At 49.2% G+C, this 57,671-nt stretch carries 41 protein-coding genes and 3 tRNA genes; 33 read left to right on the top strand and 11 right to left on the bottom strand.

Annotated elements, in window-relative coordinates; genetic code table 11:
* Positions 1-195 precede the first annotated feature (195 nt).
* From Q0Z70_RS02840 to Q0Z70_RS02815, 6 genes are all read left to right on the top strand, one after another.
* A tRNA-Lys gene (locus Q0Z70_RS02840) sits at positions 196-273 on the top strand.
* 306 nt (positions 274-579) lie between these two features.
* Complete coding sequence (dapF, locus tag Q0Z70_RS02835; RefSeq protein WP_298072461.1) at positions 580-1,398, top strand: diaminopimelate epimerase; 819 nt, start codon at positions 580-582, stop codon at positions 1,396-1,398.
* 41 nt (positions 1,399-1,439) lie between these two features.
* The gene (locus tag Q0Z70_RS02830) at positions 1,440-2,672 is read left to right on the top strand and encodes an LL-diaminopimelate aminotransferase (RefSeq protein ID WP_298072459.1); all 1,233 of its coding nucleotides are present in this window, start codon (positions 1,440-1,442) and stop codon (positions 2,670-2,672) included.
* Between the two features lie 339 nt (positions 2,673-3,011).
* Entirely contained in the window at positions 3,012-3,368 is a 357-nt protein-coding gene (locus Q0Z70_RS02825) for a P-II family nitrogen regulator (RefSeq protein WP_298072457.1), read from the top strand.
* 13 nt (positions 3,369-3,381) lie between these two features.
* A complete protein-coding gene (locus Q0Z70_RS02820; RefSeq protein WP_298072455.1) occupies positions 3,382-4,749 on the top strand; it encodes an ammonium transporter in 1,368 nt (455 codons plus the stop codon).
* Between the two features lie 40 nt (positions 4,750-4,789).
* Entirely contained in the window at positions 4,790-6,979 is a 2,190-nt protein-coding gene (locus tag Q0Z70_RS02815) for a glutamine synthetase III (protein WP_298072453.1), read from the top strand.
* 96 nt (positions 6,980-7,075) lie between these two features.
* Here the strand turns inward: Q0Z70_RS02815 and Q0Z70_RS02810 are convergent, their stop codons facing one another.
* The 4 genes from Q0Z70_RS02810 to feoB all read right to left on the bottom strand — a co-directional run bounded on the left by Q0Z70_RS02810 (position 7,076) and on the right by feoB (position 10,850).
* Positions 7,076-7,831: a hypothetical protein gene (locus Q0Z70_RS02810; RefSeq protein ID WP_298072451.1), complete on the bottom strand. Its 756-nt coding sequence runs from the start codon at positions 7,829-7,831 to the stop codon at positions 7,076-7,078.
* A 231-nt stretch (positions 7,832-8,062) separates the two neighbouring features.
* Positions 8,063-8,136, bottom strand: a tRNA-His gene (locus tag Q0Z70_RS02805).
* 93 nt (positions 8,137-8,229) lie between these two features.
* A complete protein-coding gene (locus Q0Z70_RS13530) occupies positions 8,230-8,382 on the bottom strand; it encodes a FeoB-associated Cys-rich membrane protein (RefSeq protein ID WP_366807105.1) in 153 nt (50 codons plus the stop codon).
* Entirely contained in the window at positions 8,379-10,850 is a 2,472-nt protein-coding gene (gene feoB / locus Q0Z70_RS02800) for a ferrous iron transport protein B (protein WP_298072449.1), read from the bottom strand. Before feoB ends, Q0Z70_RS13530 begins: the two co-directional genes overlap by 4 nt.
* 226 nt (positions 10,851-11,076) lie before the next feature.
* On the opposite strand from feoB, the gene tilS reads away from it, so the two are divergent.
* Positions 11,077-12,354, top strand: coding sequence for a tRNA lysidine(34) synthetase TilS (gene tilS / locus Q0Z70_RS02795; RefSeq protein WP_298072447.1), 1,278 nt, complete (start codon positions 11,077-11,079; stop codon positions 12,352-12,354).
* Here tilS and Q0Z70_RS02790 read toward each other — a convergent pair.
* Entirely contained in the window at positions 12,344-13,177 is an 834-nt protein-coding gene (locus Q0Z70_RS02790) for a 4Fe-4S binding protein (protein ID WP_298072445.1), read from the bottom strand. The genes tilS and Q0Z70_RS02790 overlap by 11 nt on opposite strands.
* Positions 13,178-13,412: 235 nt before the next feature.
* Between Q0Z70_RS02790 and rho the strand changes: the two genes are divergently transcribed.
* The 7 genes from rho (at position 13,413) to Q0Z70_RS02755 (ending at position 23,482) form a co-directional block, all read left to right on the top strand.
* Positions 13,413-15,419, top strand: coding sequence for a transcription termination factor Rho (gene rho / locus Q0Z70_RS02785; RefSeq protein WP_298072443.1), 2,007 nt, complete (start codon positions 13,413-13,415; stop codon positions 15,417-15,419).
* 40 nt (positions 15,420-15,459) lie between these two features.
* Entirely contained in the window at positions 15,460-16,782 is a 1,323-nt protein-coding gene (gene ffh / locus Q0Z70_RS02780; RefSeq protein WP_298072441.1) for a signal recognition particle protein, read from the top strand.
* 193 nt (positions 16,783-16,975) lie between these two features.
* The gene (gene folD / locus Q0Z70_RS02775; RefSeq protein ID WP_298072439.1) at positions 16,976-17,860 is read left to right on the top strand and encodes a bifunctional methylenetetrahydrofolate dehydrogenase/methenyltetrahydrofolate cyclohydrolase FolD; all 885 of its coding nucleotides are present in this window, start codon (positions 16,976-16,978) and stop codon (positions 17,858-17,860) included.
* Between the two features lie 327 nt (positions 17,861-18,187).
* Positions 18,188-18,259 (top strand) — tRNA-Cys (locus tag Q0Z70_RS02770).
* Positions 18,260-18,479: 220 nt separating this feature from the next.
* The gene (gene purL / locus Q0Z70_RS02765) at positions 18,480-22,184 is read left to right on the top strand and encodes a phosphoribosylformylglycinamidine synthase (protein ID WP_298072437.1); all 3,705 of its coding nucleotides are present in this window, start codon (positions 18,480-18,482) and stop codon (positions 22,182-22,184) included.
* 166 nt (positions 22,185-22,350) lie between these two features.
* The gene (locus tag Q0Z70_RS02760; RefSeq protein WP_298072435.1) at positions 22,351-22,911 is read left to right on the top strand and encodes a chromate transporter; all 561 of its coding nucleotides are present in this window, start codon (positions 22,351-22,353) and stop codon (positions 22,909-22,911) included.
* A 22-nt stretch (positions 22,912-22,933) separates the two neighbouring features.
* Entirely contained in the window at positions 22,934-23,482 is a 549-nt protein-coding gene (locus tag Q0Z70_RS02755) for a chromate transporter (RefSeq protein WP_298072433.1), read from the top strand.
* 84 nt (positions 23,483-23,566) lie between these two features.
* Here Q0Z70_RS02755 and Q0Z70_RS02750 read toward each other — a convergent pair whose 3' ends face one another.
* Positions 23,567-25,081, bottom strand: coding sequence for a family 10 glycosylhydrolase (locus tag Q0Z70_RS02750; protein WP_298072430.1), 1,515 nt, complete (start codon positions 25,079-25,081; stop codon positions 23,567-23,569).
* Between the two features lie 227 nt (positions 25,082-25,308).
* On the opposite strand from Q0Z70_RS02750, the gene uvrA reads away from it, so the two are divergent.
* From uvrA to Q0Z70_RS02695, 11 genes are all read left to right on the top strand, one after another.
* Positions 25,309-28,089 (top strand): excinuclease ABC subunit UvrA, encoded by a 2,781-nt coding sequence (gene uvrA, locus Q0Z70_RS02745; protein ID WP_298072428.1) that lies wholly within the window; start codon positions 25,309-25,311, stop codon positions 28,087-28,089.
* 2 nt (positions 28,090-28,091) lie between these two features.
* Positions 28,092-28,895 carry a bifunctional hydroxymethylpyrimidine kinase/phosphomethylpyrimidine kinase gene (gene thiD, locus Q0Z70_RS02740; protein ID WP_298072426.1) on the top strand — a complete coding sequence of 268 codons (804 nt, stop codon included), beginning with the start codon at positions 28,092-28,094 and terminating at the stop codon, positions 28,893-28,895.
* Between the two features lie 11 nt (positions 28,896-28,906).
* Positions 28,907-29,521, top strand: coding sequence for a thiamine phosphate synthase (locus Q0Z70_RS02735; RefSeq protein WP_298072424.1), 615 nt, complete (start codon positions 28,907-28,909; stop codon positions 29,519-29,521).
* A 364-nt stretch (positions 29,522-29,885) separates the two neighbouring features.
* Complete coding sequence (mce, locus tag Q0Z70_RS02730; RefSeq protein WP_021847717.1) at positions 29,886-30,302, top strand: methylmalonyl-CoA epimerase; 417 nt, start codon at positions 29,886-29,888, stop codon at positions 30,300-30,302.
* 108 nt (positions 30,303-30,410) lie between these two features.
* Positions 30,411-31,964, top strand: coding sequence for an acyl-CoA carboxylase subunit beta (locus tag Q0Z70_RS02725; protein ID WP_298072422.1), 1,554 nt, complete (start codon positions 30,411-30,413; stop codon positions 31,962-31,964).
* A gap of 42 nt (positions 31,965-32,006) precedes the next feature.
* Positions 32,007-32,939 carry an OadG family transporter subunit gene (locus Q0Z70_RS02720; RefSeq protein WP_298072420.1) on the top strand — a complete coding sequence of 311 codons (933 nt, stop codon included), beginning with the start codon at positions 32,007-32,009 and terminating at the stop codon, positions 32,937-32,939.
* Positions 32,940-32,964: 25 nt separating this feature from the next.
* Positions 32,965-33,399, top strand: coding sequence for a biotin/lipoyl-containing protein (locus Q0Z70_RS02715; protein ID WP_298072418.1), 435 nt, complete (start codon positions 32,965-32,967; stop codon positions 33,397-33,399).
* A 1-nt stretch (position 33,400) separates the two neighbouring features.
* Positions 33,401-34,561: a sodium ion-translocating decarboxylase subunit beta gene (locus tag Q0Z70_RS02710; protein WP_298072416.1), complete on the top strand. Its 1,161-nt coding sequence runs from the start codon at positions 33,401-33,403 to the stop codon at positions 34,559-34,561.
* Positions 34,562-35,212: 651 nt separating this feature from the next.
* Entirely contained in the window at positions 35,213-36,289 is a 1,077-nt protein-coding gene (gene serC, locus Q0Z70_RS02705) for a 3-phosphoserine/phosphohydroxythreonine transaminase (RefSeq protein ID WP_298072414.1), read from the top strand.
* 129 nt (positions 36,290-36,418) lie between these two features.
* Positions 36,419-37,342, top strand: coding sequence for an NAD(P)-dependent oxidoreductase (locus Q0Z70_RS02700; RefSeq protein WP_298072413.1), 924 nt, complete (start codon positions 36,419-36,421; stop codon positions 37,340-37,342).
* A 27-nt stretch (positions 37,343-37,369) separates the two neighbouring features.
* Entirely contained in the window at positions 37,370-38,617 is a 1,248-nt protein-coding gene (locus Q0Z70_RS02695) for a DUF1015 domain-containing protein (protein WP_298072411.1), read from the top strand.
* A 203-nt stretch (positions 38,618-38,820) separates the two neighbouring features.
* On the opposite strand, the gene Q0Z70_RS02690 is transcribed toward Q0Z70_RS02695, so the two are convergent.
* The 4 genes from Q0Z70_RS02690 to Q0Z70_RS02675 form a co-directional block, all read right to left on the bottom strand.
* Positions 38,821-39,723 (bottom strand): ion transporter, encoded by a 903-nt coding sequence (locus Q0Z70_RS02690; RefSeq protein WP_298072487.1) that lies wholly within the window; start codon positions 39,721-39,723, stop codon positions 38,821-38,823.
* A gap of 175 nt (positions 39,724-39,898) precedes the next feature.
* A complete protein-coding gene (locus Q0Z70_RS02685) occupies positions 39,899-42,631 on the bottom strand; it encodes a putative LPS assembly protein LptD (RefSeq protein ID WP_298072409.1) in 2,733 nt (910 codons plus the stop codon).
* A gap of 93 nt (positions 42,632-42,724) precedes the next feature.
* Positions 42,725-43,261: an HD domain-containing protein gene (locus Q0Z70_RS02680; protein ID WP_298072407.1), complete on the bottom strand. Its 537-nt coding sequence runs from the start codon at positions 43,259-43,261 to the stop codon at positions 42,725-42,727.
* 120 nt (positions 43,262-43,381) lie between these two features.
* Positions 43,382-44,365 (bottom strand): transporter, encoded by a 984-nt coding sequence (locus tag Q0Z70_RS02675; protein ID WP_298072405.1) that lies wholly within the window; start codon positions 44,363-44,365, stop codon positions 43,382-43,384.
* A 240-nt stretch (positions 44,366-44,605) separates the two neighbouring features.
* On the opposite strand from Q0Z70_RS02675, the gene Q0Z70_RS02670 reads away from it, so the two are divergent.
* The 3 genes from Q0Z70_RS02670 to dnaA all read left to right on the top strand — a co-directional run bounded on the left by Q0Z70_RS02670 (position 44,606) and on the right by dnaA (position 48,433).
* Positions 44,606-45,775, top strand: coding sequence for an N-acetylmuramoyl-L-alanine amidase (locus tag Q0Z70_RS02670; protein ID WP_298072403.1), 1,170 nt, complete (start codon positions 44,606-44,608; stop codon positions 45,773-45,775).
* 24 nt (positions 45,776-45,799) lie between these two features.
* The gene (locus tag Q0Z70_RS02665; RefSeq protein WP_298072401.1) at positions 45,800-46,693 is read left to right on the top strand and encodes an MlaD family protein; all 894 of its coding nucleotides are present in this window, start codon (positions 45,800-45,802) and stop codon (positions 46,691-46,693) included.
* A 342-nt stretch (positions 46,694-47,035) separates the two neighbouring features.
* Positions 47,036-48,433 (top strand): chromosomal replication initiator protein DnaA, encoded by a 1,398-nt coding sequence (gene dnaA / locus Q0Z70_RS02660; protein ID WP_298072398.1) that lies wholly within the window; start codon positions 47,036-47,038, stop codon positions 48,431-48,433.
* A gap of 35 nt (positions 48,434-48,468) precedes the next feature.
* Here the strand turns inward: dnaA and Q0Z70_RS02655 are convergent, their stop codons facing one another.
* Positions 48,469-49,203, bottom strand: coding sequence for an NADPH-dependent oxidoreductase (locus Q0Z70_RS02655; RefSeq protein WP_298072396.1), 735 nt, complete (start codon positions 49,201-49,203; stop codon positions 48,469-48,471).
* A 345-nt stretch (positions 49,204-49,548) separates the two neighbouring features.
* On the opposite strand from Q0Z70_RS02655, the gene Q0Z70_RS02650 reads away from it, so the two are divergent.
* The 5 genes from Q0Z70_RS02650 to Q0Z70_RS02630 all read left to right on the top strand — a co-directional run.
* On the top strand, positions 49,549-52,086 hold the full coding sequence (locus Q0Z70_RS02650; protein ID WP_298072394.1) for an adenosylcobalamin-dependent ribonucleoside-diphosphate reductase: 2,538 nt from the start codon (positions 49,549-49,551) through the stop codon (positions 52,084-52,086).
* Between the two features lie 130 nt (positions 52,087-52,216).
* The gene (locus Q0Z70_RS02645) at positions 52,217-54,907 is read left to right on the top strand and encodes a 4-alpha-glucanotransferase (RefSeq protein ID WP_298072392.1); all 2,691 of its coding nucleotides are present in this window, start codon (positions 52,217-52,219) and stop codon (positions 54,905-54,907) included.
* Between the two features lie 781 nt (positions 54,908-55,688).
* Positions 55,689-56,435, top strand: a complete 747-nt coding sequence (locus Q0Z70_RS02640) for a LysM domain-containing protein (RefSeq protein ID WP_298072390.1) — start codon at positions 55,689-55,691, stop codon at positions 56,433-56,435.
* 6 nt (positions 56,436-56,441) lie between these two features.
* The gene (locus Q0Z70_RS02635; protein ID WP_298072388.1) at positions 56,442-57,326 is read left to right on the top strand and encodes a hypothetical protein; all 885 of its coding nucleotides are present in this window, start codon (positions 56,442-56,444) and stop codon (positions 57,324-57,326) included.
* Between the two features lie 4 nt (positions 57,327-57,330).
* Positions 57,331-57,671, top strand: a 341-nt coding sequence (locus tag Q0Z70_RS02630; protein WP_298072386.1) for a LysM domain-containing protein, incomplete at its 3' end; no start/stop codon positions are given.

Here is a 57,671-nt window from a genome sequence, read left to right as displayed (position 1 = left end):
TATCTGACACAACAAAGAGCAATCTTTGCGCAAAGATAGCGAAAGCCGAAAGGAGAGACAAACGAAGAACAAAGTTTTTCAGGTTCGGTTGCTCCGAACCGCATTCAATCTTATTCAAAGGAAAGAAAAAAGAGAAAAAACTTTGTATCTTCAAAAAACTCCCTATCTTTGCACCCGCTTAACGGCAACAAGGTTTGATTCGCTAGCTCAGCAGGTAGAGCACAACACTTTTAATGTTGGGGTCTTGGGTTCGAGCCCCAAGCGGATCACCCAAGAGAGGTCTTCAAAAGCGAAGACCTCTTTCTTTTAGCTCACACACTATTACCGGAAGACATAACGTTACTCTCAACCAATGGAAAAATGTTATCGAGGACTAACCGAGCTTTCTGACAATACGCCCCATCACCTCCGAAATACATTACGGATTGAAAGATTTATTCCCCTTATATCTCTAAATCGTAAGTTATCATGCTATTTGTACATAAATTCACTCAAAACGATACAACATATTACATAAATCCATAATTTTGCATCGGAAATAAGCAAATAGAAAACATAAACAGATTAAATGAGAACAAAATGACAAGAAAGATACGTTTCACGAAGATGCACGGAGCGGGCAACGACTACATCTATGTCAACACCGCCCGCTATCCGCTCCGAAACCCGGAGGAACTCTCCGTGGCGTGGAGCCGCCCGCACACGGGCATCGGCAGCGACGGGCTGGTATTGATAGACCGTTCGGACGCGGCCGATTTCAGCATGCGCATCTTCAATGCCGACGGCTCCGAAGCACGCATGTGCGGCAACGCCTCCCGCTGCATCGGCAAGTACGTCTACGATGAAGGGCTGACCGACCGGACTACCGTCACACTGGACACGCTCTCCGGCATCAAGACCCTCACGCTGCATCTGGGAAGCGACGGGCGCATCGCTACGGTGACGGTGGATATGGGCATCCCATGCGACCTGCGGACAGTGGACTTGGGCGACGGCTACGGCTTCGGGCAAGGGCAGTTCGTGTCGATGGGCAATCCGCACCTGGTGCTGTTCGTACCCGACGCAGACGCTGTAGACGTGGCGGCCATCGGCCCCCGCCTCGAACGGCATCCGCTGTTTCCCGGCGGCATCAACGTAGAGTTTGCCCAAATCATCTCGAACAAACGCATACGGATGCGGGTCTGGGAACGCGGTTCGGGCATCACGCAGGCCTGCGGGACAGGAGCTTGCGCCACCGCCGTAGCCGCCTCGCTTGTCCGACTGACGGAACGCGCCGTGACGGTCGGCATGGACGGGGGCGAGGTGAGCATCGAATGGAACGAGGCGGACGGCCACGTCTACATGACGGGCGGCGCCGTGAAAGTCTATGAAGGAGAAATCGAACTGACCACCGAATAAGAAACAAAAGACAAGAAACAACCCGATAAAAGAACAACGATATGGCATTAGTAAACGAACATTTCCTGAAACTGACCGGCAGCTATCTCTTCTCGGACATCGCCAAGAAGGTGAATACGTTCAAGGTCACCCACCCCAAGCAGGACGTCATCCGGCTGGGCATCGGCGACGTCACGCGCCCCCTGCCCCCCGCCTGCATCGAGGCCATGCACAAGGCGGCCGACGAAATGGCCGACGAAAAGACCTTCCGGGGCTACGGACCGGAGCAGGGTTATGACTTCCTCATCGAAGCCATCCTGAAGAATGACTTCGCACCGCGCGGCGTCCACCTCTCGCCGGCCGAAATCTTCATCAACGACGGCGCGAAGAGCGACACGGGCAACATCGGCGAACTGCTGCGCTGGGACAACAGCATGGCCATCACCGACCCCGTCTATCCCGTCTACGTGGACAGCAACATCATGTGCGGACGCGCCGGAACACTGGAAGAAAGCGGCACGTGGAGCAACGTCACCTACCTGCCCTGCACGGTGGAGAACGGCTTCGTGCCCGAACTGCCCAGACACCGCGTAGACCTCATCTACCTGTGCTACCCCAACAATCCCACCGGCACCACACTGACGCACGAACAGCTGAAGAAGTGGGTGGAGTATGCGCTGGCCAACGACACGCTCATCGTCTTCGACGCCGCCTACGAGGCCTACATCCGCGAAGACAACGTCCCCCACTCCATCTACGAGATACGCGGCGCCAAGAAAGTCGCCATCGAAATACGCAGCTTCTCGAAGACGGCAGGCTTCACCGGCGTCCGCTGCGGCTACACCGTCGTGCCGAAGGAGCTGACCGCCGCCACCATCGACGGCGAACGCATCCCGCTGAACCGGCTCTGGAACCGACGCCAGTGCACCAAGTTCAACGGTACGAGCTACATCACCCAACGCGCCGCCGAGGCCGTCTACACGCCCGAAGGCAGGCAGCAGGTGAAAGCCAACATCGACTACTACATGCAGAACGCCGCCACCATGCGGAAGAGCCTAGAGGCTGCCGGCCTGAAGGTGTATGGAGGCATCAATGCCCCCTACCTCTGGCTGAAGACACCGAACGGCACCGGTTCGTGGCGCTTCTTCGAACAGATGCTCTACGAGGCCAATGTGGTGGGCACGCCCGGCGTAGGCTTCGGCCCCAGCGGCGAAGGCTTCATCCGCCTGACCGCTTTCGGCACCCACGACGACTGCGAAGAAGCCATGCGGCGCATCCGCAAATGGTTGGGCTGAAGGAGGTCGAGAATACGTCTGCCTATGATTAAAAATATTGACATATACAGGCCCATGACGACGACCGGAAACATCGGTTTTTGCCGACCCGGAACACCGGTTTTTGTCGATACGGAACATCGGCTTTTGTCGATACGGAAGATCGACGTTTATCGATACGGAGGATCGATGATGATCGATACGGAAGATCGATGATGATCGATACGGAGGATCGATTAGACCCCCTCCAGAACACCTTCTGACGGGGGTTCGGAAGACCTTTCATCAGGGGGTCGGACGAACGGTTCTTCCACCGTCCGCAACCCTTCGGAAAGCAGTTGAATATAGAGGTAAAAAGATATGAAAAAAATTGAAGCAATCATCCGCAAAACAAAGTTCGAGGACGTGAAAGAAGCCCTTCTCGAAGCGGACATCGAATGGTTCTCTTACTACGACGTAAGAGGAATCGGCAAATCCAGACAGGCGCGTATCTATCGCGGCGTGATGTACGATACCAGTTCCATCGAACGTATCCTCGTCTCCGTCGTAGTACGCGACAAGAATGTGGAAAAGACCGTGACGGCTATCCGGCAAGCCGCATGGACAGGTGAAATCGGCGACGGACGTATCTTCATCATTCCGGTTCAGGATGCCATCCGCATCCGTACCGCCGAACGGGGCGACATCGCACTATTTAACGCAGAACAAGAAAAATAAAACTCACAGACGTATGAAAACTTTCATTATCCGCAGCCTTCCGAAACTGCGTACAGTCTTCCTTCTATTCCTGCTGTCGGCAGGTACAACGGCTTTTGCCGGGGAAGCGGCCGCAACTGCTACGGCAGACAAACTGGCCGAAATGGCCACAGGCATCGACACCGTCTGGATGCTGCTGGCAGCCATGCTTGTATTCTTCATGCAGCCGGGATTTGCCCTGGTAGAGGCCGGCTTCACCCGCACCAAAAATACGGGCAACATCCTGATGAAAAACTTCGTCGATTTCATGTCGGGTTCCCTGCTCTTCTGGTTCATCGGCTTCGGCCTGATGTTCGGAGCCGGCAGCTTCGCAGGAATGCCTCATTTCTGCGACCTGTCCTTTCTCGACACTCAACTCCCCCGCGAAGGTTTCCTGATTTTCCAGACCGTGTTCTGTGCCACATCGGCTACCATCGTGTCGGGCGCTATGGCCGAACGTACCAAATTCTCTATGTACGTCGTCTATACCATTGCCATCAGCGTACTTATTTATCCCATTTCAGGCCACTGGACTTGGGGAGGCGGTTGGTTGACAAACGGCAACGCAGATTCTTTTATGATGTATGTTTTCGGCACTACGTTCCATGACTTCGCAGGCTCTACGGTGGTTCACTCTGTAGGCGGCTGGATCGCCCTTGTAGGCGCTGCCATTCTTGGGCCGCGCATCGGTAAATATGGCAAAGACGGCAGCTCCAAGGCCATCCCCGGCCATAACCTCACCATCGCCGCATTGGGTGTCTTTATCTTATGGTTCGGCTGGTTCGGCTTCAACCCCGGTTCACAACTGGCCGCCTCTACAACCGCCGATCAGACTGCCATTTCGCACGTTTTCCTGACCACCAACCTGTCTGCCTGCACCGGAGGTTTCGCAGCTCTCGTCACCAGTTGGATTAAATACCGCAAACCATCGCTTTCGCTCACGCTGAACGGCATTCTGGCAGGTCTGGTCGGCATCACAGCCGGTTGCGATTGCGTATCGGCAGGCGGCGCAGCCATCATCGGACTTATCTGTGGTGTTCTGATGATTTTTGCAGTCGAGTTCATTGATAAAGTCCTGATGATTGACGACCCCGTCGGTGCCAGTTCCGTACACGGTGTCTGCGGATTTACCGGTACCGTCCTGACAGGCCTGTTCTCCACCAGCGAAGGCCTCTTCTACGGAGCAGGCTGCGGATTTCTCGGTGCACAGCTTTTTGGAGCCGTCGTCGTAGGAGCCTGGGCAGCCATGATGGGCTTTATCATCTTCAAACTTCTCGACAAGATACATGGTCTGCGCGTTCCGGCACGCATCGAAGAAGAAGGGCTCGACATTTACGAACACGGAGAGTCGGCCTACAACTAAATAGATAAACCAATATTCAAACCAAATAAAAAATAAGATTATGTCAAAACTGAGATTCAGAGTAGTGGAAACGGCCTTCAAGAAGAAGCCCGTCTCTGTAGAGATTCCCAAAGAACGCCCGTCGGAATACTTCGGCAAATACGTGTTCAACAAGGAAAAGATGTTCCGTTACCTGCCCAGCAAGGTGTATGCCAAGCTGGTGGACGTCATCGACAACGGCGCTCCGCTGGACCGGGGCATTGCCGACGAAGTGGCCGCAGGCATGAAGAAATGGGCCCTCGAAATGGGAGCGACCCACTATACCCACTGGTTCCACCCGCTGACCGAAGGCACGGCCGAGAAGCACGACGCCTTCGTAGAGCACGACGGCAAGGGCGGCATGATGGAAGAATTCACCGGCAAACTGCTCGTACAACAGGAGCCCGATGCGTCCAGCTTCCCCAACGGCGGCATCCGCAACACCTTCGAGGCGCGCGGCTATTCGGCCTGGGACCCCTCTTCGCCCGCCTTCATCGTGGACGACACCCTGTGCATCCCGACCATCTTCATCGCCTATACGGGCGAGTCGCTCGACTACAAGGCACCGCTCCTGAAGGCCCTGCGCGCCGTCGACAAGGCAGCCACCGACGTCTGCCACTACTTCGACCCCGAAGTGAAGAAGGTTAACGCCTACCTGGGCTGGGAACAGGAATACTTCCTCGTGGACGAAGGTCTCTACGCCGCCCGCCCCGACCTGCTGATGACGGGACGCACGCTGACCGGCCACGACTCGGCCAAGAACCAACAGCTGGAAGACCACTACTTCGGCGCCATTCCTCCGCGCGTGGCCGCCTTCATGAAGGAACTCGAAATCGAAGCCCTGAAGCTGGGCATCCCCGTCAAGACACGCCACAACGAGGTGGCTCCCAACCAGTTCGAACTGGCTCCCATTTACGAAGAATGCAACCTGGCCGTAGACCACAACATGCTCATCATGGCCCTGATGCGTAAGGTAGCCCGCAACCACGGCTTCCGCGTCCTGCTCCACGAGAAACCCTTCAAGGGCGTCAACGGCAGCGGCAAGCACAACAACTGGTCGCTGGGCACCGACACGGGCGTACTGCTCATGGCTCCCGGCAAGACGGCCGAAGAGAACCTGCGCTTCATCACCTTCATCGTGAACACGCTGATGGCCGTCTATCGCCACAACGGCCTGCTGAAGGCCAGCATCTCCAGCGCCACCAACGCACACCGTCTGGGCGCGAACGAGGCGCCTCCCGCCATCATTTCTTCTTTCCTCGGCAAGCAGCTCTCGCAAGTACTGGCCCACATCGAAGAAAGCGACAAAGACGAACTCATCAGCCTGAGCGGCAAGCAGGGCATGAAGCTGGATATTCCCCAAATCCCCGAACTGCTCATCGACAACACCGACCGCAACCGTACCAGTCCTTTTGCCTTCACCGGCAACCGCTTCGAGTTCCGCGCCGTCGGTTCGGAGGCCAACTGCGCCAGCGCCATGATCGCACTCAACGCCGCCCTGGCCGAACAGTTGATTGATTTCAAGCACAACGTGGACAAACTCATCGAACAGGGAGAGGACAAGGTCTCGGCCATCCTCGACGTCATACGCCAGGATCTCAAGATATGCAAGCCCATCCACTTCGACGGCAACGGCTACAGCGACGAATGGAAGGCCGAAGCAGCCCGTCGCGGACTGGATTGCGAGACCAGCGTCCCCGTCATCTTCGACAACTACCTGAAAGAAGACAGCATCGCCATGTTCGACAAGACCGGCGTTATGACCCGCAAAGAACTGGAAGCCCGCAACGAAGTGAAGTGGGAAATGTACACCAAGAAGATTCAGATTGAGGCGCGTGTGTTGGGCGACTTGGCCATGAACCACATCATCCCTGTCGCCACCCAGTATCAGACGGAACTGGTGGACAATGTCTACAAGATGAACGGCCTCTTCCCCAAAGAGAAGGCAGCCCGACTTTCAGCCAAAAACCTGGAACTGATCGAAGAGATTGCCGACCGCACCACCTTCATCAAGGAACACGTCGATGCCATGATCGAAGCCCGCAAGGTGGCTAACAGGATAGACAACGAGCGTGCGAAAGCCGTGGCCTATCACGACTCCATCGTACCGATGATGGAAGAGATACGCTACCATATCGACAAGCTGGAACTGATCGTCGACAACCAGATGTGGACGCTGCCCAAATACAGAGAACTGCTGTTCATCCGATAAAAAGAATACAAATTTCTTTTATTGGTTGTTTTAAATAAGCAAGGGGAAGACGGCCGTGAGGCTACCTTCCCCTTTTCAATGATTGGAAAATCCGAATTAGAAAATCCGGCCGTTCAAACGTATCTTGAAAGCAGGATAAACTTTGAGCTTGTCTATGATATCGGAAAATGTACTGCCATCTTCACCCAACGAATTCAAGTCCAATTTACCCGTATTGGCATAAACTTCAGGACGGCCATGAAATTGTACACCCAGCTCTACACTGACATTCAAACGTTTGGAGGGAACTGCCCGACCAAAGCCCAAACCTACATAAGGACGGAAGTTCGCAACCTTTAATCCACCGGACACATTACCTTCCTCATCGAAAGGAATTGTCTGGTCACCAATAACGATACCTGCTGATTTACCTGCTAATTTAGCTTCAGCAATCTTATCCTTCAAATCCTGATCACCCGTTCCTTCAATTTTCACCAGCGACGAACCTCCAAAGTAGCTGCCTGCCGTTACAAAAAAAGAAGAAGAACGGAATGGATATACATTTAACAAAATCTGTCCCGATACACGTTTCAAAGAACCGTCTACATCCATTGAACCGGCATCTTTTCCATCCAATTCAACATCAACGTCTGTGCTCATATTGATGTTAGGCATAACAGACAATCCGCCTCTTACCGCCAGATAAGGAGTAACAGGAGTTGCCAACTCAACATCAATACCATTAAGGCCTACACCGACACTGGCGCCTACAGAATTGAAAATTCCCCATTCATTTTGAGCAAATCCACAATTCGGATAAAGAATAAACAATGAACAAACAGCTACAAAAAACGATGTGCGCATTTTCTTCATAACTCAAAAAATAATTAAAAATAAAACATCTGTTAAAATCAGGCGCAAAGATAGAAATTTATTCCCCAAACTATACTCACTTTCACTAATAAAATCCAACAATATGCTAAAAATAAAATCTTAAAAGGTCAGATTTTATATCACTAACTTGTTCATCGGACTGACCCCCTAAATGTCCATTAGACCAAAGAAAATCCTCATAAGCTTTCGCCTATGAGGATTACCGCAGTGGGTGGCAGATGGGACTCGAACCCACGACATTCAGAACCACAATCTGACGCTCTAACCAACTGAACTACAGCCACCATGTTAGTGCAATTCGTAAATGCGGTTGCAAAGATATGGATTATATTTGAACTGGCAAGACTTTCGGAAAAATATTTTTTGTTTTTTCCGCATCACTTAGTCGTCGAAGAACAACCGCCCGAACATCTGCTACAAGGATTTCCCCCTTTCCGCGAACGGCGGAAAAAAGAGCGGATGCTCTTTACAATGCTCCACACACAAAGCGCTACAATCAGGGCTACCACCCAATGTTGCCAATCGGTCATACAAACAGTCCTCCTATCTGATAAACGGCAAAAGACATAATCCATGCCAATGTGGTTGTGTACGCAGCTGCAAATGCCGCCCACTTCCAACTACCCGCTTCCTGCCTGATAGCAGCCAGCGTAGCCACGCACGGGAAATAAAGCAAAATGAAAACCATATAGCCATAGGCCACAAGCGGCGTAATGGGCAGCCGTTGAGCCAAGGTCGTTTGGTTGGCTTCGGCATCACCGGCATAGAGTACACCCAGCGAACTGACCACCAATTCCTTGGCTCCCACCCCCGAAAGAATGCCAATGCCCAGCTTCCAGTCGAAGCCCAACGGCTCGATAACCGGCTCGATGGCTTTACCGATACGTCCGATATAGGAATTTTCCTGCTGCTTGGTTATATCCATCGACTCCGAGGGACGCGGATAATAGCCCAGTACCCAAATGATGATGGAAGCTACCATGATGACGCCACCCATCTTGCGTAAGTATTGTGCACCCTTCTCCCATGTGTGGCGGAATATGGCTTTCGAAGTAGGCATGCGGTAGGGAGGTAGCTCCATGACGAACGGCGTGTCGTCGCCCTTCACTAAAAAGCGGCTGAAGAGACGCGCCATGACCACGGCCAGAATGATACCCAAACTATAAATGCTCAGCAACACCAGACTGGCATGATGGGGAAAGAAGACGCCTACCAGCAGCAGGTAGATGGGCAAACGGGCACTGCACGACATCAGAGGATTGATAAGAATAGTCACCAGCCTGCTTTTGCGGTTCTCAATGGTACGCGAAGCCAACACAGCAGGCACATTGCAACCAAAACCCATAATCAGGGGAATGAACGATTTGCCGTGCAAGCCCATCTTGTGCATAATCTTGTCCATGATGAAGGCCGCACGAGCCATGTAGCCCGAATCCTCCATCAGCGAAATAAACAGATAAAGTATTAGGATGTTAGGCAGGAATACAATGACGCCTCCCACCCCGCCGATGATGCCGTCGATAAGTAAATCTTTCAGCGGCCCTTCGGACATGTTATGGCTAATGAAGTTTCCGATGACGTTTACCAGGGTTTCAATCCAATCTTGCGGATAGGCTCCCAGCTCGAAAGTGACTTCAAACATCAGAAACATAAAGAGGAAAAAGATGGGAAATCCCCAGATGCGATGGGTCACAATAGCGTCTATCGCGCTCGTTATGCGCTCCTTGTCCAAATGTTTGTCCACGAATGTCTCGCGCAGGGCACCCGAAATGAAGCCATACTTGGCATCGGTAATGGCCTGCTCGCTGTCCTCGTTCATCACCTCGCGGATGCGCTGTTTCTCGCGGTCGCGCATTTCCAATATCTTGCTACCGTTTGGCAAGGTCTTCACCATGCCCTCAAGGTCTTTGTCGTTCTCCAGCAATTTGATGGAAAGGAAACGGGTAGAATATTTGTGACGGATGTTTTCGTTTTCGCTGATGACCAGCTTCACCGCATCAATGCTGCGCTCCAATTCGGGGCCATGGTTGATATGGATATGGCGAAAGAAGCCGCGAGGATGTTCTTCCTCTTCCTGATGGGTGCCGAAAGCGTGGTCAGGCACATATTCTTTGTGCCACTGACGGAAGTCTTCGAGGATTTCGGCCCTCACCTTTCCTTTCTTATCGAGGAAGTCACCTCCCTCGTAAAGGGTAATGATGACGTGGAAAAGTTTTTCCACACCGAGACCTGTACGGCTCACGGTGGGCAGCATCGGCACACCGAAGAGTTCGCCCAGCTTCACGTAATCCAGCGTATTGCCACTGGCTTCCAGTTCGTCATACATGTTAAGTGCCACCACCATGCGGACGTTCATGTCTATCAGTTGGGTGGTCAGGTAGAGGTTACGCTCCAGATTGGAGGCATCGACTACGTTGATAATGATGTCCGGCGTCCGGTCAATGATGTGGCGACGGACGTAGATTTCCTCAGGCGAATAGGCCGAAAGCGAATACGTGCCCGGCAGGTCGACAATGCGGAAGCGGTAGCCCTGGAAGTCGAAGAAGCCTTCTTTGGCATCAACCGTCACGCCGCTGTAGTTTCCCACATGCTCGTGCGCACCCGAAGCGATGTTGAAGAGCGACGTCTTGCCGCAATTCGGGTTGCCTACCAGCGCCACATTGATAGTGCGGCGCTTGTCGCGTGCCAGATTTCTCATTTCGTCCTCAGCCAGACGGATATCTTCCTCCAGCCCTTTATGGTAGCCGGGCTGTACATTATGCTCCCTCGCCTCCTGCTCGCTGATGACCTCAATCATATCGGCCTCCTGGCGGCGCAGGGAGATTTCGTAGCCCATCACTTTATATTTCACCGGGTCTTTCAGCGGTGCATTGAGCAGAACTTCCACCGTCTTACCCTTGATAAAGCCCATCTCCACAATGCGTTTGCGGAAGCCTCCATGACCCATAACCTTGACAATCATGCCTTTCTCACCGGTATTCAATTCGGATAAACGCATAGTATTTGCCCTTCTCTATTAATATTCGGATGCAAAGATACGAGATATACCGACAATCTACAAGCAATTTAGAATGTTTTTAAATAACAAGACATGAGAAACTGATAGCAAACTCATCTGCATCGCTCCACGCTCCATTTCAGAAAACGATGCTTTAAGAGGAAGAAAGCTACGTTTTAAAGGACGTAAAGCAGTGCTTTCCGAAGATTTTCTTACCTTTGCAGATATGGAAAAGAAGAAAGTTGCCCAATACATCGCCCAAGAACATCTGCTAAAGACAAGCTGTAAAGTCATCGTGGCCCTAAGCGGTGGAGCCGACTCCGTGGCACTCCTGCTCCTGCTGACAGAGCTGGGCTATACGTGCGAAGCGGCGCATTGCAACTTCCACCTGCGCGGCAAAGAGTCCGACCGCGACGAGCAGTTTGTCCGCCGCCTATGCGAGGAGCGGCACATCGCTCTGCACGTCGTCCACTTCAACACTGCCTTGCATGCCGCCAATCAGCATATCTCCATCGAAATGGCTGCCCGCGAACTGCGCTATCAGTGGTTCGAGACCCTCCGTCAGAATCTGGATGCCGACGTCGTAGCCGTGGCCCATCATGCCGACGACAGCGTGGAAACCTTCCTGCTCAACCTGATACGGGGCACAGGTATCAATGGTTTGCGGGGTATTTGCCCACGCAACGGCCGTATCGTTCGCCCCCTGCTCTGCCTGACTCGCGAAAACATCCTGCACTACCTCGACCGACAAGGCCAGACGTATGTTACCGACAGCACCAACCAGCAGGACGAGTACATACGCAACAAGATACGCCTGAACCTTCTGCCTCTAATGCAGGAAATCAACCCGTCCGTCCGGCGGAGCATCCTTCGCACGGCTGCCCATCTGGACAAAGCCGCCACCTTATATAATATAGGTATAGCCGAAGCCACGAAAAGGGTTCTCTGTCCCGAAGGCATCCGCATAGTCGCTTTGCTGAAGGAAGCGGAACCGCAGGCGCTGCTTCATGAAATTCTCCATCCGCTTGGCTTTAACGAAACGCAGACGAACGACATTTTCCGCTCGCTCGACGGACGGGTCGGCAAGACTTTCGAGTCGAAAGATTGGCTGGTGGTGAAGGACCGTGACCTGCTACTGATGCAAAGCAAGCAGGCCATGAACCGTCCGCCTCAATTAGAAATAACGGAAATGGAGCGTACACCGGACTTCGTTATCCCCCACGAGCGTCTCACTGCCTGCTTCGACACCGGCAAACTGCATCACGCACTGACCCTGCGTCTGTGGCAGACGGGCGACACGTTCGTCCCTTTCGGTATGAAAGGGCGCAAAAAAGTAAGCGATTATCTGACCGACCGTAAATTTTCCCTCCTGCAGAAGCAACGCCAATGGGTACTGTGTTGTGGCAAGGACATCGCTTGGCTGGTGGCCGAACGGACAGACAACCGCTTTCGGGTAGACGAATGTACTCAGAAAATAACGCTCGTCCGTGTGGTTAAAGAATGATTCGGTTCTCCTTCGGGCGCTGGAAGCAATCGTGAAGCAAGGCAGCGAAGGGCGTATCGAACGTGCGTGCCTTTTGCGGGCACCCTTTCACGCAGGCGCAACAACGAATACACTTGTCGGCAATCGTCGCGCATTCCTCTCCTTTCATGATGGCTCCGGCAGGGCAACGCTCCACGCACAGGCCGCAATGCGTACAGAGATTCTCATCTGCCAAAGGTGTACGAGGCATGGGCACACCGCTCTTTCGTAACTTTATCACGCTCCACAGGAAGCGGAGCAAAGGGAAGAAAGGCTGTTTCGGCCGCTGAATCTTCTGTACGTCCACACCATACAGATGTTCCGCGTCGGCAGCTGTCTCAAGTTTGGCCCGTACTTTCATACCAAAGTCTTCCGCAAAATTCAGGTCGTCTTTATCGGGACGGCCAGCTGCAATGGGATAACGGTCGCTGCTGTACGAATGTTCGCCCACAAACGTGCCGCCAGCAATCACCTTGAACCCCAGACTACCTACAAACGTATCCAGCTCCACCAACGCCTTCTCGTAGGCACGGTTACCATAAACCACAACAATCACCGCCGGCGTACTGTCGGCAAGGAGGTCTTTCATCCGCTCCAAAGCCAAGGGTGCCACATGGCCACCATATACAGGTACCGTTATCACCGCCAGGACATCGGAACCCAATCTCTTTTTCTTAGGTGTCTGCAAAGTCATATCTATAGAAGAAACATCCGCAACACCCGTTCCGCGAACGATTGCTTCGCCTATTTGTTTAGATGTATAAGTAGGCGAAAAAGTAATCAGATTAATTTCAGTAACAGTCATAATTAAACGTTTATCACGAAACAAAGATAAGATATTCTATTAAAAAAACAGGCCGATTGTATGTGAAATCAAAAATAATTCTCTATCTTTGCGCCGTTGAAAAGACATCAATAGACTAAAAATAATCCCTATTTAAATAAATAGATTTCAAAAAGGTGGTTCAGCTTAATTGTTGGCAACGGTTGCTTTAAGTAAGCGATCCCCTTCCTATACAATATAATTTATACACATATATATGTACAATATTATTCAACTGAACGACAAAAGTTTGTCGGAACTTCAAAGTATTGCGCAGGAATTAGGTATCAAAAAGACCGAATCACTCAAAAAAGAAGAGTTGGTCTACAAGATTCTTGACGAACAAGCCATTGTGGGTGCAACCAAGAAAGTCGCTGCCGACAAACAAAAAGAAGAACGTAAGAACGAACGCCAAAAAAGATCACGCGTCACCGTTAAGAAGGACAACGTGGATAAAGTTTTCTCGGCAGACAAAAACGGAGAGCTGAGCAAGCCCAATCCAAACGAAGCTCCTACCATTGAAAAAGCTACTGTTGCTCCTACCCAACCAGTCGTAGAAAGCACAAACAAGACGGAAGAAAATGCCGAATCGACCAAACGCAAACCCGGACGTCCACGCAAGATTAAGGCAGAAGAGAAAAAGACAGCAGAGAAAAAAGAAAATGAAACCGTTGCTGAACCATCAGTAAACGAAAAAGAAAAGGAAGCTCCCAAAGCAGTGGTAGCTGAAAAAGAGAAAACGGTTAAGGTCGAAACGACAGAACCTCAAGACAAGATGCCACTTCCGGTCAATGCAGATAACGACTTCATTCCCATTGAAGACCTTCCGACTGAAAAAATAGAACTGCCTTCTGAACTGATCGGTAAATTCGAAGCAACCCGTGTAGAACCACCCGTACAAGCACCGGCTCCACACAAACAACCGCAGCAACGTCCGCGCATTCGTCGTGACAACAATACCGAAAACAAGAATAACAATAACAACCAACAACAGCGTCCTGCCGCTCAACCCCAACAACGAGCCATCCAGCCCCATAATGCAGAGAATACTCCGCAGCCTCAGCCGGAGCGCAAACAGCCTGAACATGAAAAGGCATACGACTTCGACGACATACTTGATGGTATCGGTGTATTGGAAATCATGCCTGACGGATACGGTTTCCTCCGTTCGTCGGACTACAATTACCTCTCTTCGCCCGACGATATCTACGTATCGCAATCGCAAATCAAGCTATTCGGTTTGAAAACGGGCGACGTAGTAGACGGTGTCATCCGTCCGCCAAAAGAAGGAGAAAAATACTTCCCGTTGGTAAAGGTTTCTAAAATCAATGGCCGCGATCCGGCTTTTATACGTGACCGCGTTCCTTTTGAGCACCTCACGCCACTCTTCCCCGACGAAAAGTTCAAACTTTGTAAAGGCGGATACAGCGACTCGCTTTCAGCTCGTGTGGTAGATCTCTTCGCTCCCATTGGCAAGGGACAGCGAGCCCTCATCGTAGCACAGCCAAAGACAGGTAAGACCATCTTGATGAAGGACATCGCCAACGCAATCGCAGCCAACCATCCCGAGGTATATATGATTATGCTGCTCATTGACGAACGCCCTGAAGAAGTGACCGACATGGCCCGCACTGTCAACGCCGAAGTCATCGCTTCGACCTTTGACGAGCCCGCCGAACGACACGTAAAGATTGCCGGCATCGTACTGGAAAAGGCTAAACGCATGGTGGAATGCGGGCACGACGTGGTCATTTTCCTCGACTCCATTACTCGCTTGGCACGCGCCTACAACACGGTTTCCCCCGCATCGGGCAAAGTACTCTCAGGTGGCGTAGATGCCAATGCGCTGCACAAGCCCAAACGTTTCTTCGGTGCTGCCCGCAATATCGAAGGTGGCGGTTCGCTCACCATTTTGGCTACCGCCCTGATTGATACCGGTTCCAAGATGGACGAAGTGATTTTCGAAGAATTCAAAGGTACGGGCAACATGGAACTCCAGCTTGACCGCAACCTGGCCAATAAGCGCATCTTCCCCGCCGTTAACATCATTGCTTCGAGCACACGCCGCGACGACCTGCTGCAAGACAAGCAAACACTCGACCGCATGTGGATTCTGCGCAAGTACCTCGCCGATATGAACGCTCTCGAAGCCATGGACTTTGTGAAGGATCGTCTGGAAAAAGCCAAAGACAATGAGGAATTCCTCATGAGCATGAACGGTTGAAAATAGTGAATCATTTACAATGAATAATTGATAATACCTTATGTTCGATAACTTAAGCGAACGGCTCGAACGGTCGTTCAAGATATTGAAAGGTGAAGGCAGAATCACCGAAATTAATGTAGCCGAAACCTTAAAAGACGTACTCAAAGCCTTGCTTGACGCCGATGTCAATTACAAAGTGGCCAAAAAATTTACCGACACCGTCAAGGCAAAAGCCATGGGACAAAACGTACTCACCGCCGTCAAGCCCAGTCAACTGATGGTAAAAATCGTCCACGATGAACTGACCCAATTAATGGGTGGCGAAACTGCCGAAATTGACTTGAGTGGCAAACCGACAGTCATCCTGATGTCGGGTCTGCAAGGTTCGGGTAAGACAACCTTCTCAGGAAAGCTGGCTCGCATGTTCAAGATGAAAAAGAACTGCAAACCGCTGCTCGTGGCCTGCGACGTCTACCGCCCTGCCGCTATCAAACAACTGCGCATATTGGCTGAGCAAATCGAAGTACCCATGTACTGTGAATTGGACAGCAAAGATCCTGTGAAGATTGCACAGAATGCCATTCAGGAAGCTAAGACCAAAGGTTACGACTTAGTCATCGTTGATACTGCTGGTCGTTTGGCTATAGACGAGGAAATGATGAATGAGATAGCCGCCATCAAGCAGGCTATCATCCCCAATGAAATTCTTTTCGTAGTCGATGCTATGACTGGTCAGGATGCCGTGAACACAGCCAAGGAATTCAACGATCGACTGGACTTCAACGGTGTGGTACTGACCAAGCTCGACGGTGATACCCGTGGCGGTGCAGCTCTTTCCATCCATTCAGTAGTAAACAAACCCATCAAGTTTGTGGGTACCGGCGAGAAACTTGACGCTATTGACCAATTTCACCCCAGCCGTATGGCCGACCGTATTCTGGGTATGGGTGATATCGTGTCACTGGTAGAACGTGCACAGGAACAGTACGAGGAGGAAGAAGCCAAACGCCTGCAGAAGAAGATTCAGAAGAATCAGTTCGACTTCAACGACTTCATGAGCCAAATTCAGCAAATCAAAAAGATGGGTAATCTGAAAGAACTGGCCTCCATGATACCGGGTGTAGGCAAAGCTATCAAAAACATCGACATCGACGACAACGCCTTCAAGAGCATCGAAGCCATTATCAACTCCATGACACCGAAGGAACGTACCAACCCAGAAATTCTGAACGGATCACGCCGCCAGCGCATCGCCAAGGGTAGCGGTACGAACATCCAGGAGGTAAATCGCCTGTTGAAGCAGTTCGACCAGACTCGCAAGATGATGAAGATGGTTACCGGTAGCAAGATGGGCAAGATGATGATGCCAAAACTGAAGTAATAAATGTAGATATAACGAATATCTGTTATACTCCTAGAGTACAGAGGTTACAAACTAAAAACAGAAAACAATTTTTGTTAGTTTTATATCCTCCATGTCCTTTTATATCACATAGCTTTCGACGCTTCTTGGTTTATTTACCCAAATCCGTTATTTTTTCGATATTTATATATTATCACTAAAACACAAAAAAATGACCTTAATAGACGGAAAAGCCATTTCAGAACAATTGAAACAGGAGATTGCCGCCGAAGTGGCGGAAATCGTGACTCGTGGAGGCAAACGTCCCCACCTAACCGCCATCTTGGTTGGACATGACGGCGGTAGCGAAACTTACGTAGCCGCCAAAGTAAAGGCTTGCGAAGTATGCGGTTTCAAGTCGAGTGTTATCCGCTACGAAGCTAACGTGACCGAAGAAGAACTGCTGGTCAAGGTACGTGAACTGAACAACGACCCTGACGTGGACGGCTTCATTGTACAGCTCCCCCTACCCAAGCACATTTCCGAACAGAAAGTAATCGAAACCATCGACTACCGCAAAGACGTGGATGGCTTCCATCCCATCAACGTAGGACGCCTCTCCATCGGTCTGCCTTGCTATGTGTCAGCCACGCCGAACGGCATCCTTGAACTGCTGAAGCGCTACAAAATCGACACGAAAGGCAAGAAGTGCGTCATCCTGGGGCGTAGCAATATTGTAGGCAAACCGATGGCTATGCTAATGATGCAGAAAGCTTATCCTGGCGACGCTACCGTTACCGTTTGCCACAGCCACAGCCGTGAATTGGTAAAAGAATGCCAAGAAGCAGACATCATCATTGCCGCTATGGGCCAACCTAACTTCGTAAAGGCGGAAATGGTGAAAAAGGGCGCTGTCGTAATTGACGTAGGTACCACCCGAGTACCCGATGCTACCAAGAAATCTGGATTCAAACTGACTGGCGACGTAAAGTTCGATGAAGTGGCCTCCAAGTGCTCGTTCATCACCCCTGTACCAGGTGGCGTAGGTCCCATGACCATCGTTTCGCTAATGAAAAACACCCTGCTGGCAGGCAAGAAAGCCATTTACAAAGACTGATCTACCTTCCAACCCTGAAAGGCAATGAAGACGTGGGCGCTCCCCACCTTATTCCTCTATAGCGTAACTCTCTCCACACAGGAGTGGATTACGCTATTGTTTGTGGGTATTATCTATACCTGATGCTGCATTAGGCATAGATAAACCCACAAGCTGTTTTTCTATGTATAATAAGGAAGAGTTGGTAAGCAGACAAAATGATACCGGCGACTATAACGCGACTATGAAGAAAGAAATGAAGAAAAAAGGCTACAGATAGTTGGTAATTAGAAAAATTATACTACCTTTGCAGCCGTAATCAGGAAAATACCCTTGTGAATTGACTCTGGTACCTTGGATGAGTGGCTTAGTCAGCGGTCTGCAAAACCGTGTACGGCGGTTCGAATCCGCCAGGTACCTCTTAAAATCCCTGCCTTTAGAAAAGGTGGTTTTTTTATTCTTCTCGGCCTATACGAGAGAGATCAATAGTCTCTCGGAAGTAAAAGCCAAAAACTATGTTTTCGTTTTTGTATTTCCCTCGGCATGCACTATCTTTGCAACATGAAAGGATAGGGAAATGCATTCACCCCTATGTCTGAAACGACAACAATTATTATCATCATTTATAGCGCTATAAAATATGATTTCTTTTTATAGAACTCCTCAGAAAAGCGTGATTGCCGCCGCAAGCGAACACGCCATCTCAAAAACAGACAGCGAAAAGCTCTGCTGGCTTTTTGGAGAAGCCACCCCTGAAAGTGAAGAAAACCTGAAAGGCTATTTCGTGGGGCCCCGCCGCGAAATGATTACTCCTTGGAGTACGAACGCTGTGGAAATTACTCAAAACATGGGATTGACAGGCATCACACGCATTGAAGAATACTTTCCCGTGGCCGACGAGAACGCTGAGTACGACCCCATGCTCCAACGCATGTACAAAGGACTGGATCAACAGGTGTTCACTACCAACCGCAGGCCCGAGCCCATCGTTCACATCGAAGATCTCAAGGCCTACAATGAGCAGGAAGGTCTGGCCCTCTCGAAAGAGGAAATGGACTACCTGAAGAAGGTGGAGAAAGACCTTGGCCGCCCGCTGACCGACTCCGAAGTGTTCGGTTTCGCTCAAATCAATTCCGAGCATTGCCGCCACAAGATCTTTGGCGGTACGTTCATCATTGATGGCGTGGAGCAAGAATCTTCGCTCTTCCAAATGATCAAAAAGACTACACAGGAAAATCCCAACAAAATCATATCGGCCTACAAGGACAATGTGGCCTTTGCCGAAGGCCCTGTCATCGAGCAGTTCGCTCCCACAGACCACTCCAAACCTGACTACTTCAAAGTGAAGGATATCAAGAGTGTTATCTCCCTGAAGGCCGAGACGCACAACTTCCCCACCACTGTAGAGCCATTCAACGGTGCATCGACTGGCACAGGCGGTGAAATCCGCGACCGTATGGGCGGCGGAAAAGGCTCCTGGCCCATCGCCGGTACGGCCGTCTACATGACTTCCTACCCCCGCACGGAGGAAGGACGTAAGTGGGAAGAAATCCTGCCCGTGCGCAAATGGCTGTACCAGACACCCGAACAAATCCTCATCAAAGCGTCGAACGGTGCCAGCGACTTCGGCAATAAGTTTGGCCAACCGCTCATCTGCGGTTCGGTGCTGACCTTCGAACATAAGGAAAAGGAAGAAGTTTATGGCTACGACAAGGTCATCATGCTAGCCGGAGGTGTAGGTTACGGTACTCAACGTGATTGCCTCAAGGGCAAACCAGAAGCAGGCAACAAGATCGTGGTGATGGGTGGCGACAACTATCGCATCGGCTTGGGCGGCGGCTCCGTATCGTCCGTTGATACCGGCCGCTACAGTAGCGGCATTGAGTTGAACGCTGTACAACGCGCTAATGCCGAGATGCAAAAGCGCGCCTATAACGTGGTGCGCGCCCTCTGTGAGGAAGATGTAAACCCTGTGGTTTCCATCCACGACCATGGCTCGGCCGGACACGTAAACTGCCTCAGCGAGTTAGTGGAAGAGTGTGGCGGACACATCGACATGAACAAGCTGCCCATCGGAGACAAAACCCTCTCGGCCAAGGAAATCATTGCCAACGAAAGCCAAGAGCGCATGGGATTGCTTATCAAGGAGGAAGCCATCGAACACGTGCGTAAGATTGCCGAACGCGAACGTGCCCCGATGTATGTCGTGGGCGAGACGACCGGCGATCACCGCTTCTGCTTCGAGCAGGCCGACGGTGTACGCCCCTTCGACCTGGCCGTCGAGCAGATGTTTGGATCCTCACCCAAAACGTATATGGTGGACAAGACCGTAGAACGTCATTACAAGATGCCTACCTATGAACTCTCCAAGCTTCATGAATACTTAGCCAACGTGCTCCAATTAGAAGCCGTAGCCTGCAAGGACTGGTTGACTAACAAGGTTGACCGTTCCGTAACAGGGAAGATTGCCCGCCAACAATGCGTGGGCGAGCTCCAGTTACCGTTAAGCGATTGCGGCGTCGTGGCTCTCGATTACCGAGGCAAAGCAGGCATCGCCACTTCGTTGGGTCATGCTCCGCAGGCCGCATTAGCTAATCCGGCCGCAGGCTCCGTACTCTCCGTGAGTGAGGCTCTGACTAACCTCGTATGGGCTCCGCTGGCCGAAGGCCTCGACAGTGTATCGCTCTCGGCTAACTGGATGTGGCCCTGTCGTTCGCAGGAAGGCGAGGACGCACGCCTCTACACGGCCGTCAAGGCGTTGAGCGACTTCTGTTGTGCCCTGCAAATCAACGTACCTACCGGCAAGGACTCTCTCTCCATGACACAGAAATATCCCGACGGAAGCAAGGTCATCGCTCCGGGTACGGTTATCGTATCGGCTGGCGGTGAAGTGAGCGACGTAAAGAAAGTAGTTTCGCCCGTGCTGGTGAACGACCACAAGACGACGATCTACCACATTGATTTCAGCTTCGACAATCTGAAGGTGGGTGGCTCGGCTTTCGCCCAATCGTTGGGTAAAGTGGGCGATGACGTGCCTACCGTACAAAACCCCGAATACTTCCGCGATGCCTTCTTGGCCGTTCAGGAGCTGGTGAACAAGGGCCTCATCTTGGCTGGGCACGACATCTCGGCCGGTGGCCTTATCACCACCCTGCTCGAAATGTGCTTCTCCAACATGGAAGGCGGTATGGAAATCAGCCTCAACAATATCAAGGAAAACGACCTAATCAAGATACTCTTTGCCGAAAACCCAGGCATCGTCATCCAAGTGGCCGACAAGCACAAGGAGGAGGTGAAGAAGATACTCGAAAACGCAGGCGTGGGCTTCGTGAAGATTGGCAAGCCGACCGACGAACGCCACATCCTTGTAGAGAAAAACGGTGCCACCTACCAGTTCGGCATTGACCACATACGCGACGTATGGTACTCTACTTCCTACCTGCTCGATCGTCGTCAGTCGATGAATGGTTGTGCTAAGATACGTTTTGAGAACTACAAGATGCAACCCATGGAGCTGACCTTCATGCCAAAATTCACCGGCAAGCTCTCGCAATATGGCATCAGTCCAGACCGCCGTGCTTCGAGCGGCATCCGAGCCGCCATCATCCGCGAGAAAGGAACGAACGGCGAACGCGAAATGGCCTACTCGCTCTACTTAGCCGGCTTCGACGTGAAAGACGTGACAATGACCGACCTCGTGAGCGGACGCGAGACGCTGGAAGACGTGAACATGATTGTCTTCTGCGGCGGATTCTCCAACTCCGACGTACTTGGTTCGGCCAAGGGATGGGCAGGTGCCTTCCTCTTCAACCCCAAGGCCAAAGAGGCGCTCGACAAGTTTTATGCCCGCAAAGACACCCTGTCGCTGGGCGTATGCAACGGTTGCCAGCTGATGATGGAACTGAACCTCATCAACCCCACCGATGAAAAACACGGGCGCATGCTGCACAACGACTCGCACAAGTTCGAGAGCCGCTTCCTGGGCCTGACCATCCCGACGAATCGCAGCGTAATGTTCGGCTCGCTGAGCGGTAGTAAGTTAGGCATCTGGGTGGCTCACGGTGAAGGTAAGTTCTCACTACCTTACGACGAAGACCACTATAACATCGTGGCCAAGTACACCTACGACGAGTATCCCGGTAACCCCAACGGTTCTGACTACTCCGCTGCTGCCATTGCCAGCCCCGACGGACGCCACTTAGCCATTATGCCCCACTTGGAACGCGCCATCTTCCCTTGGCAAAATGCCTACTATCCCTCCGATCGCTTGCACCACGATGAAGTGACACCATGGATAGAAGCCTTCGTCAACGCCCGCAAGTGGGTGGAAGAAAAGGCCCAATAACGACAGAAGGCGGGTTGCCCACGTAAAGCAGTCCGCCCTATATACCTCTACATATAGACATAGATGATATGGATCGTAACGGTAAAACGGCCGAATGTCCATCTCATCTGTGTCTTTTCCCTTATTCAAAGCATTCAAACAATATAGCAAACAAAGAAGAACAGAAATGAATATTTATCTGGAAGCATTCACCATCTTCTTCAAGATAGGAGCCTTTACCATCGGGGGAGGTTATGCCATGGTGCCTCTCATCGAAAACGAAATTGTGACGAAACGCAATTGGATAGACAAAGACGATTTCATCGACCTGCTGGCCATTGCCCAGTCATCGCCCGGTATCTTGGCTGTCAACATCTCCATATTCATCGGCTACCGCCTGCGCGGCATCTGGGGAAGCATCGTCACGGCACTGGGCACTATCCTGCCCTCATTTCTCATTATCATAGCCATAGCCCTCTTCTTCCACAACTTCAAGGATAACACCGTAGTGGAACACATCTTCAAAGGCATCCGTCCGGCTGTCGTGGCTCTCATCGCTGCGCCCACGTTCAGCATGGGCAAGTCGGCCCACATCAACCGATACAACCTGTGGATACCTATCGTATCGGCCCTGCTCATTTGGCTTTTAGGCTTCTCGCCCATCTGGATCATCATTGCCGCAGGCATAGGCGGCTTTCTTTATGGAAAGTGGAAATCCAAACAAGAGAAAGAAAACATTCATTCATAAAGCAAAAGGAAAATCTGAAAACATGCTATATCTACATCTGTTCTATACGTTCTTCAAGATAGGATTATTCGGTTTCGGAGGAGGTTACGCCATGCTCTCCATGATACAAGGCGAAGTGGTGACCCGCTACGGATGGCTCACTCCTCAAGAATTCACAGACATTGTAGCTATCAGCCAAATGACTCCCGGACCTATCGGCATCAACTCGGCCACCTATGTGGGCTTTACAACCACAGGGAGCGTATGGGGCTCCTTCATCGCGACATTCGCCGTCGTACTCCCTTCGTTCATCCTGATGCTCACTATCAGCAGATTTTTCTTGAAATATCAGAAACATCCGACGGTAGAAGCCGTATTTTCGGGCTTGCGCCCTGCAGTCGTGGGCTTACTTGCATCTGCCGCATTGGTATTGATGAACGTTGAAAACTTCGGCTCGCCTACTGAAGACACACGCTCCTTCATCATCAGTTGCCTCATCTTCCTCATTGCCTTTGTGGGAATCAAGAAATATAAACTGAACCCCATCGGAATAATCGTGGCTTGCGGAATAGCAGGGCTGATACTTTATTAGATATAATATATAAGATGTGTGGCAAAAAAATATAAGTCACTAAAGAAACTCTCAACCCGATTCCTTATACCTAAGACCCAATACTTATAATTTGATTTTTTTCTTCACCGACTTCGATTCGTTGTGCAAACGGTCGAGGGCAGTCACCACGTAACGATACTTCGTCTTGCCGTCCTTATAAGGTAATTTGCACCAAGACTGACAAGTGATGGCCACAATGTGAGACGGGTCGTCAATGTCTACGTCTTCCTTGTCGGCGAAACGGTAAACTACGTAACGCACCGCGCGATCCATTTCATCCTTATATTTAGGCGCCGTCCAGAACAGGATGTAGCCATCTTCAGTCCACACTGGTTTCATCTTGCGTACTTTTCCGGGAGCCTTGTCATCCATAAAGTCGAATACAGGCGGCAAAGCGGGATACTTGTAATACTCGGCCACCAATGCTTCACGATACCGTCCTATATTCTCTACTACTGCCCCGGCATACCACTGGCAACTTCCACCAATCGTCTGATAGGCACGCTGCAAAGCCATCTTGGCGGGAAGCTGGTTCATATTGGGATTCTTTGGGTCGGCATTCTGCACGGTATTCTCTACCGACTGGCCGATAAAGAGTGGGCGCCCCTCGCTGTGCTTGGCCCACCAATCCACCAACTCGGCATAATCGGCCACCGGATGACCAATCTGCCAATAAATCTGCGGAATGTTGTAGTCTATCCAACCCTCGCGTGCCCAAAGCAAAACATCGGCATAGAGGTCATCGTAATTCTGTAGCCCACGAGTCTTGCTGCCCAGCGGATCGCTCGACTGGTTACGATAGATGCCGAAAGGCGACACGCCGAACTTGACCCAAGGCTTCAGACCCCGTATCGTTTCATGGATTTTGCGGATGAGTAAGTTGACGTTGCTACGCCGCCAGTCGCCGATATTGTCGAAGCCTCCCCCATAGCGGGCAAAGCTAACCGAGTCGGGAAACTCCAGCCCTTTTGTGGGATAGGGATAGAAGTAGTCGTCCATGTGGATGGCATCCACATCATAACGCGACACGATATCATTCACTACCTGGCAGATATAATCTCGGCTCTGCGGCAAAGCAGGATCGAAAAAGAGCTGGTTGCCGTAGGTTAGAAACCACTCAGGATGGCGATTATAGATGTGTTGCGGTACCAGCTGATTGGCTAGCGACGTTTTCACGCGGTAGGGATTGATCCATGCGTGGAACTCCATGCCGCGCTTATGACACTCAGCAATCATGAACTGCATCGGATCCCAATAAGGTTGCGGCACCTGTCCCTGCACACCCGTCAGGTAACGGCTCCACGGTTCCAGCTTCGACGCATAAAGGGCATCGGCTTCAGGACGCACTTGGAAGATGATGGCATTGATGCCTGCTCCTTGCAGGGAGTTCAGCTGACTGATGAGAGTAGCCTTTATCTTTTCGGTCGGCATGCCCTTGAACTGTCCGTTCACTACTTGGATCCAAGCGGCACGGAATTCACGTTTGGGATAGCGTTGCTGTTTCGTCAACTGTGCCTGCGACACGAGAGGATATGTCAGCAGAAGCAACAAGCACAAAAATAAGTTTTTCAGTTTCATTATTTCTTCTGTCTGTTTTTAAAACATCGCAAAGATAGTGCAAACCGGGTGAAGTACAAAAGCGAAAACAACGTTTTTCTTCCCGGAATGCAATACGATGAATACTAATAAACTATGCCGGAATGATGACAAACGGAAACGGATACACCTACATCATTTTCAAATTCCCCATTCTCCATTCTCAATTAATTCGCTATCTTTGCCGATACTATTTATATTACTGCAATATGACAACCGAAAACTCCATTATTATAAAAGGTGCCCGCGTCAACAACCTGAAAAATATCGACGTCGAGATACCACGCAACCGGTTAGTGGTCATCACCGGTCTGTCTGGATCGGGCAAGTCGTCGCTGGCCTTCGATACCCTCTACGCAGAAGGACAGCGACGCTACGTGGAAAGCCTCAGCAGCTACGCGCGCCAGTTCCTGGGGCGCATGAGCAAGCCCGAGTGCGACTATATCAAAGGCATCCCGCCCGCCATCGCCATCGAACAGAAAGTGAACAGCCGCAACCCGCGCTCTACCGTAGGCACATCGACCGAAATCTACGAATACCTGCGCCTACTCTTTGCTCGCATCGGACGCACGTTCAGCCCCGTCAGCGGACAGGAGGTGAAGAAACACTCGGTGGAAGACATCGTGCAGTGCATGCTGGAATATCCCGAAGGGACACGTTTCACCGTACTCACTCCCCTGCTCCTGCCTCACGGACGCACGATGAAGGAACAGCTTGACATAGACCTCAAACAAGGTTTCACACGCTTGGAAGTAAACGGGCAAACCATACGCATTGACGAATACGAGCCGCACGAGGGTGACAACGTCTTCCTACTGATAGACCGCCTGACGACCTCAGCTGCCAAAGACACCGTGAGCCGCCTGACCGACTCCGTAGAAACGGCCATGTACGAGGGCGACGGCGCCTGCCTGCTGCGTTTCTACCAATCTGACGGCACTACCCGTCTCTACCGCTTCAGCACTAAGTTCGAGGCCGACGGCATCCGTTTCGAGGAGCCAAATGACCAGATGTTCTCCTTTAACTCACCCATGGGTGCCTGCCCCGAATGCGAGGGATTCGGCCGTGTCATCGGCATCGACGAACATTTGGTGGTACCCAACCGTGCTTTGTCCGTCTACGAAGGGGCGGTGATGTGTTGGCGCGGGGAAAAGATGGGCGAATGGCGCGACATGGTGATTCGCGGAGCCGAGAAGGCCGGTTTTCCCATCTTCACCCCTTACTATCAGCTGACCGACGAGCAACGCCGCATGTTGTGGGAAGGTACGCCTTACTTCGAGGGCATCAACGCCTTCTTCCGCATGTTGCAGGAAAACCAATATAAGATACAGTACCGCGTAATGCTGGCCCGCTACCGAGGCAAGACCCTCTGTCCTCGTTGTCACGGTAGCCGTCTGAAGCCCGAAGCTGGCTATGTACGGGTAGGCGAACGCAGCATCTCGGAGCTGGTAGATCTACCCATCACCGACTTGAAAACATTCTTCGACCGTCTGAAGTTAACCGAACACGAAACGCAGATAGCTAACCGCATCCTAACAGAGATAAACAGCCGCATCCGCTTCCTTGTCGACGTGGGCTTAGGTTACCTGACTCTGAATCGTCTGAGCAACTCGCTTTCGGGCGGCGAAAGCCAGCGCATCAACCTGGCTACCTCACTGGGCAGCAGCCTCGTGGGTAGCCTCTACATACTGGACGAGCCCAGCATCGGCCTTCATAGCCGCGACACAGACAAGCTGATTCGTGTCCTACGCCAGCTCCAGCAGCTGGGCAACACGGTGGTAGTCGTGGAACACGATGAAGAAATCATCCGTGCCGCCGACTACATTATCGACATCGGTCCCAAGGCCGGACGTTTGGGAGGCGAAGTGGTGTATCAAGGCGACATGAAGGGCCTGCAGAAACATAGCAGCAGCTACACCGTGCGCTACCTGTTGGGCGAGGAAACCATCCCTGTGCCTGCACAACACCGCCCGTGGAACAACTATATCGAGATAAAAGGCGCCCGCGAAAACAACCTGAAGGGAATCGACGTGCGCTTCCCCCTGAACGTAATGACCGTGGTGACGGGCGTCAGTGGTTCGGGCAAGAGTACGCTGGTGCGCGACATCTTCTACCGCGCCCTGAAGCGTGAATTGGATGAGTGCAGCGAACGGCCGGGCGAATTCGTGAGCATCGGCGGCGACCTGCACAACCTGCGTAACGTAGAGTTCATTGACCAGAACCCCATCGGCAAGTCTTCACGAAGCAACCCTGTGACCTATCTCAAGGCTTATGACGAGATACGCAAACTCTATGCCGACCAACCACTGGCCAAACAGATGGGCTATACCGCCGGTTATTTCAGCTTCAATAGCGAAGGCGGCCGTTGCGAGGAGTGCAAAGGCGAAGGCACCATCACCGTAGAGATGCAGTTCATGGCTGATTTGGTGCTGGAGTGCGAGTCGTGTCACGGCAAGCGATTCAAGCCCGATACACTGGAGGTGCGTTTCCACGACGCCAACATCTACAACGTGTTGGAGATGACCGTTGACCAGGCCATTGAATTCTTCAGCCGGCACGGACAGAAGAAAATCGTCAAAAAGCTCATTCCGTTGCAGGACGTAGGTCTGGGCTACATCAAGCTGGGGCAGTCGTCGTCCACCCTCTCGGGCGGTGAAAACCAGCGCGTCAAGCTGGCCTATTACCTGAGTATAGAAAAGGCAGACCCTACGCTCTTCATCTTCGACGAGCCCACCACCGGCCTCCATTTCCACGACATCCGCAAGTTGCTCGAAGCCTTCGACGCCCTTATCCGACGCGGACACAGCATCGTCATCATCGAGCACAACTTAGACGTCATCAAATGTGCCGACTATGTGATAGACCTCGGCCCCGAAGGAGGCGATCGTGGCGGCAATATAGTTGTGGCAGGTACTCCCGAAGAAGTGGCTGCCTGCGCCGCCAGCTACACGGGCCAATTCCTGAAAGAGAAACTACAGCAAGACTCCTGACCATGCAGACACCAGTTGTCATCCTGACCATCGCCGGTTCCGACCCCTCAGGCGGAGCTGGAATACAAGCTGACATCAAGACAATCTCTGCTTTAGGAGGTTATGCAGCAGCAGTCATCACGGCCGTCACCGTACAAAACACGAGGGGCGTCACGGCCGTCGACTACCTGCCCGGCACGCTCGTGGTCGCACAGACGGAAGCCGTACTGGACGACTTACACCCTACCGCCGTCAAGATCGGCATGACAGGACGCGCTGACATCATAACAGGTCTGGCGGCCAGCCTGTCCCAATATCCCTATACACCCGTTGTGCTTGACCCCGTGATGCTATCGAGTAGTGGGCATCCGCTGATGAAGCCCGACGCTGCCGAAGCCCTCCGCACAGAGCTATTTCCCCGATGTCGCTTAGTGACACCCAACTTAAACGAGGCCTCATTTCTATTAGGGAGAAGTCTTCATACCCTTCAAGACATGGAGCATGCCGCCACCGAACTGTTTCAGCGCTATGGCTGCGCCTTTCTCCTGAAAGGCGGTCATTTGGATGGAGAGTACATGACAGATGTCCTTTTCGACGGACAGACACACCATTTCAGTAGTCCCCGCATCCATACGGACAATCTACACGGCACCGGCTGTACGTTCTCGTCCGCCATCGCAACCCACCTTGGACAAGGCTATTCCCTTCCCGACTCCGTGCAACTGGCCAAAGCCTACATGGACAAAACCATCGAAGCCGCCAGTCAATGGCGGATAGGCTGCGGATACGGCCCTTTGTGCCATTTCCCTCCAAACTTAAACTTGTAGAAACAGATTGTATGAAAATCATTATACTGACTCACCCTGAATTTCTCCCTGACGAAGCCGAAGCGTTGACCCTCCTTTTAGACCAGGGCCTCAACCGCCTGCACCTGCGTAAACCCGGCTGTAGTGAAGCACAACTCGAAGCCCTCATCTGCCAGCTCCCTCCCGTACATTATGAACACATCAGCCTGCACGACCACTTTCCCTTACAAGCACGCTATCATTTGGGAGGCATTCACCTGAATAGCCGCAATCCTCAACCTCCCCAAGCCTTCAAAGGAACCGTGAGTTGCTCGTGCCACTCCCTGGAAGAGGCCGCCTACTATGGCCCACAGACCGACTATCACTTCCTGAGTCCTATCTTCAACAGTATCTCCAAGCAAGGTTATCGCTCAGGCTTCAGTGAAACACAGCTACGACAAGCTTCAGCCGAAGGTATCCTCACCGACAAAACCATCGCTTTGGGCGGTGTATCTGCAGATAAACTGCCTTTGCTACATAGTTTGGGATTCGGAGGTGCCGCCTTTCTGGGAAACATCTGGCACGACTATCATTCAAGAACCAATCTACCTACCCTGCTCCATCGCTTCGAGAAACTCCTAAATGTATGTAAGACACTTGAAGAATAAAATCTTAACACATAAGAAAAAACATAGCTCAATCCTACAAATTATCAATCGCATTCTGATTATATTCCTGACAGGACTTCTCGCTCAATGTCTCAGAATGCCTTCTCTAATGTTTTTTACATACCGACCCAAAAGAAATATTTGGAAACTCTAACCTTTCCTATCAGCCCCAAAACAACCCGCGTGAAAAGACTTCGGAAACTCTATTCGCACCTTAATTTTATTGAGGAAAAATTTCTTTATTTTGCAAGAAATGACTTTCTTTGTACCAAGTTTCATGGAATTTCAGGATCAGAGTTCCTATGTTAACTGGAAACAAAGAATTCAACCCCATATTCTATTTACGATTAAAAAAAATAAAGTTATGAAGATTTCACACATTGAGCATTTGGGCATCGCTGTAAAAAGCATCGAAGAAGCCCTTCCGTATTACGAAAATGTTTTAGGTCTGAAGTGCTACAACATCGAAACTGTTGAAGATCAGAAAGTAAGAACGGCCTTCCTGAAAGTAGGCGACGTGAAGATTGAATTGTTGGAACCGACTTCTCCAGAAAGCACAATCGCCAAGTTCATCGAAAAAAATAACGGAAACGGTGGTATGCACCATCTGGCTTTCGCTATTGAAGACGGCGTGGCCAATGCACTGGCTTCAGCCGAAGCAGCAGGAATCCGCCTGATAGACAAAGCCCCCCGCAAAGGTGCCGAGGGTCTGAACATCGCTTTCCTGCACCCGAAATCAACTTTAGGTGTACTGACTGAACTTTGCGAGAAACCCGAATAAAAAGAAATCATCAGCAGCAAGCAACAGACCGCTTTGCACAGAGATGATGCTTGTAACCGGTAGTTTGTAACTAACCCCAAAATCATAATTACTAAAATTCTAATAACGATGAGCAATCAATTAGAGAAAATCAAAGAGCTTATTGACCGTCGCGCTGTAGCGCGTCAGGGAGGTGGCGAAAAGGCTATTGCCAAGCAACACGAAAAAGGTAAATATACAGCCCGTGAGCGTATAGCCATGCTGCTGGACGAAGGCAGTTTCGAGGAGATGGACATGTTCGTTGAACATCGCTGTACCAACTTCGGCATGGAGAAGAAACACTACCCTGGCGATGGGGTCGTAACCGGATGCGGTACGATCGAAGGCCGTTTGGTTTACATCTTTGCACAAGACTTCACTGTTTCGGCCGGTTCATTGTCCGAAACCATGTCGCTAAAGATATGCCATATCATGGACAAGGCAATGCGTATGGGTGCTCCAGTCATCGGTTTGAACGATTCAGGCGGTGCACGCATCCAAGAAGGTATCAATGCTTTGGCCGGATATGCTGAGATTTTCCAGCGCAATATTCTGGCTTCAGGTGTCATTCCTCAGATTTCCGGTATCTTCGGTCCCTGCGCCGGCGGTGCAGTCTACTCGCCTGCCCTGACAGACTTCACATTGATGATGGAAGGTACATCCTATATGTTCCTCACGGGACCGAAAGTAGTAAAAACTGTAACCGGTGAAGACGTAAACCAGGAAAATCTGGGTGGTGCAAGCGTACACTCCACAAAATCTGGTGTAACTCACTTCACTGCCGCTACAGAAGAAGAAGCACTGGCTCTGATTCGCAAGTTGCTGAGCTACATTCCGCAGAACAACCTTGAAGAGGCTCCCTACATCGACTGCACAGATCCCATAGACCGTCTGGAAGACTCATTGAATGATATTATCCCCGACAGCCCCAACAAACCGTATGACATGTACGAAGTAATCGGCGCCATCGTGGACAACGGTGAATTCCTGGAAATTCAGAAAGACTACGCAAAGAACATCATTATCGGTTTCGCCCGCTTCAACGGACAATCGGTAGGTATCGTGGCCAACCAGCCGAAGTATCTGGCCGGTGTACTGGACAGCAACGCTTCCCGCAAGGGTGCACGCTTTGTACGTTTCTGCGATGCCTTCAATATTCCTATCGTATCATTGGTAGACGTACCGGGCTTCCTGCCGGGCACGGGTCAGGAGTACAACGGTGTCATCCTGCACGGAGCCAAACTGCTCTACGCATACGGCGAAGCCACTGTACCCAAAGTTACGGTCACACTGCGCAAGTCTTACGGCGGTTCACACATCGTCATGAGCTGTAAACAGCTACGTGGCGACATGAACTACGCATGGCCGACAGCCGAAATCGCCGTGATGGGTGGTGCCGGTGCCGTAGAAGTGCTGTATGCAAGAGAAGCCAAAGAACACGAGAATCCCGCAGAGTTTCTGGCCGAGAAGGAAGCCGAATATACGAAACTGTTCGCCAACCCGTACAATGCAGCCAAGTATGGTTACATCGACGATGTTATCGAACCGCGCAATACACGTTTCCGCATCATCCGCGCCCTGCAGCAGTTGCAGACCAAGAAACTCACGAATCCGGCCAAGAAGCATGGAAACATTCCGCTTTAAGAAAGAAAAAGCAATTAGTAAATTGACAATAAAATCGAATTTATGAAGAAACTTAATATTGGAATATTTCTTTCACTGGCGTTGGCACTTGGCTTCTTCACTTCCTGCGGGAAAGAAAGGTCGAACAGCAAGTTGCTGCTGAACGAAGTGCTCGTAAACAATGTGAGCAACTTTCAGGATGACTACGGCATTCACAGCGCATGGATTGAGATATTCAACAAAACGTATGGAAGCGCCGACCTGGCAGGATGTTACTTGAAGTTCAGCTGTCATCCGGGCGACACCGTTTCCTATTTTATCCCGAAAGGAGATGTTCTGACCGTGGTGAAACCCCATCAGCATGCTTTATTCTGGGCTGACGGCAAACCCAACTGCGGAACATTCCACACCAATTTTATATTAGACCCGCAAAGCAGTAACTGGATCGGTCTGTACGATTCGGGCCGCAAGTTATTGGATCAAGTCGTGATTCCGGCCGGAGCATTGCAAGCCGACCAGTCTTATGCCCGCGTGAACGACGCAGCAGACGAATGGGAAGTTAAGGGCGCCTCAGACGACAAGTACGTAACGCCGAGCACCAACAACAAGACCATCAGCAGCAACGCCAAGCAGGAAAAATTCGAGCAACATGACAGCATCGGCATCGGCATGGCCATCTCGGCGATGAGCGTGGTATTCACAGGGCTCATCCTGCTCTACATCGCCTTCCGCATCATCGGACGCATGTCTGTCAGCCTGAGTACGCGCAATGCCATGAAGGTAAAGGGCATCACGGACAAGCAGGAAGCCAAAGAAAAAGAGCTGGGACACGCTCCGGGCGAAGTCCTCGCCGCCATTGCCATGGCTATGCACGAAATGCAGAACGACGTACACGACGTAGAAGACACCGTGCTGACCATCACCCGCGTAAAGCGCAGCTATTCGCCGTGGAGTTCCAAGATCTATACGCTGCGTGAAACGCCGCACAAAAAGTAAAGTCACCTCTTAAAAAAGTCAAACGATGAAAGAATATAAATATAAGATTAACGGTAACCTGTACAAAGTTACCATTGGAGACATTGAAGAGAACATCGCCCACGTGGAAGTGAACGGCACTCCCTATAACGTGGAAATGGAAAAAGTCCTGAAAAAGGCCGCTAAACCTGTAGTGCGTCCTGTACACACCGACGCTCCTACCGCCCCCACTACCCCCATCGCCAAACCGGCAGCCGCATCGAGCGGCAAGTCGGGCGTGAAATCTCCGCTGCCGGGTGTCATCCTCGACATCAAAGTGAAGGAAGGCGACGCCGTGAAGAAGGGACAAACCATCATCATCCTGGAAGCCATGAAGATGGAAAACAACATCAATGCCGACAAAGACGGCAGGATTGCAGCCATCAACGTTAGCAAAGGAGATTCTGTTCTCGAAGGTACTGACCTCGTAATTATCGAATAATATGGGAGAATTTATCACTTTTATAGGAAACAACCTGGCCGATTTCTGGGGCTATACGGGCTTTGCCAACGCAACGACAGGCCACGTCATCATGCTCCTGGTAGGTTTGATTTTCATTTACCTGGCTGTAGCCAAGGAATTCGAGCCGATGCTGCTGATCCCTATCGGGTTCGGTATCCTCATCGGCAACATTCCCTTCAACATGGAAGCCGGCCTCAAAGTAGGCATCTATGAAGAAGGTTCCGTACTCAACATCCTGTATCAGGGAGTAACCTCCGGCTGGTACCCGCCGCTCATATTCCTGGGCATCGGGGCCATGACGGACTTTTCGGCCTTGATATCCAATCCGAAGCTGATGCTTATCGGCGCCTCCGCCCAGTTCGGTATCTTCGGCGCCTACATGATTGCACTTGCCATCGGCTTCGACCCGATGCAGGCAGGCGCCATCGGCATCATCGGCGGGGCCGACGGCCCGACGGCCATCTTCCTGTCGTCGAAGCTGGCTCCGAACCTGATGGGCGCCATCGCCGTATCGGCCTATTCCTACATGGCGCTGGTGCCGGTTATCCAGCCGCCCATCATGCGTCTGCTCACCACGAAGCACGAGCGTCTGATCCGCATGAAGCCGCCGCGCGTCGTTTCGCACACGGAGAAGGTCATGTTCCCCATCATCGGCCTGTTGCTGACCACGTTCCTGGTACCGTCCGGCCTGCCCTTGCTGGGTATGCTGTTCTTCGGTAACCTGCTGAAGGAAAGCGGTGTAACCCGCCGACTGGCCAACACAGCCAGCGGCCCGCTGATCGACACGATTACCATCCTGCTGGGACTTACGGTAGGCGCCTCCACCCAGGCTTCCGAATTCATCACCTTCGACTCCGTGAAGATTTTCGTACTGGGTGCGCTGTCGTTCGTCATCGCCACTGCATCGGGCGTCATCTTCGTGAAGATATTCAACCTCTTCCTGAAGAAAGGCAACAAAATCAATCCGCTTATCGGCAATGCCGGCGTATCTGCCGTGCCCGACTCGGCACGCATCTCGCAAGTGGTAGGTCTGGAATACGACCCGACCAACTACCTGCTGATGCACGCCATGGGCCCCAACGTAGCCGGTGTAATCGGTTCGGCCGTAGCGGCCGGTATTCTGCTGGGCTTCCTGATGTAAGGAAGCTCCCCTACCCGACTTGAAACGGGGAAAAAGAGGGACATTCCGGTACACTTCACCGGGAAGTCCCTCTTTCCTTTTATGTATATATTTATTACCGATGCCGTTACCCTTCTCTGTCGATTAAGTTGATCGACGACGATCGACTAAGTTAAGCGACGATGATCGATTAAGTTAGTCGATGATGATCGATTAAGTTAAGCGATGATGATCGATTAAGTTAAGCGATGATGATCGATTAACTTAAACGATTGAACCCCCTTCAGAACACCTTCTGGCGGGGGTCTGAATACCCTTTTCCGACGAAGGCAAAGGGAAGGAAAACGGCCGTAACGAAGGCTCGATTTGTCACTATTTTTCATCGTCCCGCGCGCCCTTCGAGACAGGGAGAAAAGGGCCGCGAACCACTCCGGCAAACGCTTCGGGTTTTCCTGACTGATTTGTCCCGAAGTTCTTCCGTAAGCCTGTCGATTGCTATACTTACATGGCAAAACGGAGCGGCAACGGCGTGTAAAGCAATCAAACGGAAAACATTTTGCCTGCATAAAAGCGATAAAGAGATGGAAAAGTTTGGATTATAGAAATTAATCCGTAATTTCGCCCTGTCGTAAGACATAACTAACCATCGTATTAACCAAAATATTTGCTACAATGAAAAAGCATAATTTCAGTGCGGGACCTTCCATTCTTCCGCGTGAGGTCATCGAAGAAACAGCTAAAGGTGTATTGGATTTTAACGGCAGCGGACTGTCCGTCATGGAAATCAGCCATCGCTCCAAAGATTTTCAGGCCGTGATAGACGAGGCCGTCGATTTGTTCAAGGAATTGCTGAACATCCCCGACGGGTATTCCGTCCTGTTCCTGGGCGGCGGCGCCAGTACCCAGTTCTGCATGGTTCCCTATAACTTCCTCGAAAAGAAAGCTGCGTATCTGAATACCGGCGTATGGGCCAAGAAAGCCCTGAAGGAGGCCAAAGGCTTCGGCGAGGCCGTAGAAGTGGCCAGCTCGGCAGAAGCCACCTATACCTATATTCCGAAGGATTATACCATCCCGACGGATGCCGACTATTTCCACATCACGACGAACAACACCATCTACGGTACGGAAATCCTGAAAGACATTGATTCTCCGGTGCCTATGATTGCCGACATGTCGTCCGACATCTTCTCCCGTCCCGTCGACGTGTCCAAATATATATGTATATACGGCGGTGCGCAGAAGAACCTGGCTCCTGCCGGCGTGACGTTTGTCATCGTGAAGAATGAGGCCGTAGGCAAGGTTTCCCGCTACATCCCGACGATGCTGAACTATCAGACGCATATCGACGGCGGTTCCATGTTCAATACGCCTCCCGTACTTCCCGTCTACTCGGCCATGCTGACCCTCCGCTGGATCAAGGCTCAGGGCGGTGTGAAGGAAATGGAACGCCGCGCCATCGAGAAAGCCGACATGCTGTACAGCGAAATCGACCGCAACAAGCTGTTCGTGGGCACGGCCGCCAAAGAAGACCGTTCGCGCATGAACATCTGCTTCGTGATGGTTCCCGAATACAAGGAACTGGAAGCCGACTTCCTGAAGTTCGCTACCGAAAGAGGGATGGTGGGCATCAAGGGCCATCGCTCGGTAGGCGGTTTCCGCGCTTCCTGCTACAATGCCATGCCGAAAGAAAGCGTACAGGCCCTGATCGACTGCATGCAGGAATTTGAGAAACTCCATTCATCCAAATAAAACAATCGCTATTCACCACAGATTGCACAGATTGCCACAGATACTCTTACGGAGAATGATGACTGTGATGATGGGTGTATTCTGTGGTGAGTTCTTTTTTCAACCGTTTAAAACATTCACATTATCCTTATGAAAATAGTAGTAGCAACAGACAAACCGTTCGCCAAAGTGGCTGTCGACGGTATCCGTAAAGAAACAGAAGCAGCCGGTTACGAACTGGTCTTGTTGGAAAAGTATGGCGAGAAGGCTAAATTGCTGGAAGCGGTGGCCGATGCCGACGCCATCATCATTCGCAGCGACATCATAGACGCCGAAGTGTTCGATGCTGCCAGGCAGTTGAAGATTGTAGTACGTGCCGGCGCAGGCGTCGACAACGTAGACCTGCAAGCCGCTACGGCCCACAACGTATGCGTAATGAACACACCCGGACAGAACTCCAACGCCGTGGCCGAGCTGGCTTTCGGACTGATGGTGATGGCTGTGCGCAATATGTACAACGGCACGTCGGGCACGGAGCTGAAAGGCAAAAAGCTGGGCATTCACGCTTACGGCAACGTAGGCCGCAACGTGGCGCGCGTGGCCAAAGGCTTCGGCATGGACATCTATGCCTATGATGCTTTCTGCCCCAAGGAAGTGATTGAAGCCGACGGCGTAAAGGCAGTTGCCAGTGCCGAAGAGCTTTACTCGACTTGCGACGTCGTTTCTCTGCACATCCCTGCCACCGCCGAGACGAAGAACTCCATCAACCACGCTCTCGTAGGCCGTATGCCGAAGGGCGGTCTGCTGGTAAACACGGCCCGCAAGGAAGTCATCGACGAAGCCGGGCTTATCCGGCTGATGGAAGAGCGTCCCGACCTGAAGTACATGACTGACATCATGCCCGCCGCCAACGAAGAATTCGCCTCCAAGTTCCCCGGCCGTTACTTCTCCACCCCCAAGAAAATGGGTGCCCAGACTGCCGAAGCCAACATCAATGCCGGCATCGCTGCCGCCCGTCAGATTGTAGGCTTCCTGAAAGACGGCTGTGAGAAATTCCGCGTGAACAAGAAATAATATTAATTCAGTATCAGAAACCGTAAAATGGCAACAATCAAACCATTCAAAGGCATCCGTCCGCCACAAAACCTGGTGGAGAAAGTGGCTTCACGCCCCTATGACGTGTTGAACTCCGATGAAGCCCGTACCGAGGCCGAAGGGAATGAGATGTCTCTTTATCATATCATCAAGCCCGAAATAGATTTTCCCGCAGGCACCGACGAGCACGATCCGCGCGTCTATCAGAAAGCTGCCGAGAACTTCCAGATGTTTCAGGACAAAGGTTGGCTGGTGCAGGACAAGAAGGAAAACTATTACATCTATGCCCAGACCATGAAGGGCAAGACGCAGTTTGGTCTGGTGGTGGGTGCTTACGTGCCCGACTACATGAACGGTGTCATCAAGAAACACGAGTTGACCCGTCGTGACAAGGAGGAAGACCGCATGAAGCATGTCCGCGTAAACAATGCCAACATCGAACCCGTGTTCTTCGCTTATCCCGATAACAAGACGCTCGACACCATCATTGCCCGCTATGCTGCACAGAAACCCGTCTACGACTTCATCGCTCCGGGTGATGGCTTCGGACATACGTTCTGGATCATCGATCGGCAGGAGGATATTGATACCATCACACGCGAATTTGCCAAAATGCCTGCTCTCTACATTGCCGACGGACATCATCGGAGCGCTGCGGCTGCTTTGGTGGGAGCCGAGAAAGCCCGACAGAACCCCAACCATCGGGGCGACGAGGAATACAACTACTTTATGGCTGTCTGTTTCCCTGCCAACCAGCTGACCATCATCGACTACAACCGCGTAGTGAAAGACCTGAACGGCCTGACACCCATGCAATTCCTCGAAGCGGTGAGCAAGAACTTTATCGTGGAAGAAAAAGGCACGGACATCTACAAGCCTACGTGCCTGCACAATTTCTCCCTCTACCTGGACGGCAAGTGGTATAGCCTGACCGCCAAACCGGGTACCTACGACGACAACGATCCCATCGGCGTGCTGGATGTCACCATCTCCTCCAACCTCATCCTGGACGAGATACTCGGCATCAAAGACCTTCGTTCGGACAAACGCATCGACTTCGTGGGCGGTATTCGTGGCCTAAGCGAGCTGAAAAAGCGTGTAGACAGCGGCGAAATGAAGGTAGCGCTGGCCCTCTACCCCGTCAGCATGAAGCAGCTGATGGACATTGCCGATACGGGCAACATCATGCCGCCCAAAACGACGTGGTTTGAACCCAAGCTGCGTTCGGGACTCATCATACACAAGTTGGATTAAAAAAGTACGGGGAACTGTCCCCATCAGATTAATACGCCCTTTTCCGGGAGAAAAAATAGTGTCTTTCAGATACGAAAGCATTGTTTTCTTTGGCGGAAAAGGGCGTATTGTTTATCGTCGGGCCAATGCCTGTCCGGCGGTTTCGGCACCGCTTCAGATGATGCGTCGGGTACGTTGGAACTCCGTCATGCCGTAATGGATGGTCAGAAGCGTTCGTCCTGCTGCTCCTCAGCGGCTTTTTCGGGTTCGGGCTTTTTCAGTTGCGCGCCGCAATACTTGCAGTAGGAAGCCTCGAAGTCGTGACCATCGCGGTGGCAACGGGGACAGCGTCGCTTCTCCAATTTCTTGTGTTCGCTCACCATCGTGGCCGAAACGATACCCGTAGGGACGGCGATAATGGTATAGCCCATAAGCATGATGACAGCGGAGATGAAGCGGCCCACAGGTGTAACGGGTGTAATGTCACCGTAGCCCACTGTCGTCATGGTAACAATGGCCCAATAGATGCTATTCGGGATGTTGTTGAACTGAGAATCGGGGACGTTGCCTTCGATGGCATACATCACCGTGCCCATGGATGTAACCAAGATGAGCACGAAAAAGAAGAAGATCAATATCTTGGGCGCACTAATCCACAAGGAACGCAACAGCAGATTGCCTTCGTTGATGAAGGTAAAGAGCTTGAAGATGCGGAAGATGCGGATAAGACGGAAGGCACGTATGACGAGCAGATAATGGGTGCTGTGAAAAACAAAACTCAGGTAGACAGGCAAGGTGGCCAGCAAGTCGACGATGCCGAAGAAGCTGAAGACGTACTTTCGCGGCTGTTTCAGGCAATAGATGCGTGCCAAGTATTCGATGGTAAAGAACAGTGTGAGTATATATTCCAATATTCTTAACACCAGATAAGCCGAATGGGGGAAGAAATGCATACTATCCAGAATGACGAGTAGCACACTGAGGATGATGCTCCCGCTGAGGATGATGTCGAAGAGCTTCCCGTTCGGCGTGTCCGATTCGAAGACAATGGAGTAGATTTTCTGTTTCAGTTCTTCGTTGTGCAGGAAGTGATGCCAGCTTTGGCGTAGGTTGGAAAAGTATTTCATCATGCTTTTTTACTTGGTTATCGTGTGGCAAAGATAGCAATTAAAGACAGGTGTTGTATCGTTGCGGGGACATAAAATTCGGCTTAATATGAAATATCACGAAGGTGCGAAGTTTAGGTTGACTTCATTCAGTCAACACGGCATCAGATATAGGTCATCCCCTAACCGATAGATTTTAATACCACTGGATGTTGCTCTGCGTCTGGCTACGCTGCTCCCACTTCAGATCCTGAAGGATGCTGGCATTGGCGCGAATGGTAAAGTTGTAATATTTCCAACGCCCAAAAGGTGAAAGGCTGGCTGACATACTGAAACAGTGCAAGTCGCGCGTAATGTTGAAAGCCGTCTGCACAATCTCTTTCGCATCGAAGTCGTAGCCCGAATTGAAGCTGATGGCCCACTTGTTGGATATCTTGATATTGCCGTTGATACTCAGATTTTGTGTATATTTATAAGGATAACGCATTGTTTTCTTGTTGATATCCGCACTGCGGTTTTCAGTAATACCAAAGCCATAGTTTACATTAATAGACCAAGGCATCTTGAAAGCCATATAACCGTCATCGTCTACCGCTGCCTTCTCCGTTTTCTTCTTATTGGGCAAGCCTGCTGCCACAGCCTCTTCACCTTCTTCACCCGTTTCGGAGACTTCCGTTCCTTCGCCATCCTCTTTTCCTTCCTCCTCGTCTTTCTCACCTGTAAAAAAAGCCTTGAGTTTCTTCCAAGTGTCATTGTTGAATGTATAACTGAAAGAAGAACTATAACCTTGGAAAATACCAAAACGGCCATAAGACCACTCGGTACGATCATTATCTACGACATTACCCTGTTCGTTGAATTTATAACCATAGGTTTTGAACGTAGAGCTCATACTGAATGTATAGCTCTTTGTCAGTTTCAATCGTGCGTTCAATGTCAGGTCACTCCATGGCCTTGTCGTAGCAGCCATATTATAGGAAAGGCTTGCTCCCAGTTCGTCAATCAGGCTGACTTTCTTGATAGAGTCATTCTTGTCCTTATACTTCATTTCCAGGTTATTGGAAATGCTGAACGTGATGTTTCCCTGCTTCCCTCCGCTCGGTACACCATACATTTGGTTAGCATAATAGGAATACTTTACTGTATCTTGCGTACCGTTGCTATTCGGACGATAATAGGTATCATAATAGCCATAGCGTGACGTCGTGAAGTCGGGCGCAGCACTAAGGCTAATAGAAGGGGTGATGACATGACGTATCTGAATGGCTTTCTTCGGCAGGAAGACAGGCTTATACATACCATAGATTTTGGTGTTCAAGCCGAGACTGGCATTATAATTGTAGACACGGTGAAAACCATAAATAGTATCTGTATTCACTTCTCTGCGGGCTACTTCATCCCAGCCTCTTGTAATTTTACGGGTGTACCACCGTTCGGTATAATTGACAGAGGGCGTCAGGTTGAAATACTTGAAAAGAGTAAACGTGGCACTGACGGGAACTTCATGCTGCATGCCGTTTTCCCAATCCTTTATCAAATTCGACTTGAAAAGAAGGTAGTCTTTAGTATTGATGCTATTCTTGAAACGGCCTGTATAGCGGACAGAAATCTTTTCATACCAACGTTCTTCGCCCACTGCCTTCTTGCGCTTGAAAGGATAGATGTTGCTGAGGGAGATGGTCAAATCCGGCAAAGTAACTGATACCGAGGAGTCCTTCATGGTCTGCGCAATGTTCGACGTAGCCGAGATTGTCAGCTTCTGTTCGGGAAAGTTTCGGGTATAGCTGATACTCGAAGTCTTGGTATTCTGCGTCATGGCTTGCGAGTTGTACAGGTTTCCGATGTTGGTCTGTTCGTAACTACTGGTCGAGAAGTTCACACTGGCCAAGAAAGTGGAGTTCGGATTAGCCTTTGCATCCTGGCGGTGACTCCATACAATCTTGAAGTCCTTGGATACGGCATAATCAGGCAAACCTTTGTCACCTGTCTTCGTCACTTGGTAGTTAGCCTGGAAAAGGCCTGAGTACTTGTATCGTTTCACATAGTTGCTCTCGGCATTCAGCGCCCACGAACCCTTTGTAAAGATGTCGCCACGCAGCTTTAAGTCTATCTCGTCACTGATAGCAAAGTAATAACCTCCGTCCGTCAGACCGAAGCCGCGACTGGAGTCGTCCATATAGGTAGGCGGCAGAAAACCTGATGAGTAGCTGCTGGAAAAAGGAAAGAAAAAGAACGGAACCGCCAAAGGCAAAGGTACATCCTCGACCACCAGATAGGCAGGTCCGGTCACTACGTTCTTCTTAGGACGTACTTTGGCATAAGTCATCTGCATATAGAAGTGAGGATGTTCGTGGTTATCGCAGGTTGTATATCTCCCATCCTTCATATACATCTCGTTACCCGTTCCCTTCTTGGCATTGTTGCCCGTCACGTATCCCTCCCCTTGCTGGCTCACCACGTTACTGATGATACCTCGCTTACTCTTGAAGTTATAGCGGATGGTGTTGGTTTCGTAAGGCGTCTCGCCATCCTTAAAAACAGGTGTACCCTGCATTACGCCTAATGAGTCTTCCACGCCATGGGCATAGACCGTACTACTGTCCATATTCATGGTAATGACGGCGGCAGTCAGTTCGGCTTGTGGATAATTCACTTTACTGTTTCCATACAGATGGGCAAAACCATTTTGCGTGAATACAATGGAGTCCGTCGCTTCATAGGTCACCGGCGCATCGAGCCCGTCTTTCTCCTTGGACGCCAACGTATCGACAGGTATGGAATCATTGCTCAACGTGTCGCCTACCTGTAACGAATCCTTTTGATTTCTTGGAAGCGAAACCTTCCTGCTCCTGCGCTGCGATTCGGCTTCAGCAGAAATAATCAGCAAAAGAAACAATAATAAGAATGATATGGTTGTCTTTACTTTCAATGCTCAAAAATAAACATACGGTTATATGCTTGGAGGCAGCAAAAATAAACAAAATAGATGGATTGCCCGCTCTTTTTAATGAAAATTAGATAGCTACAAGAAGAGTTCGCACCAATGGTCGAAACGCGCTAAACCCTCCGCACCATATTTTTCCAGACTATTCCGTGCTTTCTCTACCGTCTTTTCACGGTCGAGACGGGTCTTCGAATAAAACTTGTCAGCGAAACAAATAATCTGCTCCTCTATACTGACAGGAAGCATATCACGATGAGGTACAGGTAGTTGCTGTTCTATAATCTGTTCGAGCGACAAGCCAGCCCCCGTATGCCGCTCACAAACCAACGCATGACGTGGATAACCTTCACTACGCATCAGGTCAGTTCCCAAATATCCATGACAAATGTAAGGTTTGTCGCCTTTACAGAAAATGCCGTCAGCATCGGTCAGAAAAATGCCAATATCGTGCAACATAGCAGCTTCATACAAGAAATTTCTGTCCGCCTGCAACTCAGGATGTCTGTCGGCAATCTGCAAAGCCTTGTCAGCAACCGAACGACTATGAGTCAGCAGGATATGGCGCAATTCACTACCCTCCTGATAAAATTTATCAATAATTTCAACTGGATTCATGACATAACTTTCACAAAATTATCTGCCTACACCCTCTCCTTACTCTTGCATTATTATAACTTCAACGAAAGGAGCAAGCGTAAGCACAACCTTTTCGACGACAAAAGTACAAATTATTCCCTAACTATTTTGCACATCCTCGGATAAATCAGTTTTCCTTTTCTTCCACAACTGATAACTGTTAATAATATTTTGCCACAACACGTAGGAGCCAGGGCCTACCGAAGAAAGAGGATTCAAATAAGTATAAGCCATCCAGATAGCCAACACGGTATTCTTCTGGCCCAATGCCTGACCACCACTGATTCGTTCCTTATAATGCCCGCCGATACGTTTACCCAAATAGAACTGGGTGCAACATGCCACCAGTCCGGCCAAAGCAATCAGCACCTCCACATATCCTGGAGCCGTACTGTTGACTAACGAGCGAACAGTCTGACCAGAAACAATTGCCAAAGCCACGCCCCACAGGTAGAAAGCGGCCGTATGTCGTTCCGATAGCCACTGATGAACAGCAGGCAACCAACTCCTCAAGAGCCATGCCAACAGAAACGGACAAAGCAGAAGTGGAAAAACTTTGCTAAGGATTTTCAGAAAAGCCAACCAGAAAGTCACATCCGCATGAGGCTCTATCAACGGAAAAGCTAACGGAACAGCAACAGCTGCCAGCAGATTGGACATCAGGGTATAGGTAGTCAAACTAGCAGCACTTCCACCCAATTTACCCGTAATAACCGCCGCTGCAGTAGCCGTAGGACATATCAGACAGACTATAGCCCCTTCGAACACTTCCCGATAAAGTTCGTTCATCGGACAATAGATCAACAATGCCGACAGCAAAAGACATGAAACCGTTTGGAACAAGAGCAACCAACCATGCCAAACTTTCGGCTTCAGATCTGCAAAATCAACCTTGCAGAATGTGAGTAGCAATTGGATAAATATCAGCACCGGTGTAAGAATTGCCACCGAAGCGTTAACCAAAGGCTTGACTGGAGCAAGCACCGGCACTCGTGCAAAAAGGAAATAGGCTAACGTTCCTGTTACCATGGCCACGGGGAGCGTCCAGTCTTTCAAAAAACGAATAAAAGCATTAGCCAACATAAATTACACCCATTTTAATTCTCTAACCAACTCAGTCTAATTAGGCGGTGCAAAATTAGCTCCTATTTACGAGAAATATGCTCTCCAACATCTAAAAATTGTATACAAATAAATGGGAAAAAAGAATAAAACTTAGGACATACGACAAGTTTTCAGCAAAATTACACTACATTTGCGGAGTAATTCATATTATAGATAAGTTTGAACAGGCTTTGTCACATATTATATATTACTTTTTGCATGGTCTGCTTGCCCGTGCACCTATGTTTGGCAGCCACCCTATCCAAGAAGTTCGTTGTAGTCATCGACGCCGGTCATGGAGGACACGACCCGGGAGCTGTCGGAAAAATATCCAAGGAAAAGAACATCAACCTTAGCGTCGCCCTTCAACTGGGTAAACTGATTAACGAACAATGCTCTGACACACGCGTTATCTATACCCGCAATAAGGATGTATTTATTCCATTAGCCCGCCGAGCAGAAATTGCCAACGAAGCCAAAGCCGATTTGTTTATCTCGATTCATACCAACTCTGTCGGAAGAAATAAAAGTGTGCAAGGTGCTTCTACTTGGACATTAGGTCTGGCTAAATCGGACGCTAACCTGGAAGTAGCCAAACGCGAAAACTCCGTAATCTTATACGAAGATGACTATAAAACCCGCTATGCCGGGTTTAATCCCAACTCTGCGGAATCGTATATTATCTTCGAATTCATGCAGGACAAATATATGTCGCAAAGCGTCCACTTAGCTTCATTAGTACAGAAAGAATTCAAGCAAACCGGAAAACGCATAGATCGAGGCGTACATCAAGCTGGCTTTCTTGTCCTGAAAGCCAGCGCGATGCCTAGCATCTTAGTTGAACTTGGATTCATCTCCAATCCGACAGAAGAACGCTATCTGAATAGTGAAGTCGGAAAGAAAGCATTGGCAAACAGTATCTTCCAAGCTTTTCTCACATATAAAGAAGAACAGAAAATGAGATTGGAAGAAAGCAAAGGGGACACACTGCCTGAAGTCAAACTCCAGCAATCTACGACTTCGCAACCAAGCAGCAGTACAACCTCTGCTTCTACTACACCCCAAAAGACGCTTGTTGCAGCAACTTCTACCCAGACCCGGAAAGCAGCAACCCAACAAGTCCCGGTCTTCAAAGTACAAATTCTGACCTCATCCAAGCCTTTGTCACCCAAAGACAGACAGTTTAAAGGCCTCAAAAACATAGATTTTTATAAAGAAAACGGGCTGTATAAATACACATACGGTTCGTCCACTAATTACAACGAAATACTCCGCATAAAGAAGGATATTTCCAAACGGATAAAAGACGCATTCATCATTGCCTTCAAGAACGGGAAAAAGATGGATACAGCTACTGCTATCCGCGAATTTAAAGAAAACAAGAAATAACCGTTCAATAAAGACAAAATCATCATGAAGTATATTACGAAAGAAGTAAAAATAGGTATTGCCAGTATTGCAGCCCTATGCATACTGGTATATGGCATCAACTATTTGAAAGGTATTCACCTGTTCAAACCCGCCAGTTATTTTTATGTCAAATTCCAAAACGTCAACGGCCTCACAAAATCCAGCCCGGTCTACGCTGATGGATATAAAGTGGGACTCGTACGCGAACTCTACTACAGCTATGACGCCCCCGGAAATGTAGTAGCCGAAATAGACGTAGATCCTGAATTACGTATACCGAAAGGAAGCAGTGCAGAACTGGCTGCTGAAATGCTAGGAGGAGTCCACATGAATTTACTACTTGCCAACAATCCGCGCGAACGTTACCAAATAGGTGATACCATCCTTGGATACTTAAACAATGGAATGATGGAAAAAATAACTAACATGATGCCTCAGATTGAACAAATGATGCCTAAGCTCGACTCCATCCTCTGTTCGCTTAACACTGTATTAGCCAATCCGGCCATTCCTGTATCTTTAAAGAATATCGAAGAACTGACGGCTAACATGAATGCTACCAGCAAGCAATTGAAGGTACTCATGAGCAACGACATTCCGCAACTGACGGGCAAGCTGAATACCCTCAGCGATAATTTCATCGTTATGTCCGACAACCTCAAGCAAATTGATTATACTGCAGCCATGCAAAAAGTAGACTCTACACTGGCTAACATACGAACATTAACAGACAAGCTGAACAGCAAAGATAACACTGTAGGATTACTGCTAAACGACCCACAATTTTATCAGAACCTGAATGCAACAACTGCCAATGCAGCAAGTTTACTTGAAGACTTGAAAGCTCACCCCAAGCGTTATGTCCATTTCTCACTTTTTGGCAAAAAAGACAAATAGGGAAAAACTATATAGAATTCATCTAAATAAATAAAATTTTGGCAGAAGCAGCAAAAAGCTAAGAAAATAGGGAAATTCAAAGCATTAAAGCTATTCTGCCCAAAAGAATAAAAGTCGCATAGATTTACATAGACATTCGTAATAGACTAATCTACAAGTCATTTAAAAAAACAACACCCTTCTCAAAGGATTGTTTGCATATCAGGTAATAAATAGCTGAGAATAAAGGCCTTATTTATTGATTGAAAAAACCAAGAAAAAACAAATTTGTTTTTTTTAAATAAGATGCCCATTTTTGCAAACATAGAAGTTTTGCTAAATTGATAAATGTAGATAGCCGCTATGAGTAAAAACAATCATGTCGGACTATGGAACACATGTCTCGACATCATTCGCGACAACGTTCCTGAACAGACATATAAAACTTGGTTTTGTCCAATCGTTCCATTAAAATTTGAGAACGATACTTTGGTATTGCAGGTGCCGAGCCAATTCTTTTATGAATTTCTGGAAGAGAAATTCTTGGATTTGATGCGCCAAACAATCCATAAGGTATTTGGCGAAAGAACCAAATTGATGTACAGTGTGATGGTGGTTAAAAACCCGCCTACAGCTGTTCCTCTTCCTACTCATTCCGGTTCATCCACTTCGGTGTCTACCATACGCAAAGCTACAACCAAAGACATTCCGCAGCCCTCTAAAATAGCAGAACTTGACCCTCATTTGAATAGAGATTACAATTTCGACACATTCATAGAGGGAGAAAGTAATAAACTGTCACGTAGTGTGGCAGAAGCTGTTGCGCTTAATCCGGCTAAGACCATTTTTAACCCGCTGTTCTTCTACGGAGCATCAGGCGTAGGAAAAACACACCTTGCCAATGCCATCGGAATCAAGATCAAGGAACTTTACCCAGAAAAACGTGTATTATACGTTTCGGCCCACTTGTTTCAGGTGCAATACACAGACTCCGTACGCAACAATACGACTAACAATTTCATTAATTTCTACCAGACAATTGATGTGCTGATCATTGATGATATTCAGGAATTCGCCGGAGTTACCAAAACTCAAAATACGTTCTTTCATATCTTCAACCATCTGCACCAAAACGGCAAACAGCTCATCTTGACTTCGGATCGTGCTCCCGTACTTCTGCAAGGTATGGAAGAACGCCTCGTTACTCGTTTTAAGTGGGGTATGGTAGCTGAACTCGAAAAGCCTACTATAGAACTGCGCAAAAACATCTTACACAATAAGATACGCCGTGACGGTTTACAATTTCCCTCGGAAGTTATTAATTATATCGCTGAAAACGTAAGTGAAAGTGTGCGCGATCTGGAAGGTATCATTATTTCCATCATGGCCCATTCAACTATCTATAATAAAGATGTAGATTTGGAACTGGCTCAACGGATTGTACACAAAGTTACTCAAAACGAAAGTAAAACCATAACGATAGACAATATCATTAACACAGTATGCAAGCATTTCGGTCTGGACACAAGCGCTATCCATACAAAATCCAGAAAGCGGGAAGTGGTACAGGCACGACAGATTGCCATGTATTTGGCAAAGAACTATACCGACTTTTCAACGGCCAAAATCGGTTCCTTAATAGGTAATAAAGATCATGCAACCGTTCTACACGCCTGCAAGACTATCAGTGAACTGAAAGAAGTAAGTAAAAGTTGCCAGGCCGAGTTAGAAGAGATACAGACAGCTTTGAAACAGCAATAAGATAAGGCAAACTCATAACAATGAAAAAGCAGGGATCAAAATCCCTGCTTTTTCATTACACCCCATAGCAATTCCGACATAGCCTCTGCATCCTTTTTCGTATAGCGGACATCCGTAAAGACCTGAGCCAAAGTCGTTTTACCATTTTCTGTTACATACTGCCTATTCTCAGGCAGCGATTCTTTATAAGCATACAAACGATCAATATCTTCAGGCGTATAGTCGTGATAAACTTCTTCATGAACCACCGCTTCCAATGGCAAACGGTCAACTTGTGAAGGATCCTCAGCCGGCCATCCCACGGTAACCGTCGTAATGGGAAACACCAATTCAGGTAATTCCAGTGCTTCAATAATTAAATGAGGATTATAGGTAGTAGTGCCCAGATAGCAAATACCCAGTCCTTTTTCCTCGGCAGCCACACAAAATGTCTGGGCAGCCAACAGAGCATCGACTGCCCCTGTCACAAACCATTCAAAGTTATTATACCCCGGCTCAGCCTGACGTTGCCTACACCATTTACTAAACCGGTTCAAGTCTATACAAAAAGTGAGTACAACCGGCGCAGCCGTCACCATTGGTTGATTGAAATGTGCTGGAGCCAGTTTGACTTTCCGGTCAGCATCACGGGTCACCACCACACTATAGGCTTGCATGTTTCCAACAGTTGACGCACGAAATGCCATTTCGAGTAAATCATTTAACAAATCGGCAGAAATGTCTTTCTGCTGATATTTACGGATTGTTTTTCTCTGTTTCAAGCTTTCCATACTTTCCCTTTTTTCTGCAAATATATAAAAGATTTAAATAACTACCATCTTTCCAACCACAATCTTCGTCCACTTTATACCTAAAAAACAATTCGAAACACTCTCACATACTTATTACTTTTCTTTTTTTGAAAACTTTACTATATAACCAAAAACAGTAAACTGCTAAAAAACAAATACATAACAGTTATAAACAAGAAACTTGCAATATGTTGATAAAAACATGAGTATTTATTTTGCTGTATGGAGAAACATTCATAGATTTGCAAACACATTTGTTTGCTAATGGCGAAACTTCTACAATATTGCTAATTGAATCAATGAAATCTAAAAGAATATACCATCATGGAAAAGAGAACTTTTACTTATCAGGAAGCTTTTGAAGCATCTTTACAATACTTCCAAGGCGATGAACTGGCCGCCAGAGTATGGGTGAACAAATATGCCGTCAAAGACTCCTTCGGCAATATTTACGAAAAGTCACCGGAAGACATGCATTGGCGTATTGCAAACGAAGTGGCCCGTATTGAGACTAAGTATCCCAATGCCTTGAGCGCCGACGAACTATTCAAGTTGCTGGATCACTTCAAATATATCGTTCCGCAAGGAAGCCCTATGACAGGCATCGGGAACGACTATCAGGTTGCATCCTTGTCCAACTGCTTTGTAATTGGAGTAGATGGTGAAGCCGACTCCTACGGCGCCATCTTCAAAATCGACGAAGAGCAGGTACAGCTGATGAAAAGACGCGGCGGCGTTGGCCATGACCTCTCCCACATCCGTCCCAAAGGATCTCCAGTAAAGAATTCGGCTCTCACTTCCACCGGTTTGGTTCCTTTCATGGAACGCTATTCGAACTCTACCCGCGAGGTAGCACAAGACGGACGCCGTGGTGCTTTGATGCTGAGCGTCTCCATCAAACACCCTGATTCGGAAGCATTCATCGACGCCAAGATGACCGAAGGCAAAGTGACCGGTGCTAACGTTTCGGTGAAACTGGACGACACATTCATGGAAGCTGCCGTTAACGGTACTCCTTATGTGCAACAATACCCCATCGACAGTACCAGTCCGCTTGTAAAGAAAACTATAGACGCCAGCACCCTATGGAAGAAGATAGTTCACAACGCATGGAAATCTGCCGAACCTGGCGTATTATTCTGGGACACCATTATCCGTGAGTCTGTCCCTGACTGTTATGCTGATTTAGGCTACCGCACTATTTCTACCAATCCCTGCGGTGAGATTCCCCTCTGTCCGTACGATTCCTGCCGCCTACTGGCCATCAATCTCTATTCCTATGTAATCAATCCATTCAAGCCCGACGCTTATTTCGACTTCGAACTGTTCAAGAAGCATGTCGCCCTGGCACAACGAATTATGGATGACATCATCGACTTGGAGCTGGAAAAGATCGAACGGATCATAGAAAAAATAGATTCCGATCCGGAAAGCGACGCTGTCAAAGAAACAGAACGCACCCTATGGCAAAAGATCTACAAAAAAAGCGGCCAGGGACGCCGCACCGGTGTAGGTATCACAGCCGAAGGTGATATGCTGGCAGCTTTGAACCTGCGCTACGGCACGGAAGAAGCAACTACATTCTCCGAACAGGTGCATAAAACCATCGCCTTGAGCGCTTACCGCTCATCGGTTGAGATGGCAAAGGAACGCGGAGCTTTTGAAATCTACGAGACAGAACGTGAAAAGGACAACCCGTTCATCAACCGCCTACGCGAAGCCGATCCTGACCTCTACGAGGACATGGCCAAATATGGCCGACGCAATATTGCCTGCCTCACCATCGCTCCTACCGGTACCACCAGCCTGATGACACAGACCACTTCGGGCATCGAACCCGTGTTCCTACCGGTATACAAACGCCGCCGTAAGGTAAACCCAAATGACACCAACGTCCGCATCGACTTTGTAGACGAAACCGGTGACGCATTCGAAGAATATGTAGTGTTCCACCCGAAATTCGTCACCTGGATGGAAGCCCAGGGCCTCAACCCTGCCAAGCGCTACACTCAAGAGGAAATTGATGAGATGGTGACACGCTCACCTTATTATAAAGCCACGTCTAACGACGTAGACTGGCTGATGAAAGTCAAGATGCAAGGACGCATACAAAAGTGGGTAGACCACTCCATCAGCGTCACCATCAATCTACCCAACAACGTCGACGAAGAATTGGTCAATCGCCTTTACATAGAAGCTTGGCGTTCGGGTTGCAAGGGATGTACCGTCTACCGAGACGGTTCACGTTCGGGGGTGCTCATCTCCACCAAGAGCGACAAGAAAGACGAACTGCCCCCCTGTAAACCGCCTACGATTGTCGAAATACGCCCTAAAGTGCTCGACGCAGAAGTGGTACGCTTCCAGAACAACAAAGAAAAATGGGTGGCTTTCGTGGGCCTGCTCAACGGACATCCCTATGAGATATTCACCGGTGTACTCGATGATGACGAAGGAATCGTCCTCCCCAAGAATGTCGTTTTGGGCCACATCATCAAGAACGTCGACGAAAACGGTAAGTCGCGCTACGACTTCCAATTCGAAAACAAGCGCGGTTACAAGGTCACCATCGAAGGTCTGTCCGAGAAGTTCAATAAGGAATACTGGAACTACGCCAAGCTTATCTCTGGTGTACTACGCTACCGCATGCCTATCGAGCAGGTCATCAAGCTGGTAAGCTCCCTGCAACTTGATAGCGAAAACATCAACACCTGGAAGAATGGTGTGGAACGTGCCCTGAAGAAGTACGTACTTGACGGCACCGAGGTCAAAGGCCAGACATGTCCCAACTGCGGTAACGAGACTCTCGTCTACCAGGAAGGCTGTCTCATCTGCAAGACCTGCGGCGCTTCCCGCTGCGGATAAACAGGTGACAAACACAAACGTTTGCATAGGATTTTAAAATATAGGACAACGATAGCTGCATGACTATGAAGAATATTTTCTATACTTGCATAGTCAATGTAGCTATTGTCATTCACATAAATCTAATAATATGATACTTATATTCAATATCGAATATCGTACCAGTTGGGGAGAGGAAATCAGAGTCTTGGGTTCCGTTCCCGAATTAGGAAGTAGCGTACCTGGATATGCCGTTCCCATGCACACAGTGGACGGCATACACTGGACAGCGGAAATCAAAGTCAAAGTACCCGAATCGAAAGAAATTCATTACAGTTACCACGTTTACCGTGACGGACAAGCCATCCGCAACGAATGGAACAACCTGCCGCGTACCTTATATGTCTCCGACGATCCTGCTAAGAGTTATCGTATGGAAGACAGTTGGAAGAACCTGCCGGAACAGCAATATTTCTACACCTCGGCCTTCACCGAATCGATCTTAGCCCACCACGACCGCAAAACAGCTCCTTCGGGATACCAACGCAGCTTAGTCTTCAAAGCCTACGCGCCCTGCATCGACAGCGGACATACACTGGCTGTCTGTGGCAACGTGGACGCCTTAGGCGGATGGAATCCCGATAAAGCCATCCAGATGAGCGATGCCAATTTCCCCGAATGGCAGGTGGAAATCGACGCTTCCGGCCTGACCTTCCCGTTGGAATACAAATTTGTTCTCTATAAAAAAGAAGAAAGACGCGTCGTGGCTTGGGAAAACAATCCCAACCGCTACCTAGCCAATCCGAAACTGGGCGACGCCGAAACATTGGTCGTAGGCGACCGCTACGTCTACTTCAACTTGCCCATATGGAAGGGCGCTGGCACAGCTATCCCTGTATTCTCCCTCCGCTCCGAAGGTAGCTTTGGTGTGGGAGACTTCGGTGACCTGATAAAGATGATTGACTGGGCCGTTTTAAGCCACCAGAAGGTCGTACAGATACTTCCCATCAACGACACAACTATGACCCACTCGTGGACCGACTCCTACCCCTACAACAGTATTTCTATCTACGCCTTCCATCCTATGTACACCGACCTGCGGCAGTTGGGAACCCTGAACGACCGCAAAAAGATGGAGCAATTCGAACAGCGGCGCAAGAAACTGAACGCCCTACCTACCGTCGACTACGAAGCCGTCAACGAGGCCAAGCGGGAATACTTCCGACTAATCTTCGCGCAAGAAGGCGAGGCCGTACTGGCATCCGAAACCTTCCGTACCTTCTTCAAGGCCAACAAGGAATGGCTTCAGCCCTACGCCGTATTCAGTTACCTACGCGATGCCTACCGGACACCTAACTTCCGCGAGTGGCCACGCTACAGCGATTACCACCCAAAAGACATTGACACCCTGTGCAATCCTCGGTCGACCGACTATCCACATATCGCCATCTATTACTACATCCAATTCCAGCTCCATTGTCAGTTGTTGGCCGCTACCCGTCATGCCCGTGCCAATGGCGTGGTACTCAAGGGTGACATTCCCATCGGCATCAGTCGCAACAGCGTTGAGGCCTGGAAGGAACCTCACTACTTCAACCTCAACGGGCAGGCTGGCGCCCCGCCCGACGACTTCTCTATTAATGGACAGAACTGGGGCTTCCCCACCTACAACTGGGATGTCATGGAACAGGACGGCTACGCCTGGTGGATGAAGCGCTTCTGTAAGATGTCCGAATACTTCGACGCCTACCGCATTGACCACATCCTCGGCTTCTTCCGCATTTGGGAAATCCCAATGGACGCCGTCCACGGTCTGTTGGGACAGTTTGCCCCCGCCCTGCCCATGACGCGTGAAGAGATCGAGAGCTACGGTCTCAATTTCCGTCCTGAATTCCTGAAGCCCTACATCCACGAATACTTCCTCGGACAGATGTTCGGCCCGCACACTGAATACGTGAAGCAGACCTTCATCGAACCCACCAACACGTGGGAAGTCTACCGTATGCGTCCCGAGTTCGACACACAGCGCAAGGTGGAAGCCTACTTCGACGGCAAAACCGACAACGATAGTGTCTGGATACGCGACAATCTTTACGCCCTCATCAGTGACGTCCTGTTCGTACCCGACCGCAATGATTCCTCAAAATACCATCCGCGAATCGGCGTGCAGCACGACCACGTTTACCACTCGCTGAACGACTGGGAGAAAGCCGCTTTCAACCGCCTCTACGACCAATACTATTACCACCGCCACAACGACTTTTGGGCACAGCAAGCCATAAAGAAACTCCCACAACTGACGCAGTCTACCCGCATGCTCGTCTGCGGCGAAGACCTCGGTATGATTCCCACCTGTGTGGAATGGGTGATGAACGAGCTGCGCATCCTCTCGCTTGAGATACAACGCATGCCCAAGAGCCCCAGCCAAGAATTCGGACATCCAGAAAAATATCCCTACCGTTCTGTCTGCACCATCTCCACCCACGACATGTCCACCCTGCGCGGCTGGTGGGAGGAAGACGCCCAGCAGACGCAGCGCTACTACAACCACGTCCTAAGGCACTATGGTACTGCCCCGGCCATGGCTACACCCGAATTATGCGAACAAATGGTACGCGCCCATTTAACAAGCAACTCTATGCTCAGCATCCTTTCCTTCCAAGATTGGATGTCTGTCGACGGGAAACTGCGCAACCCAAATGTAGCCGAAGAGCGCATCAATGTACCAGCCAACCCACACCATTATTGGCGCTACCGCATGCATCTCACGTTAGAACAACTTATAGCCGCCGATGACTTGAACAACAAGATCCGAAAGATGATTGCCGACAGCGGACGCTGACGCGTACCCTTCCTTGTCAAGAACAGATTTTCCTTTTTAGGCTGTCTCAAAATGAAAACTGACTATTATTTCGAGACAGCCTGAAAACTTTTCCCTTTCCCGTCATTTCCAAACTCTTCCTAAAGAAGACCGACATTCAAAACGGCATGTTGACATATCGCTACCATTAGACCAGCCAGTTGCTGCATATTAAAGTCATCAAACAGACAAAGGAAATAATTGACCGCCACTCGAACAGGAATCTCCGTATCTACTTCCAGTCATAACCCGTCCCGAAAAGAACAAATGCAGGCTGTATGAGAACGACGTTGCGCCGCATGGACAAGTCCCTTAAAATCATAGCCAAAATGATAAAGTTACCCATTACACTCACGTCGTATGTCAACCACCATATCTAAGCGACCATCTCCAAGTCGAAAAATGTACCAGTCAATGTTCTCGGACGCACTCGGGCATGATTCCATTACCACCGCGCAGATATATTCCACCTCGATTGACACTTACGCCATAGACAAGGCAAACGAACTAATTATTAAAGACCTATAAGAAGTTTATTTGTCAGACAAAAATATCTGTCTCTTTGCAAAAAATGTATATTTGATATAACATGCTGTAAATCAACAGCATCAAACTTTCTGAATATTTTATGTTAAGAAAAAATATGTCTTTGAATACAACTTATAAAAAATTTTATATCCCAATGATTTGCTATATATAAATTTTATATTTTTGCATCGAAAATCCGCTTCTTGCAAAGAGACGGATGTTTGATACAAAATTAATGGAAACAATCAAGATGAGACGTTACGTTACATTATTATTGGGATTTATATTCTTGGCAATTAGTAGTACATGTATGGCTTATGATCATATCATTTTTAGAAATGGTCGAGAAACTGATGTTAAATTATATCAGATAACCGATGATAAGATTATTTTCGGTTACATTGGTGATAAAACTGGTACTCAACACGAGGTTGCATCAAAAGATGTTTTTATGGTCTATATTGAAAAACAAGGTAATGTGTATATAACTCCAGATGGGAAACGCTTTACCGGCGAGTCCAAGCGTGCAGATGCAAAACGAAACGATGTTATCTATCTTATTCGAGGAGTAGAGATTGCTGCTGATAATATAAAAATAACAGAAAGCAATATTCATTATTCCGTAAAATCTAAAGGTGCGGGTATTAGTGGATTAATAGGAAAAGGAAATATAAGTGAAGTGGTATTAGACAAATCCGAGGTTTTTATGATAAGGTATAGAAGCGGAATATCTGACATTATTACCCCTATTGAAATCATAGAAGAAAGTGTGTCTGATACTACAACTGTTGAAAATCAACAGCCACAATTTGTTGTTATATTCCATGCGGTTTCAAAAGGAGAAAATTTGGAAAAATTGTCATCTAAATATAATGTTACTCCAAAACAAATTATTGAATGGAATGATTTACCGCAAAAGACCAAACCGACAAGCTCACTTACTGTCGGAATACAACTTATGATTTATCAGCCTAAAAAATAGACAAATATGACAAGTAAAATAACATCTTTACTATCAATGTGTGTTGTTCCTCTTTTAGTATGTAGCTGTGGCAATTCTGGCAGTGAAGTAATAAAACTGGTTGAAAAACGTGACTCTTTGCGCCAGATAAATAGGAAACAAATCGAAAGACTTGACAGCTACAGTAAAACTATAGAGACTCTAAATGAGACTTTGGATTCTATCGCCTACCAAGAAAATATGATTTTCTTTAATAATAATAATGAAGAAATGCCCATTACGAAAGAAAATGTAAAACATAACCTTATGCGTTTTGAAGCATTACTGAAAAAACAAGGTGATAAAATTAGGCAGTTGGAAAAACAACTTTCTGAAAGCAACAATTCAAATGCCCAATCGTTAAGCTTGATTTCTCATCTTAAGGAGCAACTGAACACAAAGAACATTCAAATTGCACAATTAAAAGAAGAACTCGAAAAAAAGAATGTGGATATAGTTCGTTTGCAGGAGCAGGTAGAATCGCAGAGGTTAACAATAAATACGCAAACCGCAACTATCAGTGAATTAAACCAACGTACTCAACGACAAGGCGAAGCTCTTGCCCGCCAAGACGCAATACTGAACAATGGATATGTGCTTATAGGTTCGAAAGATGACTTGAAGCGTAAGGGCATATTGAAGAAAGGAAAGATTGTGGCGGATGCTGCGCTTGACCGAAGCAAGTTCGCAAAAGTGGACATCAGAAAGTGGCGCGAAGTTAGCTTCACTGCCAAACGTCCGAGGATACTGACAAACATGCCTACTTCTTCCTATGAAATCACGACTACAGGGAACCGGGAATTCACGTTGACAGTCAAAAATCCATCCGACTTTTGGCGCATTTCAACGTATCTTGTAATACAAACTGATTGATGCGATGAGATTCATTGGTTATTTATTAGCATTTCTTTGTGTATCGTCTGTCTATGCTGGTCCTCATACCATTCAGAAAAGCGAAACATTTGCTGATGTGGCAAAACTATACAAAGTTTCGCTTGACTCTATTATTAAAGCGAATCCTAACACCGAAGCGTATGCCGGGCTTACAATTGAGGTACCTCTATCAACGTTGGTGTACGATTTGGGTGACAGCGAACTATTTCGGGATATGCGTTATCGTTATACACCTAACTATAAGAAAGGAATCAACAAGTACAAGACAGCACATGAAAAACAATTGAAACTGAATCAAACCACCGGGGGGGGGGGGACAGAAAC

The sequence above is a fragment of the uncultured Bacteroides sp. genome (genome assembly GCF_947632445.1).
In the GTDB taxonomy this organism is placed as follows: Bacteria; Bacteroidota; Bacteroidia; order Bacteroidales; family Bacteroidaceae; genus Bacteroides.
Note: the sequence above shows the minus strand (reverse complement) of the source record. Positions and strands in the feature narration are given on the sequence as shown.

Excerpts from the sequence above, each read along its gene's own strand:
- dapF (WP_298072461.1), top strand. The coding sequence starts at position 580 with ATGACAAGAAAGATACGTTTCACGAAGATGCACGGAGCGGGCAACGAC.
- Q0Z70_RS02830 (WP_298072459.1), top strand. The coding sequence starts at position 1,440 with ATGGCATTAGTAAACGAACATTTCCTGAAACTGACCGGCAGCTATCTC.
- Q0Z70_RS02825 (WP_298072457.1), top strand. The coding sequence starts at position 3,012 with ATGAAAAAAATTGAAGCAATCATCCGCAAAACAAAGTTCGAGGACGTG.
- Q0Z70_RS02820 (WP_298072455.1), top strand. The coding sequence starts at position 3,382 with ATGAAAACTTTCATTATCCGCAGCCTTCCGAAACTGCGTACAGTCTTC.
- Q0Z70_RS02815 (WP_298072453.1), top strand. The coding sequence starts at position 4,790 with ATGTCAAAACTGAGATTCAGAGTAGTGGAAACGGCCTTCAAGAAGAAG.
- Q0Z70_RS02810 (WP_298072451.1), bottom strand. The coding sequence starts at position 7,831 with ATGAAGAAAATGCGCACATCGTTTTTTGTAGCTGTTTGTTCATTGTTT.
- Q0Z70_RS13530 (WP_366807105.1), bottom strand. The coding sequence starts at position 8,382 with ATGACCGATTGGCAACATTGGGTGGTAGCCCTGATTGTAGCGCTTTGT.
- feoB (WP_298072449.1), bottom strand. The coding sequence starts at position 10,850 with ATGCGTTTATCCGAATTGAATACCGGTGAGAAAGGCATGATTGTCAAG.
- tilS (WP_298072447.1), top strand. The coding sequence starts at position 11,077 with ATGGAAAAGAAGAAAGTTGCCCAATACATCGCCCAAGAACATCTGCTA.
- Q0Z70_RS02790 (WP_298072445.1), bottom strand. The coding sequence starts at position 13,177 with ATGACTGTTACTGAAATTAATCTGATTACTTTTTCGCCTACTTATACA.
- rho (WP_298072443.1), top strand. The coding sequence starts at position 13,413 with ATGTACAATATTATTCAACTGAACGACAAAAGTTTGTCGGAACTTCAA.
- ffh (WP_298072441.1), top strand. The coding sequence starts at position 15,460 with ATGTTCGATAACTTAAGCGAACGGCTCGAACGGTCGTTCAAGATATTG.
- folD (WP_298072439.1), top strand. The coding sequence starts at position 16,976 with ATGACCTTAATAGACGGAAAAGCCATTTCAGAACAATTGAAACAGGAG.
- purL (WP_298072437.1), top strand. The coding sequence starts at position 18,480 with ATGATTTCTTTTTATAGAACTCCTCAGAAAAGCGTGATTGCCGCCGCA.
- Q0Z70_RS02760 (WP_298072435.1), top strand. The coding sequence starts at position 22,351 with ATGAATATTTATCTGGAAGCATTCACCATCTTCTTCAAGATAGGAGCC.
- Q0Z70_RS02755 (WP_298072433.1), top strand. The coding sequence starts at position 22,934 with ATGCTATATCTACATCTGTTCTATACGTTCTTCAAGATAGGATTATTC.
- Q0Z70_RS02750 (WP_298072430.1), bottom strand. The coding sequence starts at position 25,081 with ATGAAACTGAAAAACTTATTTTTGTGCTTGTTGCTTCTGCTGACATAT.
- uvrA (WP_298072428.1), top strand. The coding sequence starts at position 25,309 with ATGACAACCGAAAACTCCATTATTATAAAAGGTGCCCGCGTCAACAAC.
- thiD (WP_298072426.1), top strand. The coding sequence starts at position 28,092 with ATGCAGACACCAGTTGTCATCCTGACCATCGCCGGTTCCGACCCCTCA.
- Q0Z70_RS02735 (WP_298072424.1), top strand. The coding sequence starts at position 28,907 with ATGAAAATCATTATACTGACTCACCCTGAATTTCTCCCTGACGAAGCC.
- mce (WP_021847717.1), top strand. The coding sequence starts at position 29,886 with ATGAAGATTTCACACATTGAGCATTTGGGCATCGCTGTAAAAAGCATC.
- Q0Z70_RS02725 (WP_298072422.1), top strand. The coding sequence starts at position 30,411 with ATGAGCAATCAATTAGAGAAAATCAAAGAGCTTATTGACCGTCGCGCT.
- Q0Z70_RS02720 (WP_298072420.1), top strand. The coding sequence starts at position 32,007 with ATGAAGAAACTTAATATTGGAATATTTCTTTCACTGGCGTTGGCACTT.
- Q0Z70_RS02715 (WP_298072418.1), top strand. The coding sequence starts at position 32,965 with ATGAAAGAATATAAATATAAGATTAACGGTAACCTGTACAAAGTTACC.
- Q0Z70_RS02710 (WP_298072416.1), top strand. The coding sequence starts at position 33,401 with ATGGGAGAATTTATCACTTTTATAGGAAACAACCTGGCCGATTTCTGG.
- serC (WP_298072414.1), top strand. The coding sequence starts at position 35,213 with ATGAAAAAGCATAATTTCAGTGCGGGACCTTCCATTCTTCCGCGTGAG.
- Q0Z70_RS02700 (WP_298072413.1), top strand. The coding sequence starts at position 36,419 with ATGAAAATAGTAGTAGCAACAGACAAACCGTTCGCCAAAGTGGCTGTC.
- Q0Z70_RS02695 (WP_298072411.1), top strand. The coding sequence starts at position 37,370 with ATGGCAACAATCAAACCATTCAAAGGCATCCGTCCGCCACAAAACCTG.
- Q0Z70_RS02690 (WP_298072487.1), bottom strand. The coding sequence starts at position 39,723 with ATGAAATACTTTTCCAACCTACGCCAAAGCTGGCATCACTTCCTGCAC.
- Q0Z70_RS02680 (WP_298072407.1), bottom strand. The coding sequence starts at position 43,261 with ATGAATCCAGTTGAAATTATTGATAAATTTTATCAGGAGGGTAGTGAA.
- Q0Z70_RS02675 (WP_298072405.1), bottom strand. The coding sequence starts at position 44,365 with ATGTTGGCTAATGCTTTTATTCGTTTTTTGAAAGACTGGACGCTCCCC.
- Q0Z70_RS02670 (WP_298072403.1), top strand. The coding sequence starts at position 44,606 with ATGGTCTGCTTGCCCGTGCACCTATGTTTGGCAGCCACCCTATCCAAG.
- Q0Z70_RS02665 (WP_298072401.1), top strand. The coding sequence starts at position 45,800 with ATGAAGTATATTACGAAAGAAGTAAAAATAGGTATTGCCAGTATTGCA.
- dnaA (WP_298072398.1), top strand. The coding sequence starts at position 47,036 with ATGAGTAAAAACAATCATGTCGGACTATGGAACACATGTCTCGACATC.
- Q0Z70_RS02655 (WP_298072396.1), bottom strand. The coding sequence starts at position 49,203 with ATGGAAAGCTTGAAACAGAGAAAAACAATCCGTAAATATCAGCAGAAA.
- Q0Z70_RS02650 (WP_298072394.1), top strand. The coding sequence starts at position 49,549 with ATGGAAAAGAGAACTTTTACTTATCAGGAAGCTTTTGAAGCATCTTTA.
- Q0Z70_RS02645 (WP_298072392.1), top strand. The coding sequence starts at position 52,217 with ATGATACTTATATTCAATATCGAATATCGTACCAGTTGGGGAGAGGAA.
- Q0Z70_RS02640 (WP_298072390.1), top strand. The coding sequence starts at position 55,689 with ATGGAAACAATCAAGATGAGACGTTACGTTACATTATTATTGGGATTT.
- Q0Z70_RS02635 (WP_298072388.1), top strand. The coding sequence starts at position 56,442 with ATGACAAGTAAAATAACATCTTTACTATCAATGTGTGTTGTTCCTCTT.